This is a genomic window from Saccharothrix tamanrassetensis, from assembly GCF_014203665.1.
GTDB classification, from domain to species: Bacteria; Actinomycetota; Actinomycetes; order Mycobacteriales; family Pseudonocardiaceae; genus Actinosynnema; species Actinosynnema tamanrassetense.
Map to the genome: position 1 here is coordinate 57,672 of NZ_JACHJN010000005.1, position 56,193 is coordinate 113,864.

Genomic DNA, 56,193 nt, shown 5'->3' on the forward strand with positions numbered 1-56,193 from the left:
GGGCGCGCAGCACCGCCTCCTGCACCTGGAGGTACGGAGTCGACTCGGGTGTGACCTCGGGGTCGCCGGTCCGGGGGTCGTCCACCGCGGCCCGGTAGGCGCGCAGGGTCGGGATGTCCGATCCGGCGTGGTCGTCCAGCACCCGTGCCACCCGCGCGGTGTCCGACCGGCGTGCCGTGGCCAGCAGCTCGCTGCGGACGCCCGTGCAGAAGTCGTAGGCGACCGCGTCGGTACCGGCGCCGTCGCCGGCCGCGGGCAGCTTGGTGAGCAGACCGCCGAGCATCACCTCGGCGAGCACGGAGAGGTCCGAGCCGGGCAGCAGCACGCGCTGCACCAGGGTCATCAGCCTGGGGGACAAGGGGGTCGCGGAGAGCAGCCCGGCCAGCTGCACCGCCTCCACGGACGCGAACGCGCGGAACCGGCGCACCCGCTCGGCGGCGCTCACCGGCTCGTCCGGGGGCAGTTCCGGGGGCGCCGCCCCGGTCTGCGGGCCGACCAGGGCGGCGGTGGTCTCGATCCACTCGGCGCCGGGCGAGGTGAGCAGCCTGGCCCAGCCGGACATCCAGCCGGCCGACAGGCCGAGCACCGGCACCGGGATGGTGGCGGGCGGCGCTTTCGCCGAGGCGACCCGCAGCCGGCGGTTGGCCGCGCCCGGCGCGGGGGCCGACAGGCGCATCCGCCGCGCCGCGAGACCGCCCCAGATCCACAACCGGTGGGCGAGCGTCTGCACCACCGCCACCGGTGTCCGCTGACCCCACTGGTAGAGCACGTGGCCGACCGCGCCGCTGCGCCAGCCCCGGCTGACGGTGTCGGTGAGCACCAGCACGATCCGGGTGCCGGTGGGTTCGAGCAGGTGCCGCCAGTCGTGCTCGCGACCGCCCTCGGCGCGCAGGGTCAGCCCCGCCGGGTCCGTGGCCGCGCTGTCCAGCCGGTACGTGCGGACGTCCCGGAACGCGCCCTGCCGGTCGAGCAGCGCGCGGAACTCGTCGGCGGTGCACCGCCAGATCTCCGGCGCCACCGCCGTGTCGACCACCAGCGCGATCTCGAACCGGCGACTCGGCGCGGGCCGCCACTGGGGGATCCACAGGCCGTCCTGCGCGGCGCGCACGGCGGTCGACTCCTCGTGCACGACCTTGCGCCACGGCGAGGGGTGCGGCCGGCCCAACGGGCGCAGCGCCCGGCTGATCCCGCGCTGCTCCGGCAGGCCCGGCACGGTCGGCGCCGCCACCACCGCCCGGTGCCCCGCCGTCCCGTCCGCGACCGGTTCGGCGGACGGCAGCGACAGCGCGCTCGCGGTCCACCCCTGCGGCCGGCCGTGCCCGTCCGGCGGCTCCGGGGAGGCCCGTTCGGTGGGATCGGGTTCCGTGGCAGCCTCCTCGCGTGGCGGTGGCTCGGCCGCGGGCGCCGGTTCCCGTTCCGCCGGCGGGGTCGGGGGTGGCGGCGGAACGGTGGACGCGGTCCGGTCGGCGGTGCGGTGCAGCCTGGCGGCGAGCCAGAGCGAGTCCCGGACCTCGCGGAGGTCCAGGTCCGCGGTGCCCAGCCGGCGCTCTCGGTCCCCGGCTGCCTCCCAATGCTGGAGCAGCACGTCCCGCACCGCGGCCCTGTCACGCGATCGGGTCATTCCCGCTCCGCCGAAAGGGGATGCCAGATGGCGTGGAGCAGGTCCCGCCACTCACCGTCCGGGGTGTAGGCGCCGGACGTGGCGAGGCGGGTCGCCAGTTCCACCGCGTTGAGGAACTGGTCGGCGGCCAGCGGGCCGACCTCGGCGCTGCGCTGCTGGAAGTCGTCGATGAGCCGGCCGATGTCCAGGCCGTGCTCGCCGCCGAAGTGCGCGGCGACCATGGTGGCGAGCTGCTCGCGGTCCGGCGGCTCGATCCGCAGCGTGAGGCAGCGGCGCAGGAAGGCGGGCGGGAACTCCCGCTCGCCGTTGCTGGTGATGACCACGACGGGGAACGCCCGGCAGCGCACCCTCCCGTCGCGCACCGTGGCGCTGTGCCCGACGTCGGCGGTCAGCACGGTGACCTCCGGTTGGATCCGGGCGTACCGGACCAGCTCGGGGATCGTGTACTCGCCCTCCTCGAACGTGTTGAGCAGGTCGTTGGGCAGGTCGATGTCGCCCTTGTCCAGCTCGTCGATCAGCAGCACCCGCGGCAGGTCGCTCGCCAGCAGGGCGGTGCCGAGCGCTCCGAGGTGGATGTACTCGCCGATGTCGGGCTCCGCGCGCTGGGCGCTCGCCGCCTGCACGCGGGCGATGGCGTCGTACAGGTACAGGCCGTCGGCGAGGGTGGTGCGGCTGGCGATCGGCCAGCGCAGCACCGGGCCCAGTCCCAGCTCGCGCGCGACCAGGTAGGCCAGGGCCGACTTGCCGATCCCCGGCGCGCCGGTGACCAGCAGCGGGCGTCGCAGGTGGATGGCCGCGTTGACCATCGCGACCTCCATCGGCGCGGGTTTGCGCGGCACGCTGGGCACCCCGCCGACCTTGCGCGCGCCCTCCCCGCCGTCGTCCCGGGGCCGGGTCGCGTTGCCCTCCCCGGTGAAGGTCCGCCACGGCGGCGGGTCGGGCAGGCCGGCGACCGGCTCCGCGGCGACCTCGCCGGTACCCCGGTAGATGTGCCACTCGCTCACCCGACCGACACCTCCTCGGGAGGCGTGGGGTGCTGGGGCAGCACACGCCGCATCGGGTCGTCGTACAGGACGGTCAGCCCGCCGCACGGGTGCCGGCCCGGGCCTTCCGCGAACGCGGTGGTGCGCGCCCGGCGCACCCGCTCCAGCAGCGGGTGCCGGTCGTCCTCGTCGTGCAGCAGGTAGCCGACCGCGTCGAGGAACCCGGTGGTGGTGCAGTCGGTGCGGTGCCACATCACCAGCGGCACGCCGGCCTTCATGCCGACCGCGACCTCGTCGTGCCCGGCCAGTTCCGGGTGCGGCGGGGTGTTGAGCACCAGCGAGACCACGTCGTGCCGGCGGCTGAGCACGGACATCAGCTCGCGGATGCCGGCGGTGGTCGCGTCCCGGGCGCGGACGCTGTGGTCCGGCGGGACCGGCGCGTGCTCGCCGAGCCGCGTGGTCAGCTCGGTCCAGCGCTTGCGCCACACCCTCAGGTACTTGTCGTCGGCCATCCGCTCGAGGCTGCGCACCGCGGTCTGGTAGCGGCAGCCGACGGGCTCGGGGAAGTCGTCGCTCTCGGCCGGCCACTGGTCGACGTCCAGGTTCAGGTTCTCCCGGTCCAGCACGAACTCGACCTTGATGTCCGGGCTGTACCGGGCCCAGTCCCGTTCGGTCTGCTCGATGAGCGCAGTGATGTGCACCTTGATCCCGTCCAGGGTGTCCACCTTGTCGCCGCCCGGCAGCGGGGACCACTCGCCGCGGAACCCGAGCTGCCGCCAGTGGGAGAGCCGGAACAGGTCGCCGGTCGGCCCCTCCCGGCGCAGCATCAGCACCAGGTAGGCGGTGTCGCCCGGCCGGGGCGGCGCCGTCGCGGTGCTCCCGCCGACCGGGTCCGCGCCGGCCAGGCCCTCCCGGAACGCCTCCAGCTCGTCGACCAGTTCCAGCTTCCGGGCCTGCACCTCGACCCAGCGGCGCAGCTCGATGCCGAGTTCGGTGCGCACCTTCGCCGCGACGTGCTCGATGAACACCAGCGGGCGGGGGATGCCGTCCGGGCGGGAGTTCAGGTTCTCCAGCGCGCTGAAGACCTCCACGTACGTGGTCGGCCCGCGCAGACCGGGAGCGGCGTCGCCGGCGACCGCGCGGTAGATGTCCGCGATGTCCGGCACCACGACGCCCGCGAGCAAAGTGAAGAGCCTCGCACGTTCTTCGGTCTCGAAGAGCTCCAGTGCGTACATCTCGCTCACGAGACGACGCAGTTCGCCCATTGGCTTGGAATCCTGCTCCAACAAGCCTACAACGCGCAGCAATGCGGATAATCGGCCAGGGTGTTGATTGCACGCTTCCGCGAGGTTGGAGAGGTGGACGACCGGGTTCGGGTGATCTTCGATCGTGAGCGGCTCCCGCAGTTCATTGCCGAGGAGTCGGATCACGAAGTTCCGGGTGCCCTGGTCCATCAGGCTCGGAATCCGCCGGAGGGCGGCGACCAGCGGCAACAGCAGGCCCCGCTCCGGTTTGTCGTCCACCGCGTCGATCACCCGCGGATCCCCCTTTCCGATGGGCCGTTTCCCGCAAATCCAACATACGACTATCTTCTGTCGCCCGTTCGTGGATCGCTGTTACTTCATGTAGTCGAGATTGCGCCCGGTCCGGTGACCGAGAGCGGCCCGGACCCGCCTCATCGACACGGTTTCGCCCTCCAATTCCATCAGGGCGCGATACAGTTCGCCCAGGCCGTCCTGGTAGTCGGCGCAGGTCAGGATCAGGCCGAGGATGTAGGAGCGGGTGCGCGCGTTCTGCGGCACCGCGCCCGCCACGGCGGCCGGCAGCAGGTCCAGCACGGTGCCGCGGGTGTCCGCGTCGCGCAGCGAGGGCAGCGCTTCGAGCGCTTCGATCAACTCGCCCAGGCCGGCCAGTCCGGGCACCGCGGGCGTTCGCGGCACCGGTTCGGCCGGCCCGAGCCGCCCGGTCGGCGCCGCTGCCGTGATCCACGCTCGTTCACCCACTCCGACGAGTGACATTCGCACCTCGCGGTAGTGCACCGCCGGCTTGTCCCGCGTGCGGTGGTCGTCCTGCGTGCGGTGGCAGCTCTCCGACACCATGAACGTGATCGGCAGGTCGGACCGCCGATGTGCGGTCCGCAGCTCCGGCGAGGCCAGCAGCCGGCGGGTGACCGCCTTGGCGCAGTCGGACCGGTCGGCTTCGTGCTCCGGAGTGTTCCGCTGCACGCCTTCAGCGCGGAGCCGGCCTTCTCGGCCGGCGTCTGCGTGCGGGACGCGTCGGCGCTCGACACCATCGCGAGACGGACCGCCGTACACCGGGCCTTCGTGCAGCACGCACCGCAGCCGCAACCGCGCTTCGAGCGTGGCCGCCGCGTTGTGCCGCTGCACCGCCGCGTCGACCAGCGCCGGGAACCCGCCGACGAGACTGCTGCCCGACACCCCGACGGGCAGCAGGACCAGCGCACCGGCCGCGGTGTCCTCCGCGACGCACGACGACCAGTCGACCCCGGTCTCCGCGAGCGACTCCCGCAGCACGCCGTACATCCCCGCACGCCGCTCGCGCCGAAGCCCGTTGGTGAGCGCCGGATCACCGAAGCGCTCGATGTCGACCCCGAGTACGCCGCGACGTGGTTGTAATCGGCCAGGTGACAAGGGCGATCACCTCGATCCGGGGGAAGCGGACTGCGACCACTGCCACCGTAACCACAGGCACCCGCGCCCCGGCAGAACCTGAACGGGCGTTGTTCACCCCGAATCCCGCACGCCCTCCACACCGATCGGCGTGGAGGGCGTGCGGGATTCGGTCAGCGGCTGAAGGGCGTTACAGGTCCAAGCCGGTGAGGACCAGGACGCGTTCCTCGGTCAGGTCCTCCATCGCGGAGTGCACGCCCTCGCGGCCGGTGCCGGACTCCTTGACGCCGCCGTACGGCATCTGGTCGGCCCGGAAGCTGGGGACGTCGCCCACGATCACACCGCCGACGTCCAGGCGCTTGGACGCCTGGAACGCCACCCGCAGGTCGTGGGTGAACAGGCCCGCCTGGAGGCCGAAGCGGGACGCGTTGACCGCGGCGAAGGCCTCGTCCACCGAGTCCACCGGCGCCAGCACCACCACCGGGCCGAAGACCTCCTCGTCCACGACCTTGCAGTCGACCGGCACGTCGGTCAGCACGGTGGGCGCGTAGGTCGCGCCGTCGCGGAAGCCGCCGGTCAGCACGCGGGCGCCGGCCATCACCGCTTCGTTCACCCAGGCCTCGACGCGCTCCGCCGCCGCCTCGTTGATCAGCGGGCCGACGTCGGTCGACGCGTCCTGGGGCTCGCCGGTGTTCAGCTTGCGGACGTGGTTCACCACGGCGTCGGAGACCTGGGTGTACACGTCGCGGTGGATGTAGACGCGCTGCACCGAGATGCAGGACTGGCCGCCCTGGTACATCGCGAACGTGGCGATGCGCTGCGCCGCCCAGTCCAGGTCCGTCCAGTCCGGACAGACCACGGCCGCCGCGTTGCCGCCCAGTTCGAGCACGACGTGCTTGCGCGGCACGCGGTCCAGGATGCCGTAGCCGACCGGGCCCGAGCCGGTGAACGACACCACGGGCAGCCGGGGGTCGTCGACCAGGGAGGCGGCCACCTCGTTCGGCACCGGCAGGATGGACCAGGAGCCCGCGGGCAGGTCGGTCTCGGCCAGGATGGCACCCAGGAGCAGCGCCACCAGCGGGGTCGCCGGGGCCGGCTTGAGGATGATGGGCGCGCCCACCGCGATTGCCGGCGCGACCTTGTGCGCCACCAGGTTCAGCGGGAAGTTGAACGGCGCGATGCCGAGCACCACGCCGCGGGGCGCGCGGCGGACCAGGGCCATCCGGCCGGTCGCGGCCGGGTCGGTGTCCAGGCGCTGCAGGTCGCCGGAGAAGCGGCGGGCTTCCTCGGCCGCCCAGCGGAACGTCGACACCGCCCTGTTCACCTCCATCCGCGACCACTTCAGCGGCTTGCCGGACTCCGCGGTGATCAGCGCGGCCACCTCGTCCGCGCGTTCGGCCAGCTGCCGGGACACGTGGTCCAGCGCCGCCGCGCGGGCGTGCGCGGGCAGGGAGGCGAACTCCTCGGCCACGTCCGTCGCGGCGACGATGGCGCGTTCCACGTCCGCCGCCGAGGCGTTCGACGTGGTGCCCGCGAGCGCTCCGTCGTGGGGGCTGCGCACCTCCAGCACGTCGTCGCTCGACGCGGCCTGGCCCGCTACCCAGTACGGGGTGTTCATCGCCCAACTCCTTCGGTGATGGCCTTCTCCAGCACGGCTACGCCCTCGGCCAGCAGGTCGTCCGGGATGACCAGCGGCGGCAGCAGGCGCAGGACGTTGCCGTACGTCCCGCAGGTCAGGACGACCACGCCGGACGCGTGGCACGCCGCCGCGACCCGGGCGGCGACCTCGGGGGTCTGTGCGGCGAACTCGACCGCCAGCATCGCGCCGCGGCCGCGCACGTCGCCGTCCGCGCCGACCGCCGCACGCAGGCGGGGCAGCACGAACGCCTCGATGCGCCGCGCGGCGGCGTTCAGGTCGAGTTCGGTCATGGTGTCGATCGCGCCGAGGGCCGCCGCGCACGCCACGGGGTTGCCGCCGTACGTGCCGCCGAGACCGCCGGGGTGCACGGCGTCCAGCACCTCGGCCCGACCGGTCACCCCGGCCAGCGGCAGCCCGCCCGCCATGCCCTTGGCGGTGGTGACCAGGTCCGGCACCACGCCCTCGTGCTCGCAGGCGAACCACGTGCCGGTGCGGCAGAAGCCGGTCTGGATCTCGTCGGCGACCAGCAGCACGCCCCGCTCGCGGCACCACGCGCTCAACGCGGGCAGGAAGCCGGGCGCGGGTGCGATGAACCCGCCTTCGCCCTGGACCGGCTCGATCACCACGCACGCCACGTCGGACGCGCCGACCTGCTTCTCGATCACGTCGAACGCCCGCGCGGCCGCCTCCGGACCGCCGAGGCCGTCGCGGAACGGGTACGACATCGGCACCCGGTACACCTCGGGTGCGAACGGGCCGAAGCGGTGCTTGTACGGCATGGCCTTGGCGGTCAGCGCCATCGTCAGGTTGGTGCGCCCGTGGTACGCGTGGTCGAACACGACGACGGCGGCGCGTCCCGTGACGTGGCGGGCGATCTTCACCGCGTTCTCGACGGCCTCCGCGCCCGAGTTGAACAGCACGGAACGCTTCTCGTGCGTCCCCGGCGTCAGGGCGTTGAGCCGCTCGCACACCTCCACGTACCCCTCGTACGGGGTGACCATGAAGCACGTGTGGCTGAACCGGTCGATCTGCTCGTGCACGCCGGCGGCCACGCGTGGCGCGGGGTTGCCGACGCCGGTCACCGCGATGCCCGAGCCGAGGTCGATCAGGCGGTTGCCGTCCACGTCGACCAGCAGGCCGTCCTCGGCGTGGTCGATGTACACCGGCAGCGTCGAGCCCACCCCCGCCGCGACGGCTCCCTTGCGGCGCGCGGTCAGCTCCTGCGACCGGGGGCCGGGGATCTGGGTGAGCAGTCGGGACATGGGTCCAGCATCCGTGGCCGGAGCCGAACCTGCCAGTGGAGGAAGTGGCGAACGTGGGCGACGACACTGTACAAAGTGTCCATGCCCCTCACCGTCGCCGGCCTGGCTCGCGAGGTGGGCCTGCCCGTGCACGTGGACACCGGCCTGGACCGGCCGATCGCCTGGGTGCACAGCACGGAGCTGGCCGACCCCACGCCGTTCCTGGCGGGCGGCGAGCTGCTGCTGACCACCGGCATCGCCCTCGGCCCCCACCGCTCCTACGTGCGCCGGCTGGTGGCCGCCGGCGCGGTCGGCCTCGGCTTCGGCACCGGGCTCAGCCACGCCCACGTGCCGCCGGAGCTGGTCGACGCGGCCCGGCGCGAGGGCCTGCCGCTGCTGGAGGTGCCCCGCGAGGTCCCGTTCATCGCCATCACCAAAGCGGTGTCCCGGGCGGTCGCGGCGGACGACTACGCGGCCCTCACCCGCACCAGCGAGGCCCAGCACGCCCTCACCCGTGCCGCGCTGGCCTCCACCGGGGCCGTCGTGCGCAGGCTCGCGGCCCTGGTCGGCGGTGCGGCGGCGCTGCTGGACGGGGCGGGGGAGCCCGTGCACGTCAGCGGTGACCTGCCGGACCTGCGCGCGGAGGCCGGGCGGCTCGGCCCGGGGCCGGCGGGCTCGGCGTGGCAGGTGGGGGAGCGGCACCTGGCGATGCAGGCGCTGGGCCGCCCCGGCTACCTCGCCGTCGCCACCGCGGAGCCGCTGGACACCGCCGACCGCAACATCGTCAACACCGCCGCCTCGCTGCTCACCCTCTCGCTGGCCAAGTCGGACGCCGTGGACGTGGTGCGCCGGGAGCTGCGGACCGCGCAGTTCCGCCTGCTGCTGCACGGGGAGCCGGTCGCGGACGCCCCCGAGGGGCCGTTCCGGGTCTTCGTGCTCCCGAAGGGAACCGAGGAGCCGCCCGGGTTCTGGGCCGAGCACGACGGGCACGTCGTCGTGCTGGCCCGCGAGCTCGACCGCCCCGCCCACGCCTCCGACCCGGTGGGCGCCGGCGAGGTCGCGCGCGGCTACCGGGAAGCGTTGCGGGCCCGGGAGGAACGCGTCGCCGGCTTCGCGGACGTGCCCGGATCCGGTTTGCTGGCAACGGACATCGCCCACCACGCGGCCACCCTGCTCGCCCCGCTGGACGCTCAGCTGCGCGAGTCGCTGAGGGTCTGGCTGGGCTGCCACGGCCAGTGGGATCCGGCGGCGGCGAAGCTGGGCGTGCACCGGCACACCATCCGCAACCGGGTGCGGCGGGTGGAGGAGCTGCTCGGCCGTTCCCTGGAGTCGCCGGGAGTGCGCGCCGAACTCTGGTTCGCCCTGCACGCCGGCCAGTAGGCTCGGGCACGGTGCCGCCGCGACCATCCCGTTCTAGGGGGACATCTTGGCGCGTCTACGTTTTCTCGCGCACGCGGCGGCCGTCACCACCCTGGCCGCCGGTCTGCTCACCGCCGTGTTCACCGGCACCGCCAGTGCGTGCAGCTGCCTGCCCGACGGTGAGGGGCTCAAGTACCTCAAGGCCGATCACGTGTTCGTCGCGCTGGTGACCAGCGAACGGCTCGACAAGCGCGATCCGAACAGCGGTACCGACGACCGGTACGTCTACACCACGAAGGTCTTCAAGGAGTACAAGGGCGACGTCCCGCGCCGCGTCGAGATCACCACCCACTACCAGGGCACGGCGTGCGGCATCCGGCTCGTGCCGGGTACGAAGTACCTGGTGTTCGCGCACGGCGACAGCAGCGACCGCCAAGTGGATTCCAACCAGTGCAGCGGCACCCGACTCGCCTCCGGTGGCCCGCCGACCACCACGCCGGGGTCCGGCACCAGCACGCCGCCCACCACCCCGTGCGCCACCGCCATCCCGTGACGCACCACCGCGTCCGGTCGTGCGCGGACGCGACCGATCCGACCACGAGGGGGATCCGTTGGCTCGTTTGAGATTCCTGGCCCACGCGATGGCCGCGACGACGTTGGCCGCCGGGTTGGTGGCCGCCGTGTTCACCGGCACGGCGAGTGCGTGCAGCTGCATCCCCGGCGAAGGTGAGCCCGAGCGGTACGCGCGGGCCGACCAGGTGTTCACCGGCACGGTGCTCAGCGAGGAGCTGGAGGTCAACAACCCGGACGTGACCTACGACGACAAGTACCGCTACGCCGTTCGGGTGGGCCGGGAGTACAAGGGCGACGTGCCGGCCCAGGTGGACGTGCTCACGTCCACCAGCGGCGCGGCGTGCGGCCTGCGGCTGTCCGTGGGCACCGGGTACCTGGTCTTCGCGAACGGCCCCACTCCCGACGGCGCCGTGCAGACCCACCTGTGCAGCGGCACCCGGCTCGCTTCGGGCGGTCCGCCGAGCACCGGGCCGTCCACCGGCCCGACGACCACGACGACGACCACCCTGTGCGGGACTTCGGCGGGCTGACCGCCCGGTGTGGCCGCCGGAGCCCCGCCGGCGGTCACACCTCGTCGACGGGGACGTGCTCGTACTCCTCGTCGGGATCGGCTTCGGTGTCCACCACGTCCCTGGTCCCGTCCACCTCGCCCAAGAGGTCCAGCTTCGCCTCGGGCTCCTCGATGAACTCGTCCAGCGTCGGCTCCCGCTCGCGTCCGGTCATGGGGCCGGTTTACCCGGTCGTGCGCGGACCCGAACATCACGATCATCCCCCGACCGGGGGAAACGGGCCGGTTTGTGACGGGAATGCGACGGGTACGTGGACGCGAAACGGCAAAGCGGGTAGCCCACTCCGGAGCGTGACGGGTAGGTTTCGCCTCGGATGGCTCTTTCGGAGCAGCGGAGGTCAACCGGATGTGGGACGGCGACCTGACCGGTGAAGTGGTGGACGGGAGGTACGCGTTAGGCAACCTGTACGGCTCGGGCGGCATGGCCGAGGTCTACCGGGCTTTCGACACCAAGCTGGACCGCAGGGTCGCCATCAAGCTGTTCCAGGGCACCGCCACCCGGGAGGACCAGGTCCGGTTGGACCGGGAAGCCCAGGTGCTGGCCGGGTTGCGCTGTCCGGGTGTGGTCGCCGTGTACGACACCGGCTCGTTCCGGGGCCGGCCCTTCTACGTCATGCAGCCCGTCGAAGGCGGCACGCTGCGCCGGCGGATGCGCGAGCCGCTGGCCCCCGAGGTGGTGGCCCGGATCGGCGGCCAGGTCGCCGAGATCCTCGGCCACGTGCACCGGCACGACGTGGTGCACCGGGACGTCAAGCCGTCCAACATCCTGCTCGAACCGGGTGAGCGCCGCGCCTACCTGGCCGACTTCGGGCTCGCGCTGCAAGCCCAGGTCACTCGCGTGACCAGGTCCGGGATGCTGGTCGGGACGGCCGGTTACCTCGCGCCCGAACAGGTGCGCGGCAACGAGGTCGGACCGCCCGCCGACATCTACGCGCTCGGCCTGGTGCTGCTGGAGTGCCTCACCGGCCGGCCGGAGTACCCCGGTGGCGACACCGAGGCGGCGCTGGCCCGGCTGCACCGCGAGCCGCGCATCCCGGCGAACCTGCCCGACCCGTGGGGCGACGTGCTGACCGCGATGACGGAGTCGCTGCCCTCCCGCCGTCCCACCGCCGAGGAGTGCGCCCGGCTGCTCGCCGTCGCCGAGCGGGCCAGCGTCGGGGCGGCACCGCTGACCGGCGTGGAGGTGGCCGAGCGGTCGCCGGCCGTGCCCGTGGTCGTGGCCGGACCGGAGCCCGACGTGGGGCCCGTGCGGTCCCGGCGCAGACCCGTGCTGCTGCTCGGCGGGGTTGCCGCCGTGCTCGGTGTGGCCGCGGTGGTGGTGGCGGTCCACCTCGGCAGCACACCGCCGTCGGACTCCCGGCAGCAGTTCGACGGGCCCGACCCGACGCCGGTCACCGTGGTGGTCACCCAGACGCCGTCGACCGTGACCATGGTCGAGCAGCGGGGCTCGACCGGGGTGGGCGTCACGACGCAGGTCGCCGGGCACTCCGAGGGCGAACGGGCCGGGGACGAGGGCAGCGGGCAGAGCCGGGAGGACGGCGGCGAGCAGGGTGAGGCGGGGCAACAGGAGCCGCCGGCCGCCGGCAAGCCGTCGAAGGAGCACCGGACGCCCACCGACGTGCCGAGCCCGACCCACGTGCCGAATCAGCCCCACTCGCCGAAGCCGCGCACGGCCGTGGGCAAGGGCTGAGGGCTGCCGGCGCCGCGGCGGCAGCGGTCGTCAGCGCAGGGACGGTCAGCGCTGGGGGAGTCGGCGCCGGGGAGTCGGCGCACAGGCGGGAGTTCAGCGCAGGGCGGGCAGCAGTTCCTGCTGCGCGAAGTCAAGGAACCCGTCCTGGTGGTCGCCGCCGATCTGGACCAGCGCCAGGTCGGTGAACCCGGCGTCGGCGAACGCCTTCGCCGCGTCCACGATCGGCCCGACCTCCGGTCCGCACGGGATCTTGTCCGCCACGTCCTCCGGCCGCACGAACTGGGTGGCGGCCGCGAACCCGGACGGGCCGGGCAGCTCGGCGTTGACCTTCCAGCCGCCCGCGAACCAGCGGAACTGCTCGTGCGCCCGGGCCACCGCCTTGTCCCGGTCCGGATCCCAGCACACCGGCAGCTGGCCGATCTTGCGCGACTCGCCGCCCTGGAACACGTCCCAGCTCTGGCTGAGCTCCGCGTCCGGCTCCACCGCCACCATCGCGTCCGCCAGCGGCGCGAACGTCTGCACCGACTGGCTGCCGGACACCGCCACCGCCACCGGCACCCGCTGCTCGGGCAGGTCCCACAGCTTCGCCGAGTCGACCCGGAAGTGGCTGCCCGCGTAGTTGACGTACCCGCCGTCGAACAGCAGCGAGATGATCTCCACGGCCTCCCGCAGCATCTCGTGCCGCACGTTCACCGGAGGCCAGCCCCGCCCGACGACGTGCTCGTTCAGGTTCTCGCCCGCGCCCAGCCCGAGGGTGAACCGGCCGTCGCTGAGCAGCTGCACGGTCGCGGCCTTCTGCGCCACGACCGCCGGGTGGTAGCGCACCGTCGGGCAGGTCACGTAGGTCATCAGCTCGACCCGCTCGGTGACCTGGCTGACCGCGCCCAGCACGCTCCACGCGTACGACGCGTGCCCCTGCTCGCCCAGCCAGGGGTTGTAGTGGTCGCTCATCACCTCGAAGTCGAACCCGACCCGCTCGGCGTGGGCGGCGTGCCGCACCAGCGCACGCGGTCTGGCCTGCTCGGTCATCAGCGTGTAGCCGATCCGCACGGTTCCTCCTACGCCATCGGCAGGTCGGTCAGGTCCGCCCGCAACTGGTCGAGTTCCTCGTAGACAGTGGAGGCGCCGTGCTCCCGCAGCTCGGCCGCGCCGAACCCGCCGGTCATCAGCGCCACCACGGGCAGCCCGGCGCGCTTGGCCGCGTCGCAGTCCCACACCGAGTCGCCGACGACGACCGCCCGGCCGGAGGAGTCGACCCGGCTCAGCGCCACCTCGATCAGGTCGGGCGCGGGCTTGGACTCCTCCACGTCGTCGGAGGACGTCGACACCACACCGCTGATGTCGATCAGCTTGAGGTAGTGGTCGACGTGGCGCCGCTTGCCGGAGCTGGCCAGCACCACCGCGAGGTCCAGCTCCTGCGCGGCGGTCACCAACCGGTGCGCGCCCTCCAGCGGCCGCACCTCGGCCAGCATCGGCTCGAACGCGGTCTCCCACGCCTTGCGCAGGTCGTCCCCGTGCTCGTCCTCCACGCGCTGGCCGGCGACGGCGGCGACCAGCTTGTCCCCGCCCATGCCGATGGCGCGGTGCAGCCGCCAGGTGGGCACGGTGATGTCGAACCGCCGAAAAGCCCGGAACCAGGCGACGGCGTGGTGGTAGTTGGTGTCCACCAACGTGCCGTCCACGTCCAGGACCAGCGTGTTGCTCATACCGCCGTGGTTAGCCCGACCGGCTCACCGGCAAACCGGGCGGACATCACTCGTCCCGGTCGCCGGCCGTGCCGACGGCCCGGATCAGGACAGGAAGTCGTCGATCAGCCGGGTCCACTCCGCCGGGGCCTCCAGCGCGGGCGCGTGGCCGCTGTCCAGTTCCGCCCAGCGGGCGCCGGGGATCGCGTCGGCCAGGGCGCGGGTCGACGCCGGGGTGATCAGGCGGTCGTGCTTGGTGCCGATGACGAGGGTCGGCACGGCCAACCGCGGCAGGTCGGCGGTCAGGTCGATCCGCTGCACCAGGTCCACCTGCTCGTCCACGCCGGTCGGCAGGGTCAGCGCCACGATCTCCAGGAAGCCGTCCTCCTGCTCGGGGGTCATGGCGCGCCGGAACGGCTCGCCCAGCACCACCGACATGATGAACCGGGCCAGCTCCCGCCGGTCGCCGCCCAACAGCCGCCGCCACTTCTCGGTGCGGGCCCGCGTCTCGTCGTCGATCCGGACGAACCCGGCGGTGAGGACGAGGGCGGAGACCCGTTCGGGATACCGCAGGGCGGCCCGCACCGCGACCGCGCACCCCATCGAGTAGCCGAGGACCGCGAACCGGGCAGCGCCGCCCGCCGCGTCCACCAGTCGGTCGGCCAGGTCGTCCAGTTCCAGCGGCTCCGTGGCGCGCGGCGTGGTGCCGGAACCGGGGAAGTCCACCGAGAACACCGGGCGCTTGCGGGCCAGGGCGGGGATCACCGGGCTGAAGTTCGCGCGCACGGTGCCGCCGGCGCCGTGCGCGAGCAGGAGGGCTGAGGTCACCTGGTCGATTCTGCCCGCCGGGGGTGGTGCGGGGCGGCCGGTTTCCGGACCGCTGCGGCGATCCGATGGCGTCGGTGGCGCGTCAGGCGGCGGAGACGAACACGCGGATCGACGTGCCGTGCTCGTGGGTGTGCACGCGGACGAGGTCGCACAGCAGGTTCACCAGCATCACCCCGTACCCGCCGCGTGCGGCCGGTCCGGGGTTGCGGCGGCCCAGCATCGGGTCGTCCATCCGCCCCTGGTCGCGGACCTCGCACACGACGGTCGGGCCGTCCCGCCACAGCAGCAACGTGCCGGCCCCGCCCGCGTAGACGACGCTGTTGGTGGCCAGCTCGTTCACCGCGATGACGAGGTCCTCCACCTGGTCCTCGGACAGCCCGGCGTCCATCGCGAACGACGCGACCATGCGGCGCCCGAGCACCAGCCCGTCCAGGTCGAAGCGGTGCGTGATCGCGTCCGGCGGCGGCGCGGGCAGCGGCCGGTTGAAGTCGTCGGCGGTCAGGAACGGCTCGCGGTAGCCGTTGCTGGCCCGCCGGCGAAGGTCCTCCACCACCACCGGGTGGGTCGCCTCGGCGTCCCGCAGCACGTCGGCGTCCAGCGCGCTGGTGTCGTACGGGCACAGGATCCGCGCCGGGCGTTCCTCGAACGCGGTGTTGATCAACGCCTCGTGCTGCACGCACGCCGGGTACTCCAACTCGGTGCGCCCCGCCCAGATCGGCTCGCCGATGATCCGCACCCGCCCGCCGCGCGCGTTGTCGGTGAACGCGGCCAGCACACCCGGGATGATCCGGCCGGGATTGCGCCCGGCGACCTCCATGTCCAGGAACTCGACGTGGTCGCCCGGCCGGCCCAGCGCTCCGCGCAGCAGGTCGAGGTTCGTGCCGGGGACTGCCACCAGCACCGCTTCGCCGGCCTCCAGCCCGTCCCGCACGAACGGCACCGTCCCCGCCAAGAACTGCTCGGCGTCGCGGTAGAGCAGTGCCTCGTGCACGAAGTCGACCACTGAGGAGCCTCCGAATGGTTGCGTCGGAAGGTCTGCCCGTCCAGTATCGCCCTCAAACGCCTGTTCCAGGCACTCTGCGCAGGCAGACCCGGTCGGCGCGGTCCAGTCCCCGCTCGGCTTCCGCGTTCATGATCCGCTCGAGCCCCGGCGTCAACGCGGTGACCTCCCGGAACCCGAGGCGCTCGTAGTACGGGCCGTTCCAGGGGATGTCGCGGAAGGTGGTCAGGGTGAGGCCGTGCAGCCCGCGCGCTGTGGCCCACCTCTCGACGTGGTCGAGCAGTGCCGCCCCGATCCCGCGACGTGCGAAGGCCGGGTCGACGCTGATCTGCTCGACGTGCGCGTACCCGTCGACCGGCTCGACCGCGACCCAGGCGATCGGCTGCGGGTGGGCGGCCACCCAGACGTGCAGGTGGCGGAGCGCGTCGAGCGGCATGGGGTCGTCGTCGGCGATGTCCGGCATCCCGAACTCGCGGAAGGGCTCCCCCGAGGCGACCTCGATGGCCTGGAGGGCGGGCAGCTCCTCGGGACGTGCCGGTCGGATCTCCACGTCGGCCATGATCACCCGGCGGTGAACGTCGCCTCAACCTCTTTGGCGAGCGCTTCGAGCAGCCGCGCGGCCAACGTCTCGTCCGGGTGGTGGACTTCCAGCTCGGCGACGCTCCTGCCCGCACCCAGCGGGCTGACGCGCAGCGTCCCGGTGCAGGGAAGGTCGGCCAGGGGAGTCCAGGAGAGGACCAGGTGGTCCAGGTCGGCGGCCAGCCGGACCTGGACCAGGCGGCTGTCCTCGCGCAGGATCAGGACGTCGTCGTTGATCCCGACGAGTTCGAGCGGGGGTGGCAGCCAGCCCGCCAGGCGCTGCGGTTCGGCGGCGGTGGCGAACACGAGATCGGGCAGGGCCGGGATGTCACGTCTCACCGTAGTCACCGGAACGGGTTACCCGCCGAGCTGCGGGGATATGCCTTCACCAGCCACTTCCCGCCCGCGCCGACCTCCCGACGCCGGCGTTTCCGGTCCTTCTCAGCTTCCCGCGACGGAATTGTCGGTGGCCGGTGGGACCATGGAACCGGGGGCCGGAGGCCACCGGACGAACCGCTCGCACCGACTTTCCGAAGCCGTCGCGAACCCGCCCTGGCGCCGTTGCGGTCCGGCCCGGGCGGAGCGTCGGGCCGTCCACGAGGTCGTCGCGAACCCGCCCCGAACCCGTCGCGACCGGACCTGTCCGAGGTCGTCGGGAATCCGCCCCGAACCCGTCGCGAACCCGCCTCCAAGCCGGCGCGAGAGCCTGCCCGAGGTCGCCGAGAACCCCTCTCCCCGACCGTCGTGGACCCCTCGCTACGCCCTGGCGGGCGGAGTCCGCTGATCCGGTATCGCCCGCCCGGCCGCAGCCGCCGCCACGTCCGGGAAGTGCGGGAACAGCCGGTCCAGGTCGGTCTTCGCGAACACCCGCCGCACGTGCGGCGGAACGGCCGCCAGCCGCAGCCACCCACCGGCGCGCTGCGCCCGCGCCCTGGTCCGCACCAGCGCGCTCATCGCCTGGGCACCGCAGAAAGCCACCCCGGACATGTCCAGCACGATCCGGTCCCGCCCCTCGGTCACCAGGCGGTCCAGTTTGTCCAGCACCCGGCGGGCTCCCGCCAGGTCGAGCTCCCCGGCCGCCACGACCACCGCGCATCCCGTCCGGTGGGCTTCGACCGACAACGCCAGCATTCCCTGGTCCCCTCACGCCACCCGGCAGATCTCGTCGTCGCCCGTCCCGGTCAGGGTGAGCAGCAGTCCTTCCCTGGTCGACCACGGGCAGATGGCCACCTCGCTGTGCCCGGTGGCCGTCATCAGCGCTTCCGCCACCCGCGCGCCCGCGACGCTCTGGCCCGCGCGATGGCGGGAGATGCCCGGTAGCCGGGCACGTTTCCGGGGCGGCATGGCGGCCAGGCGCGGTGTCCAGCGCCGCAGGTCGTCGAGGTGCAGGGTCCGCCGCACGGCCGGCCCGTCGCGTCGGGGACGTGCCCCCGCCAGGCGCGCCAGTTGCTGGAACACCTTCGAACAGGCGACCGCGTAGTGGTCCCGCACGTCACCGAGCACCGCCCGCACGTCGGCCTGCACCGCTGCCAGGTCGACGGGGTGGCGGGACAACGTGCGCGCGCCGTACGGCAGCGACGCCACCACGGCCGGTTCGGGCCCGGAACCGGCGGCCACCTCCACCGTACCGCCGCCGATGTCCAGCACCAGCAGCGGCCCGGTACGCGAGCCGAACCAGCAGCGGGCCGCCAGGTAGCTCAGCCGGGCTTCCTCCTGACCGGTCAGCACGGTCAGCCTCACTCCGGTCCGGTGCGCCACCTCGGCGAACACCTCGGCCGCGTTCGGCGCGTCACGCAGCACGGACGTCGCCCACGGCAGCAGTTCGCGCACGCCGGCGCGTTCGGCCACGTTGCGGGCTTCGCGGACGGCGGCCACGACCTGCTCGACACCCGGTCGGCGCAGCCGCCCCGTGCGGTCCAGGGCCTGGTCCAGGCGCAGTCGGGTCTTGTGGGACAGCCGCGGGTGCGACAACGAGCCCTCCACCACGACGAGGTGCGCGCTGAAGCAGCCGACGTCGAGCACACCGACCTGACCTGGTCTTCCGGACATCCGTAACCACCAACCGCGTCTGAGCGAGGTACCGGGGGTGCCCACGGCGACATCGAGTGAAACCACGCATAGTTTGCGTAGCACTACGTAGTAGTACCCGGGTTGTTCGGGTCACCGCGTCCCCCGAAGGTGGATTCCACGTGCCGCCGGTTTTCACAGAACCCCCGACGCCGGTTCGGCCGTGTCGAGTGGCGGTGCCCGGGTTCGCCCACAGCAGACGGGTGGTTGCGGCCGGACTCCGACCGCAACCACCCGTGTGCTGTCGTCGTGGAGGAGCGTGGAACCGCCATCCGCGGACAGGTGCCGCGGAATCAGACCTTGGCGAGTCGGTATTCGTAGCTGGAACCCGACGTGGAACAGTTGCTGCCCTGCCGCGAGGACGTATATGTGTAGCCGGATGGAATGTTGCAGGCGTACGTACCGGTCAGGTTGTAGTTCACGGGATCGAGCAGGTAGTACTCGTATCGCCATGCGCATCTGGTGTTGATCCGCACGGACGACCAGGTGAAGCCGGACGGCACATCGCAGGCCCATGTCCGGTGCACACGGCTGACACCGGTCTCCGGCCCGCTGACCTCGATCGAACCGCTCGGTTGTGCGTCGGCGGCCGATCTGCCCATTACGGTCAGGGCTACGACGGCAGCGCCCACCAGCACCGTTGTGCCGACACGCCGAAGTGGCACTGTGATCATCATTCCTCCGCGATGTGCGAGAAAGTCGGCGACCTCGTCCGACGGGTCCATGGAAGTCGATGATCCGAAGTCGTAGTACCGCCAAGCGGCCGTCGACCCCCGGCCGGCATCACCCGTCGACGGCGCGTCGACCGCTCCCGAGAATTGCGGATTGCCAATAGCGGTGGCACGGGCTCGCACGCCGGTGGAATTGCCCGGCTCTTCAAGTACGACAATGCTGTCGGTCGCCGGCTGACCAGCGCTGTGGAGCGGGGAGGGTCGTGCTCCGGGTCCGGCTCGTCGTCCGGATCACACGCGGCCGAGGAGGTAGCGGGCGGCGGTGAGGTCTTCGCGGCCGGTGAGGAAGGCGTTCAGGGTCGTGCGGAACTCGTCGGTGTGCAGGGTGCCGTTGCCGTCGCGGTCCAGCGAGCGCAGGGCGGCGATCAGCTCGTGCCGCCGCGGGCTGCGGTCGAGCAGGCGGGCGTACTCGGCCTGGCTGACCTCGCCGTCGTGGTTGCGGTCGATCAGCCGGCAGACCACGTCGGTGACCCTGCCGTAGCCCTGGTCGAGATCCGGGGTGCCGGGGTAGCGGCCGTCGTCGAGGGCGGCGCGGTAGGCGGTGAGCGTGACGGCGCAGTCCGCCGGCGTGTCGGTGGCCGTCTGCAGTTGCCGCCACCAGGACTCGAAGGCGTCGTGGACGTCGTTCTCGTCGGTCTCGTCCAGGTCGAAGTGGGTGCTGACCTCGCGGGCCATGCCGAGCAGGTCGGCCCACCGCAGCACGCCGTCGCCGCTCTGGTCGAGGATGGTGGTGAAGAACGACTCCGGAGTGGTGCCGGGGCGCGCTCCGACGACGTCGGCGGCCCTGATCGCGGCCGAGGCGTGCGGCAGGTAGCGCCACGGTTTGGGCAGCAGGCCGGTCACCGCCCTGGCCGCGTGGTGCGCGCCGACCACGAACAGCCGGGCACCGGGCGCGGTGGTCAACCTCAGGCGCTCGCGGTAGACCTCGGGCAGCGTGGCGGCGGTGGCCTGGACGGCGGTGGAGACCACCGCGTACCGCAGCGGCCCCCACAGCAGGGCGGGGATGGGCAGACCGCCCGGCACCGGGAGTCGGAAGATGCTGCCCGACAGCAGGTCGCGCACGGTCGGGTTGTCCTCCAGCACGTCGGTCGCGACGCGGTCGAAGTACGCGCGGAAGTCCTCCAGGGTGGCCGGCTGGTCGGCCTCGGTCAGCCCGAACAGGCGTCCCAGTTCGCGCCACTCGTCGTAGAACCGCTCGGCCTCCTCGCGGGACAGCCGGTCGCCGCCGAGTTCGTGCAGGGTCAGCACGGCCTCGAAGAGCGTGAGGTGCACCCACGTGCGGGCCTGCGTGTCGGTGGCCGTGAACGGCCTGCCGTGCCGGTCGGTGCCCCGCATCCGCCGGTGCAGCCGCTCCAGCCGGGTGAGTTCGCGCTGCCGCTCGGAAGCCGTGCCGTAGACGTAGGCCTGGAGGCTTTCCAGCGTCCGGAGGAAGCGCCGCCACGGGCGAGCGGTGTAGACCGAGAACTGCCCCACCGCCGCGCCGATCGCCGGGTGGGCGGCCTGGAGCACCAGCGCCCGGTGGATCACGAGCAGGAGCCGCCACTGCCCGAGCCGGTCCCAGGTCGCGGAGCCCGGGCCGAGCACGTCCTGGGTGGTCATCGCCAGTACCTCCTGGGGTGGTCGTACCGCTGCCGGCGCGGGAAACCGGCCACGCCGCACAGGTGGAGGACCGGCGTGACCACCCGCCTTGGTTCGGCGACCTCGAAGGTCGTGCAGTGCGTATCGTCGACGTTCGGAAGGGTGAACGGCAACTCCCCGACGGTGTGCAAAGCGATCACGCACAGCGAACCACCCTTGAGGTGGCCGTTGCCGCACAGCGGCAGAACGTCCCGCAGGGGGTTCCGCGCCGGTCCGGTCGTCACGGAGCTGGGACTTCTACTTCCCCTGTGCGGAAGGAGTTCCGGTGCGGATCAACGATCCGCCCCTCGGAAGCATTCAGGAACGGACGTTCTTGACTGACCGTTCCTAAACGGTCTAGGGTCGGGTCATGGGACGACCCAGAGGATTCGACGAAGCCGAGGTGGTGCGGGCGGCGGCAGCGCTGTTCGCGGGCCGGACGTACGACGGGGTGTCCGTCGACGACCTGGTCACCCACCTCGGAGTGCACCGCAACAGCCTCTACAAGACGTTCGGCAGCAAGCGCGGGCTCTACCTGGCGGCACTGCGCTGGTACCTGGAGCACGAAGTCCACCCCCTCGTCGCGTCCCTGGGGCGCGCCGGTGATCCGGTGCGGGCCGCGCGCCTGGCGTCGGAAGCCGGAGCGGGGTTGGACTTCCTGCTGCTGGCAACGGTCGAACGCGCCCCCGTGGACGCCGAGGTCGCCGCGGAGGTGACCTCGGCCTTGCACGCCGTCGACGGGGCGCTCGGCGCCGTTCTGCACGCAGGCCCCGACAACGGCAGGCGCGCCGACGACGGCGGCGCTTCCTCGGCCCTGGCCACCGCGTTCACGGCGGCACTGCTCGGGCTGCGGCTGCGCGCCAAGGCGGGTGGTCCGGACACCGGACCGGACCGCGCGGGCGCCGCTCTGGCGCAGCGACTTGATTCCACCCTTTCGCGATAAGGAGCACGACATGGCACAGGTCCACATCGACGGCGACAACCTGGTCGTGGTGATCGAAGGGATGGACAAGCTCTGGGCGCTCAAGAGCAGCCTGACGATCCCGCTGGCCAACGTGCGGGGAGCCACCGCCGACCCGGGCATGGTCAAGGAGCCCAAGGGCTTCCGCGCTCCCGGTGCGCACCTGCCCGGGGTGATCGTCGCGGGCACCTTCCACATCAACGGTGATCGCGTGTTCTGGGACGTGCGCAACCCCGCCAAGGCCGTCGTCATCGAGCTGGCCGACGAGCGCTACGCCCGCCTGGTGCTCCAGGTCGACGACCCCCGGGCCACCGTCGAACTGGTCGAAGGCGCCGCCCGCCGTTCCTGACCGGGTTCCACCGGGCGGAGCGATCGGCCCGGCCGGCTGAGTGGGTCCGCAGGGCCGCGCTCGCCGATCCGTGAATCCGCGTCGACGCGGCCGTCCCGTCCGCGTAGCTCACGCCGCCCTCGACTGGCCGTGAACATGCTGGTCTACGCGGGCGTCGCTCGAAAACCCAACCGCGTTCGCACGACCTCCACAGCCCTGCCGGCGACCCGCCGTCTCTTCGTGCTGCGCGCTTCCGCCGCCGAACGAGTGATCCACATCACTCGTTCGGCGGCAGGAGTTGGTACTGATAACGATTACCATTCCCTCCGATCACCGCTTCTGGAGTCCGGTCGGAGGAACACGCGTGGCGCACTTGCTGATGATCGAGAGTTGGGTCGGCGCGATGAGTTCGCTGCTGCCGCGCGCGATCCGCGAGTCGGGGCACCGGTTCACCTTCCTCACCCGCGACCTGCACCACTACCTGCGCGCCGCGCCGAGCAGCCCGCACCCGTTGCTGGCGGCGGACAACGTGCTCACCGCGGAGACCAACGACGTACCCGCTCTGCTGTCCTTTGTGGAGCGTGCGCACGAGCTGCTCGCGTTCGACGGCGTGATCTCCTCCTGCGACTACTACCTCTCCACGGTCGCCACCGTCGCGGACCACCTCGGACTCCCCGGCCCCGGCCCGGACGCCGTGGAACGCGCCTACCGCAAGGACCTCACCCGCGCCGCCACCCGGCAGGTGCCCGGACCGCGCTTCGCGCTCGCCGAGGACTGGTCGGCCACCGCGAAGGCCGCCGCCGCCCTGGGCTACCCGCTGGTGGTCAAGCCGGTCGACCTGTGCGCGGGGATGCACGTGCGCCAGGTGGGCGACGAAGCCGGCCTGCGGGACGCCTTCCTGGCCCTGGAGGCCTTCCCGGTCAACGCGCGCGACCAGCCGCGCGTGCCGACCGTGCTGCTCGAGGAACTCCTCGTCGGCCCGGAGGTCAGCGTCGAGACGGTGACCTCGCGCGGCGTCACCCACGTGATCGGGGTGACCGACAAGAGCCTGGCCGGCCACCCGTGGTTCGTCGAGAGCGGTCACATGTTCCCGGCGGACCTCCCGGAGGTCGACCGGCGGGCCGCGGTCGACACCGCGCTGGCCGCGATCGGGGCGCTCGGCCTGGACGACTGCGTGGCGCACACCGAGATCAAGCTGACCGCCGACGGCCCGAAGCTGATCGAGGTGAACCCGCGCCCGGCGGGCAACCGGATCACCGAGCTGGTCCGCCGGGTCACCGGCATCGACCTGCCCGCCGTGTTCGCCCAGCTGGCCGTCGGGCAGCAGCCGGACCTGAGGGTGCGGGAGACCGGGGTGCGCAGCGCGGCCGTCTCGTTCCTGCTGCCGCCGCGGTCCGGTGCGCTGGCCGGCATCGACGGCACGGACGACCTGGCGCGCGACCCGGACGTGGTCGACTGGGCGGTCAAGCCCGCCGGGCACCGGGCGGGTGAGCCCACCAGCAACAACAGCTACCTCGGCCACGTCCTGGTGACCGCGCCCGACGCCGACGCCCGGGGCCGCGCCGAGCGGGCCGTCGGCGGTCTGGTCGTCCGGTACGCGGACGACGCCGAGTGACCGGGCGGGGGAAGAACCAGTGACCGCACCGGCAACCCGGGTGACGTCCGTCGCCGAACTCGTCGCGCTGGTCCGCGAAGGCGCCGTGGGACCGGACCCGGCCGACTGCCCGATCAGCGTCGCCTTCACCACCCGTCAGGAGGCCCGGCACGTCTCGCGCGGCCGGTCGTACCGCAACACGGTGGTCAGCCTGCGGGTCGGCGACGCGGTCGGCTCGTGCGCGGTCGAGCCCGCCGAGGAACCCGACGTCGCCGACTGCGTCGGGCTGAGCGTGGCGGACCTGCTCGACCACCCCGACGCGGCGATCCGCACGGCGGCGCTCGACGCGTACCTGATGCACGCCCATCCGCACGGGACCTCGGGCGCGCGACAGGTGGTGATCGGCCCGGGCGACTCGCTGGCCAAGTCGATGGCCCGTGCCTCGGCCGTGGTGGACCTGCTGGACGCCCGGCCGGGGCAGCGGGTGCTGGTCGTCGGGGTGGTGAACTCGCTGCTGCACCACCTGCGCGCCCGAGGCGTGCGCTACCTGCCGTGCGACCTCAAGGGCGGCCGCACCGAGTGGGGCGAGCCGATCGTCACCGACGCCGGATCCGCCGACTGCGACCTGGTGCTGGCCTCCGGCATGACCATCGGCAACGGCACCTTCGAGGCGCTGCTCGGCACGAACCGGCCGGTCGTGCTGTTCGCCCAGACCGCCAGCGCGATCGCGCCCTGGTTCCTCGGCGCGGGAGTGCGCGCGGTCTCGGCCGAGCCTTACCCGTTCTTCTGGCTGCACGGCGGCCCCACGACCCTGCACCACTACCGGAACCCGTGACCATGCGCCGAAACCACCACCTGCTCGACCTCCTCGGCAACACCCCGGTCGCCCGCATCGACACCCCGCTTCCCCACGGCCACGGTGGCTTCTGGGCGAAGCTGGAGTGCCTCGGCGCGGGCGGGATGAAGGCCCGGTCGGCGGTCGCGATGCTGCTGGCCGCCCGCGAACGCGGCGATCTGCGCCCCGGCGCGGTCGTCGTGGAGTCCACCAGCGGCACGCTGGGGCTGGGCCTGGCGTTCGCCGGACAGGCGCTCGGCCACCCCGTGGTGCTGGTGGTCGACCACGAGCTGGAGCCGTCGATGCGGGCGATGCTGCGCGCGCACGGCGCACGGCTGGAGGTCGTGGACCGGCCGCACCCGACCGGCGGCTGGCAGCGGGCCAGGCTCGACCGGTTGCGGACCGTGCTGCGCGGGCTGCCCGGCGGGTACTGGCCCGACCAGTACAACAACCCCGACAACCCCTCCGGCTACGCGGGCCTGGCACGCGAACTGGTGGCGCAACTGGACCGCGCCGACGTGCTGGTGTGCAGCGTGGGCACCGGCGGGCACAGCGCGGGCGTCGTCGCGGCCCTGCGCCACTACTGGCCGTGGCTGCGGCTGGTGGGCGTGGACGCGGTGGGCTCCACGATCTTCGGCCAGCCCGCCCGGTCCCGGGTGATGCGCGGGCTGGGCAGCAGCATCCACCCGCGCAACGTGGCCTACCACCAGTTCGACGAGGTGCACTGGCTCGGCCCGGTGGAGGTGGTGGACGCCTGCCGGCGGCTCGCCCGGGACGGCTTCGTCACCGGCGGCTGGAGCACCGGCGCGGTCGCCCTGGTGTCGGCGTGGGTGGCCCGGGTCGAGCCGGGCACCCAGGTCGTCACCATCTTCCCGGACGGGCCGCACCGCTACCTCGGCACGATCTTCGACGACGACTTCTGCCGGTCGCGCGGTCTGCTGGGCACGCCCGCCGACCGCCCGACGGAGATCGGGCACACCGAGGAGATCGAGGTCACCAGCTGGGCGCGGTGCCGGTCGGTGTCCGCGCCGGAGGCGGCCGGGGTGCCGAAGGCCGTCGGGGTGCCCGCGTGAAACTCCACTGGGACGTCTACGGCCTCGACCTGCGATCACCGCTGCGCATCTCGCGGTCGGTGATGGCGCGCCGCGACGCCGTGCGCGTGGTGGTCGAGTGCGACGGGGTGCGCGGCCACGGCGAGGTGGTGACCAGCCAGTTCTACGGGCTGGACGTCGAGCGGATCACCGCCCTGCTGCGCGAGCTCACCCCGGTGGTCGTCGACTGCGAAGATCCCGGGAAGCTGCTCGGGGCACTGCCCGACCTGCCGCCCGGCGTGCTCGCCGCGCTGGACACCGCGGTGCACGACCTCGTCGCCCGGCGGCTGGGCGAACCCGTCCACCGCCTCGTCGGCGTTCCGCAGTGGACGGACGTGCCGACCGCGTTCACCATCGGCATCGGCGATCCCGCGACGTCGGCCGCGCAGGCGGCCGAGTTGACCGCACGCGGGTTCCGCGTGCTCAAGGTCAAGGTCGGCTCGGAACACGACATCCCGGCGGTCGACGCGATCCGGGCCGCCGCCCCCGACGCGCGGCTCGTCCTCGACCCCAACGGCGGGTGGACCGCGGAGCACGCGGTGCGGGTGGTGGAGCGGCTGACGGGCATCGACGCGCTGGAACAACCGCTGCCGCCTGGACGCCTGGACGACCTGGCGTGGCTGCGCGAACGCTGCGCGGTGCCGCTGATCGCCGACGAGGACGCGGCGACCGCCGCCGACGTGCGCGCCCTCGCGGGCCTGGTCGACGGCGTCAACATCAAGCTCGCCAAGTGCGGCGGGATCACGGCCGCCCGCGAGATCATCGCCACCGCCCGCACGGCGGGCCTGGACGTCATGCTGGGCTGCCTGGTGGCCAGTTCGCTCGGCATCGCACCGGCCGTGCACCTGACCGGGCACGCCCGGTGGGTCGACCTGGACGGCCACCTCCTGCTCGCGCACGACCCCTGGGCCGGCATCGGGGGCGAGGACGGCACGCTGCGCCTGTCCGGCTCACCCGGTCTCGGCGTGGTGCCGCGATGACCCGGTTCGCGCTGCCCGTCCGCCTGCTGCTGGTCAACCAGTTCGGCGTGAACACCGGCTTCTACCTGCTGATCCCGTACCTGGCCACGCACCTGGGCGAGGTCGGCCTGTCGGCGGCGACGATCGGCGTGGTGCTCGGCGTGCGGACGCTGAGCCAGCAGGGGCTGTTCCTGCTCGGCGGCTCGGCGTCCGACCGGCTGGGCCCGCGCCGCGTCATCATCGCCGGCTGCGGGCTGCGGGCGGTGGGGTTCGGCTTGTTCGCGCTGGGCGAGTCGGTGACCGTGCTGCTCGCCGCGTCCGTCCTCAGCGGACTCGCGGGCGCGTTGTTCAACCCGGCGGTGCGCGCCTACATCGCGGAGGAGGCGGAGAACCGCGCCGAGGCGTTCGCGCTGTTCAACGTCTACGGCCAGGCGGGCGCGCTGGCCGGTCCGCTGCTGGGGAGCCTGTTGCTGCTGTGGGACTTCCGGGTCTCCGCGCTGGTGGCGGCCGGCATCTTCGCCGTGCTGACCATCGCGCAGGCGGCCGTGCTGCCCGCCCGGCCGGCACCGCCGCGCCGGGGCACGGTGCTGGACGACTGGCGGGAAAGCCTGGCCGACCGCCGGTTCCTGGCGTTCACGTGTGCCCTCACCGGAATGTTCGTGCTCCAGAACCAGCTCTACCTGGTGCTGCCGCTGGAGGTCGAGCGCCTCACCGGCTCGGCGCACGCGGTGGCCGCCGTGTTCCTCGTCTCGACGGTGGCCACGCTGCTGCTCCAGGTCCGCGTCACCAGGGCGCTGGGCCGGATGGCCCGCGGCCGGGCGATCGCGCTCGGGCTGGCCGTGATGGGCATCGGTTTCGCCGCGACCGCGCTCGGCCACGTCGGGTCGTTCGGCGGCATCACCCCGGTGCTGGTCGCCGCGCTGTTCCTGTCGGTCGGCCTGATGATGGCCCACCCGTTCGTCTACGAGCTGATCCCGGAGTTCGGCCGCACCGGTCTGTCCGGCACCTACTTCGGGGTGTTCTACCTGGCCTCCGGGCTCGCCGCGACGCTGGGCAACGCCGCCATCGGCTGGGTGTTCGGGGTGTCGGGCTGGGCGGCGTCGCTGCTGTGCGTCGCGGTCGGGCTCGGCTGCGCGGCGGCCGTGACGTGGCTGCACCGACGAGGCGTGCTCACCGCGAGACGACCGGAGACGGCCCGATGACCACCGGCGAGAACCTGCTCACCGACAACCCCGCGTTGTACGAACACCAGTTCCCCGACCCGGACCACGTCGCCGCCCGCTTCACGCACGACGTGGTGACCAGGTTCGGCGGCGGTCGCGACCTGCTCGACGTGGGCAGCGGGACCGGCCGGGACGCCGGGTACCTGGCGGGCCTCGGCTACCGCGTGGTGGGACTGGACAGCTCCGAGCGCATGGTCCGGCACGCCCGGGACGAGCACCCGCAGGCCGAGTTCGTCGTCGGCGACATGCGCGAGTTCGCGCTGGACGACCGGTTCGACGTGATCACGTGCCTGGACAGCGCCTTCCTGTACTGCCACACCAACGCCGACCTGATCGACTTCCTGGCCCGCTGCCGGGAACACCTCAAGCCCGGCGGACTGCTGGTCGCGGAGATGCGCAACGGGGCGTTCTTCCTCGGCAACACCGAGCTGCTCGACGGCGTCCGCACCCGCACCGTGGTGTGGGAGGGCGTGCCCTACACCTCGCACACCAGGCTGTGGATCGACCACGCCCACCAGCTCCTGCGCCGCCGCCGGGAATGGCAGTGGCCCGACGCCGAGCCGCTGGTGCAGCACTCGGCGTGGCGGCTGCTGTTCCCCCAGGAGCTGCGCCTGTTCCTCCGCCTCGCCGGCTTCGACGTGCTCGCCCTGTTCGACACACCCGGCCCGCGCACCGACGAACCGTGGACGCCCGACGCCGTGCTCGGTGCGGAGCTGTCCGGCGACCGCCTGCACCTCGTCGCGCGCCTCCACTGAAAGGAACCCCCGCATGCACACCCGCCGCCACTTCCTCGGCCTCACCGCCGGGCTGTCCCTCGCCGCCCTCGCCGGCTGCGGCACGACCGGAGCCGCGCCCGCCGCGTCCGCGCCCAAGGCCGGTGGCCGGCTGCGGGCGGCGTTCGCGGGCGGTGGCGCGAAGGAGGTGCTGGACCCGCACCTGGCGAACCTGTTCGTGGAGGCGGCGCGGTCCAAGGCGCTGTTCGACAAGCTCGCCGACCTCGGTCCGGACGTGTCGGCGCAACCGAGACTCGCCGAGCGGTGGGAGCCCGACGCCACCCTGACCCGGTGGCGCATCACGTTGCGGCAGGCCGCTTTCCACGACGGCCGGCCGGTGCGCGCCGAGGACGTGCTGGCCAGCTACGCCCGCATCCTGGACCCGAACCGGGCGTTCCGCGCCAAGTCCAGCCTCGCGCTGGTCGACCTGGCGAACAGCCGGGCGGTGGACGAGCGGACCGTGGAGTTCGCGCTCGAACGGCCGTTCATCGAGTTCCCCAACGCGCTGGCCGCGTTCGGCGCGTACATCGTGCCCGCCGGCGCGGAGGACTTCGCCGCGCCGGTGGGCTCGGGGCCGTTCCGCTTCGTGTCGTTCGAACCCGGGAAGTCCGTGCTGCTCAAGAAGAACCCGGACTACTGGGAGGGCGCGCCGCACCTGGACGAGCTGGAGTTCGTCATCGCCAACGAGGAGTCGGCGCGGGCGAACGCGTTGCTGGGCGGGCAGGTCCAGTACGCGCACGACCTGACCCCCACCACCGCCCGCAGCCACACCGGGAGCGACCGGATGGCCATCCACCGGTCGCCCAACAGCGCGGTGCAGGCGTTCGCGATGAAGCTGGACCGGCCGCCGTTCGACGACCGCGACCTGCGCGAGGCGATGTTCCTGCTGGCCGACCGCCCCCAGTTGGTGGAGTCGGTGCTGGCGGGCAGCGGACAGGTGGCCAACGACCTGTTCGGCAAGGGCTACCAGTACTACGCCGACGACATCCCGCAGCGCGCCCGCGACCTGGACAAGGCGAAGTTCCTGATCCGCAAGGCGGGCGCGGAGGGCCTGACGGTCAAGCTGGACACGTCGACCGCCGCCGCCGGCATGGTCGAGGCCGCCACGGTGTTCGCCGACCAGGCCAAGGGCTCCGGCCTGACCATCGAAGTGGTGACCGGCAACAAGGACAGCTACTGGGCGGACACCTTGAAGAACGGCTCGCTGTCGAGCTTCCGCTCCGGCGCGATGCCGATCGAGACGCACATCGCCCAGCGCCTGCTCAGCGACGCGGGCACCAACGTGACCAAGTGGTCGCGACCGGAGTTCGACGACCTGTACCGCCGAGCCGTGTCCACAGTGGACGGCGCCGAGCGCGGCGGGCTGTACGCGGAGATGCAGCGTTCCCTGCACGCCGAGGGCGGCTACCTCATGTGGGGTTTCGCCGACTGGATCGTGGGCGCGTCGCCGAACGTGGGCGGCATCTCCACCGCTCCGGCGAACACCCTGGACTGGGCGCGGTTCGACAAGGTGTGGCTGGGGTGAGCCTGCGGCGGTACGCGGTGCGGCGACTGGCCATCGGCGCGGTCCAGGTGCTCGCGGTCGTCACCGTCGTGTTCCTCCTGGTGCAGGCGCTGCCGGGGGACGCTGCGGTGGCGCTGGCGGGCGACAACCCGGACCCGCGCCGGATCGGGGAGATCCGGGCCGCGATGGGGCTGGACCGGCCCGCGCTCGACCGGTTCGGGTCGTGGCTGTGGGGCCTGGCGCACGGCGACCTCGGCGTGTCGCTGGTGTCCGGGCGGCCGGTCGTGGCGTTCCTGCTCGACGGGCTCGGGCCGACGCTCGTGCTCGCCGTGCTCGCGCTGGTGCTGCTGGTCCCGTTGTCGGTGCTGCTCGGCGTGGTGGCGGCGTTGCGGGAGGGCGGTGTGGTGGACCGGATCACCACCGCGATCACCGTGGGGCTGCACTCCATACCGGAATTCGCGCTGGCGGTCGTGCTCATCGCGTTGTTCGGGGTGCACTTGCGGTGGCTGCCGCCCACGGCGGTCGGCGCGGACCTGCTCGCGCAGCCCGCCGTCCTGGTGCTGCCGCTGGTGGTGCTGCTGGCGCGGCCGGTGTGCTCGATCAGCCGCCTGGTGCGGGCCGGGATGATCGACGCGCTGGCTTCCGACCACGTCCGGCACGCCCGCAGGCTGGGCATCGGCGCGCAGCGGATCAGGTTCGCGCACGCGCTGCCGAACGCGCTGGCGCCCGCCGTCCAGCAGGTGGCGCGGACCACGGACTGGCTGCTGGGCGGTGTGATCGTGGTGGAGGCGGTGTTCGTCGTCCCCGGCCTGGGCACGATCCTGGTGGACGCGGTCGCGGCCCGGGACCTGCCCGTGGTGCAGGGGCTGGCGGTGGTCTTCGCGGTCACCACGGTGCTGGTGAACCTGGTCGCCGACCTGATCGGGTTCCGGCTCGCGCCGCGATCGGTGGCGATCGCGTGAGGGGCGTGGGCGCACTGCTGGTGACCGTGCCGCTGCTGCTGGCGCTGGCCGGGCCGTGGTTCGTGCCGGACGACCGGACCCGGGGCGGGCCGTTCATGCCGAACTCCTGGCTGGGCACGGACTTCGTCGGCCGCGACGTGTGGCACCAGGTGCTCGCGGGCGGCCGGACCGTGGTGCTGGTGGCGTTGCTGGCGACGCTGCTGTCGTACCTGGTGGGCGTGCCGTGGGGGGTGGTGGCCGCGATGTCGCGTCCGCGCGTGGTCGACGACCTCCTCATGCGACCGCTCGACCTGTTGCTCGCCGTGCCGTCGCTGCTCGTGCTGATCCTCACGGCGACCATCGCCGGGCCCGGCCTGCCGGTGCTCGTCGGCGTCGTGACGCTGGTCAACTTCCCCGACGTGGCGAGGATTTTCCGGGGCGCGGCACTGGAGATCGCCGGCCGTCCGGCGCTGGAGGCGATGCGGTTGCAGGGAGAGTCGTGGTGGCGGACGTCGATCGTCTACCCTGGGCGGTCGATGGTGCGGACGCTCGCGGCGGACTCGGGCGTCCGGCTGACCGGAGCGCTGTACCTGGTGGCGTCGGCCAGCTTCCTCGGTGTCGGGGTGCCGCCGGACGCCGCGGACTGGGCGGTGATGGTGGACCGCAACCGGGTCGGCCTGTTTCTCCAGCCGTGGGCGGTGGTCGTGCCCGCCGTGCTGATCGTGGCGTTGTCGGTGGGGCTGAACCTGGTGTTCGACCGCGCGCTGCGGGCGGAGGCGCGGTCGTGACGCCCGTGGTGCACGTCGAGAACCTGCGGGCGGTGGCCGGCGGGCGGGCCCTGGTCGACGGCGTGAGCTTCGCGCTGTCCGCCGGGCGGGTGCTGGCGCTGGTCGGCGCCTCCGGCAGCGGCAAGACCACGACCGGCCTGGCGCTGCTGGGCGAGCACGCGCCCGGTGTGGCGGTCAGCGGGCGGGTCGCGGTGACCGGGCGGATCGGGTTCGTACCGCAGCAGCCCGCCGCCGCGCTCAACCCGGTGCGCCGGCTCGGGGGCGTGTTCCGCGAGATCGCCGCCCTGCACCGGGGCGACCCGGCGGAGCTGGTCGCCACGGCGCTGCGTCGCGCGCGGGTGCCCGCCGACCTGCTGCGCCGCTACCCGCACGAGCTGTCGGGCGGCCAGCAGCAGCGGGTGGTGCTGGCGCAGTCGCTGGTGGGCGACCCGGCGGTGCTGGTGGCCGACGAGCCGACCACGGGACAGGACCCGATCACCCGCGCCGAGGTGGTGGACGAGCTGGCTTCGGTGGTGGCGCAGGGAGTGGCCCTGGTGCTGCTCACGCACGACCTGGACGTGGTGCGGGCACTGGCCGACGAGGTCGTGGTGCTGCGCTCGGGCAGGGTGGTGGAGGCCGGGGCGACCGCCGACGTCCTCGACCGCCCGCGCGAGCCGTACACGCGTGCCCTGGTCGCCGCGCAGCCACGGGTGACGGTGCCCGGCGATCGTCCGGCCCGGCGTCCCCGGCTGGAGCTGCACGGCGTCACCGCACGGCACCGCGCCACGACCGTGCTGCGGGACGTGAGCCTGCAGGTCGGTGCGGGCGAGTGCCTCGCCGTCGTGGGCAGGTCAGGCAGCGGCAAGACCACGCTGGCCCGCTGCGTCGTCGGGCTGCACCCGACGTTCGGTGGCGAGGTGCGGCTCGACGGCCGCCCGCTGCCCAGGTCGCTGCGCAAACGTTCGCGCGCCGAACTGGCGTCCGTGCAGTACGTCTTCCAGGACCCTCGATCGTCGTTCGACCCGCACCGCACGGTGCTCTCCCAGGTCGCGCGGACGGCCGTGCGGCTGCGCGGTTCCGCCGACGCCACCGCGGAAGCGCTCGCCGAACTGGCCGCGGTGGGCCTGGACGAGGCGACCGCGACCCGCCGGCCGGCGGGCCTGTCCGGCGGCGAGTTGCAGCGCGCGGCTCTGGTCCGTGCGCTGCTGGCCCGGCCGGACGTGCTGGTGTGCGACGAGATCACGTCCGGGCTGGACACGCTGACCCAGGCGAGCCTGCTCGACCTGCTCGCCGCACTGCCCTGCGCCGTGGTGCTGATCAGCCACGACCTCGCCGTGGTGGCCCGGCTGGCGGACCGGGTGGCCGTACTGCACCGGGGAGACCTGGTCGAGCACGGCTCGGCGGGCGACGTGCTGGGCCTGCCCACCCACCCGGTGACCATCGGCCTGCTGGGCCGCTCGATGGAAGGAACAGAGGAGAAGAGGACATGAACCAGCACCACCGCGAAGTAGGGCCGTACGAGGTGCGGCAGGCGCGGAAGGAGGATCTGCCCGGTGCGCGCAGCGTCATGCTGGACACCTTCTACCAGGAGTTCGGCTACGGCTACCGGCCCGAGTGGCACGGCGACGTGGTCGACCTCGAAGGCTCCTACCTGCGGCCACGACGGCACGCGTTGTTCGTGGCGACCAAGGGCGACGAGGTGGTGGCCACCACGGGCGTGCGCGCCCAGGCCCCGTCGAGCCCGCCGCACCCGGCGTGGCTGGCCGACCGGTACGCCGGTGGCGGTACGGCACAGCTGTTCCGCGTCTACGTCCGCCCCGAGCACCGCCGCTGCGGCCTGGCGCGCGCACTGGTGGACCTGGCGACCGCGTTCGTGGCGCAGACCCCGGGCTACCAGAGCCTGTACCTGCACACCGACACCCGCATCGCCGGTGCGGAGCCGTTCTGGCGCTCCGTGGCCACGGAGGTGCACGACGCGCGTGACGGCGACCCGTTCTCGTTCCAGACGGTCCACTTCGAGATCCCGTTGGGACGCTGAGAAGACCGACTTGTCGACGCGACGAAGGCGGGACCGCGAACGACTGGTCCCGCCTTCGTGCGTTGCCAGGGCGAGCGGTGGCGAGGTTGTCCCCTACGAGGCCTTGCAGGTCCGTCCGGCTGTGCGGCGGCTCCGTCGTGGGACCGACTTCTCCGGTCACCAGTCCGCCGCGCCGTGGAACGACGTGGCGGCAGGGGTGTAGCCGAGTCGTTCCCGCGCGGCGGTGATGTCCAGCGTGCGTTCATGGCCCAGGTGGCTGATCGCGTATCTGGTGAGGCGCGGTGGTTTCGTCGCGCCCGCCAGTCGCCATGCCCGTTCGGCTGCGCCGGCCACGTGCCAGGCGGCTCGCAGCGGGAGGTGGCGGATCCGCACGTCCAAGCCGCGTTCGTCCAGCAGACCGCGTAGGGCGTCTTGCAGGACAACGGGTTCCGCGTCCGCGATGTTGTAGACGCCCGGTGCGCCCCCGCAGGCCAGCAGGGTCGCGTCGACCAGGTTGTCGATGGAGGTCAACGACTGCCGGGCTCGGCCGTCGCCGACGATGAACAGGGTGCCGCCGCGGATGGCGCCGAGGACGCGGGGCAGGAGGGTCGGGTCGCCGGGGCCGTAGACGGCGTGCGGTCGCAGGACGACGGTGTCCGGGCGGTCGGCGAGGACCCGTTCGGCGGCTGCTTTGGTGGCGCCGTAGGCGGTGAGGTAGCGCGAGACCGGGGCTTCGGACTCGGTCGCGCACACCGTCGGCACGAACGGGTCGTAGACGCTGGCGGAGGAGATGTGGACCAGGCGTGCGCCGGGGAACGTCTCGGCGACGTGTCGTGTGCCGTCCACGTTGACCCGCCGGATCAGCCGGGGGTCGCCCCAGTCGGTGACGGCGGCGGCCGAGTGGACCACGGCGTCGACCTCGGGCGGGTCGGTCAGCGGTCCGGTGCCGATGTCCCAGTCGCGTGATCCGTACGCGTGCACCTGCCAGCCGAGGGCTTCGGCGGCGCGGCGCACGGCTCCTCCGACGAACCCGGTCGCTCCGGTGACGGCGAGGCGCATCAGCGGGCCAGCAGCTCGCGGAGGGCTGAGCGGTCGACCTTGCGCGTCCGCCCCGAGACGGGGAGTTCCCGCAGCACGGTGACTTCGTCGGGCAGCGCGGCGGCGTCGATCAGCGCGGGCAGCGCGGCGCGGACCCGGTCGGCCAAGCCGGGTGCCGCGTCGGACAGGGGCACCACGGCGAGCACGATCCGCTCGTCGCCGATCTCGTCCGGTACGCCGATCATCACGGCCGCCGCGACTCCGGGCAGGTCCGCGATCGCCGGTTCGTACAAGCCCGGGTACACGTTCGTCTTCCCGCGCAGGATCATGTCCTTCTTCCGCCCGGTGAGGACGATCCGGTCGTCCTCCAGCCGGGCCAGGTCACCCGTCGCGTGTTCGGTCATCGGCGGTTCGCCGAGGTAGCCGCGGCACATGTTGGGGCCGGACACCACCAGCTCGCCGTCCTCGGCGATCCGTGCGCGGACTCCCGGCAGCGGCCGGCCCAGCAGGTCGCCGCCGTGGGCGATCTTCTCCGCACCGGTGGCGATCGCGACCGGGAGGATCTCGGTCATCCCGTACACGGCCAGGAACTCCACGTCCGGCAGCGCCTCGCGCGCTCGTTTCAGCAGAGGTGGCAGCACGGGGGCCGAGCCCAGCAGGACCTGCCGGAGCGACTGCGGCAGCGCCACCCCGCAGTCCAGGATCGCCGCCAGGTCGGTCGGCACGAGGAACGTGTGCGTCGCGCCGGTCAGCCCGGCGGCGAGCGCGGTGGGATCGGCGGACGGCGCGAACCCGTACGGCGGCATCGACCAGTGCGCGCCGGCGACCAGCGCGGGCAGTCCCAGCATCATCTGGTCGGTGTGCACTCTCGTGCCCGGACCCAGTTCGCACCTCACCGCCAGCGCGCGCAGGGCCGCGGCGAGCGAACCACGGGTGTGCACCACGGCTTTGGGCGCCGCCGTCGTGCCGGAGGTGAACACGATCACCGCGTCCTGGTCGGGAGCGGGGTCGGGGAGCGGCAGGTCGGCAACCGGCGCGGCCAGGCTCCGCGTGGAGACCGCACGCAGCGGCACACCGGGCAGCCACGGGCCGGACCTGATGTGCCGCAACGGGAGCGCGGCGTAGTCCGGCAGCAGGACACCCCTGCGGCGGGCGATCGCCCGGAGCGGACCGGGAGCACTGGCCGCGTACAGCAGGGACTCGGCCGCCGCCCAGCCCGGACCGGCCAGTCCGGTGCGACTGGCGAACAGCTCCGGCCCGACACCGGGGTCGACGAACACGACCGTGCCGCCGGCGGCCACGGTGCCCAGGGCCAGGACGATCGCGTCCGGGCCCGGGCGGACCGAGAACAACATCCGGTTGCCGGGCTCGAAACCCCGGGAACGCAGTCGGTGCGCCGTGCTCAGGACCTTCGTGGACAGTTCCCGGTAGGTCAGCGTTCGGCCGCGCGCGTCGGTCAGCGCGGGCGACGGGCCGTGTTCCCGGGCCGCCCGCAGCACTTCCACGAGCAGGTCGTCAGCCACGGCGCACCACCAGCCTCTCGTAGCCGGGGATCAGGACCCGCACGGCAGCCCTTCGCGCCACGACGGACAGCGGTGCGGCGGACAGGACGGCTCCCAGCACCGCGCGGATCTCGGCGTAGGCGAGCGGCATCCCCAGGCAGAAGTGCGGTCCCGCGCCGAACCAGAGCTGTCGCACCGCGGGCGGGTGGGGACGGTCCGGGTCGAACGCGCCGTGACCGCGGGCGGCGGAGATCGTCGCGATCACCACCCGGTCCCCGGCGCGGACCGCGACCCGGCCGATACCGGTGTCGGCGGCCACGCTGCGCAGCATCACCGGCGACGGGACGGTGACCCGCAGCGCCTCCGCGACCACGTCGTCCATCCGGTCCGGCGCGGCGGCGAGCCGGTCCAGCCACCCCGTGTCGTGCAGCAGTGCGACCAGGCGGGGGATGTACGACACCAGGGTCTCGGTGCCGGTGAGGACGAACGCCGCCACCGCGCCCAGGGCTTCCTCCTCGGTGAGCCCGAGTTCCCGCATCCGGCCGGGGACGGTCGCGGGGTCGCCGACCGCGTACGCCTTCGCGGCGGGCCGGGTGAGTTCGCCCAACGCGGCCTTGCCCCGGCGGACCTGGGCCGGCGTCAGCCGGGGACGCCCCAGCCGGATCATCGACGTGATCGCCGTCCCGGCCGCCCACGCCCGCCCCGCCCCGGTGGCGTCCAGGCCGACGAGTTCGCAGATCACCGCGCCCACCAGGTCCCGCACCACCGTCACGAGGTCCACCGGGCGGCCGGTGGCCAGGTCGTCCCGCAGGCGCCTCATCGGCTCGTCCGCCACGCGGGCGCACAGGTCGGTCACGCTGCGCGGGGTGAACAACCCGGAGAGCTTGCGGCGCAGCTCGGCGTGGGCCGCGCCTTCCATGTTCAGCAGGACCGTGGGGCCGACCACGGGCGTCCACAGGTCGGCCGGCGAACCGGGACCGGTCTTGGTGAAGTGGGCGGTGTCGGCGAGGACCTCCTTGGCCAGCGCGGCGTCGCTGACCACCACGCCCACCTTGGGCACGCGGACGACGGGCGCGATCCGGCCGATCCCGCGCACCAGGGGGTACGCCAGCGGGTGCGCGGCCAGCTGGAGCCTCAGTTCCCAGTTCACCGGATGTCCACGACGGCCGGGCGGTACCGGTGGTCGGCGTACCACGCCAGGGTCTTGCGCAGGCCCCAGGCCTGGGCCCGGCGCGACGAGCCGTAGACCAGGACGTCCCGTCGGAGACCGTACTGCCTGGTGTGCAGGCGGACCGCGTTGACCAGCGCCCGGTCCTCGTGCAGGTCCTCGATCCTGGACCGCGGGAAGCCCCCGCACAGCGCGTACAGCTCCGCCGTGATGGCCATGTTGCAGCCCGCTGTCATCACGTACGGCCCGAGGTAGCGCGGATCGCGGTTGTCCGGTCGGATCCTGCCGAACAGCGAGGCCACTTCGACGGCGGCGACGAGCAGCCCGCGTTTGGCCGTCGACAGGCCTTCGTCCTTGCGCGGCAACAGCTGCCCGGACACCAGCCGCAGCCCGGAGTCGAACGCCGCCTTGATCCTGGCCGTCCAATCCGGGGCGGGCAGGCAGTCTGCGTCGGTGCGCGCCAACCACCGGGCGCCGTGGTCGATGGCGTGGCGCATCCCGGTGTCGGCGGCGGCTCCGGTGCCTTTCTCCGGCTCGTGCGCGAGTACCAGCCGAAGACCCGGTCGCCGCTCGGCGTACGCGCGCACGGTGTCCGCAGTGGAGTCCGTGGAACCGTTGTCCACCACCAGCAACGTGAAGTCCGGGTCGTCCTGCGCGGCGAGGGCGTCCAGGGTCGCCGTGATGCCGCGCTCCTCGTTGTACGCGGGAACCACCACCCACAGGCCGCTCACAGCCGGATCACCACCATGCCGAGGCTGACGCCGCCCGCCAGGCCGACCAGCGCGACCAGGTCGCCGGGTCCGCACCGGCCCATCCGCTGCGCGGTGACCAGTTGCAGCGGCAGGCTCGCGGAGGCGACGTTCCCGTGCTCCGGCAGCGTGATCACCAGCCGGTCCTTCGGCACGCCCACCTGTTCGGCGAAGATGTCCAGGTAGGGCAACGAGACCTGGTGCACGCCGATCACCGCGAAGTCGTCCCAGGTCAGCCCGAGCCGGTCCAGCGTGCTGTCCAGGACGCCCCGGCCGAGCCCGAGGAAGGCGGACTTCAGCCGCGCGCCGTCCATGGCGAAGTAGGTGGCCTCCGGGTCGCGCGGGTGCCGCGACCCCCCGCCGGGCAGGGTGCCGACGTCCCACTGGGTCGAGTCGGCGGTGAAGCCGCTGCCCAGCACACCGTCCTCGCCCTCGGCCAGCAGCAGGGCCGCGCCCGCGTCCGACAGCGTGTACCCGGGGAAGGCGCGCAGGAAGTCGGTGAGCCCGTCGACCTCCCAGCGCACCGCGCGGGACGGTGCCTCGCCGCCGGCGATCAGCACCTTGCGGTAGCGGCCGGTGCGGATCAAAGCGTCGGCGACCTCGATTCCGTTGAGGACGCTGTTGCAGGCGTTCTTGACGTCCATCACCGGGCAGCCGAGCTCCAGCTTGGCGGCCACGATGTGCGCGGTCGCCGGCTCGATCATGTCCTGGCTGGCCGAGGCGAACAGCAGGAGGTCGACCTCGCCCGGCACGGTTCCGGTGTCCGCCAGCAGCTTGCGCGCCGCCGCGACCGCGAGGTCGGACGCCTGCTCGTCGTCCGCCATGACGTGCCGCGACCGGATCCCGGTCAACCGGCGGATCAGCCCCGGCGGCGGTGTGAACGGCGCCAGCCGCCGCTCCACCTCCTCCGTGCTGAGCTGTTGCTCGGGCAGATGCACTGCCACGCCGACAAGTTGTGTCCCCACTCCGGCACCTCCCTGCGTGGACGCTATCTCCGGGTGGCGTCGGCGGACGTCAGTAGAACTACTCGGATGCGATCCTCCTGGTGGGATCGTCCACTTCACGACCGGCGGGTCGCCTCACGGCCGAGCGGCGTGGTCGTCCGCACGTCTGCCGCCGGTGGGGGTCCGGGCTGCGTCGGCCGGCGTGACCGTCGAACCGGGACGGTCCGGGGCGGGTGCCGGGCCGGTGAGCTCGCGCGGTCCGAGGTGCAGGCCCCCGCTGGCGTCGAGGGTCTGCCCGGTGATCCACCGGGCGTCGTGCGACGCCAGGAACGCCACCACGTCGGCGACGTCGTCCGCCCGCCCGACCCGGTTCAGCGCGGTCAGCCCGGCCGCCAGCGCCGCTGTCTCCGGGGTGAAGATGGCTTCGTTGGCGTCGGTCCTGGTCGCGCCGGGTGCGACGGTGTTGACCGTGATGCCGCGCCCGCCGAGCGCTCGGGCGAGGGTGCGGCTCATCGTTTCCACCGCTCCTTTGGTGAGGGCGAAGGAGGTCTGCGTGGGGTTGGCCATCCGGGTGGCGACCGACGAGATGGTGATGACGCGTCCGCCGTCCGACAGCAGCGGGAGTGCCCGCTGGATGATGAAGTACGGGGCTTTGACGTTCACCGCGACGAGGTGGTCGAACTGCTCCGGGGTGTCGGTCTCGATCGGACCGGCGGGTGCGGCGGCGGCGTTGTTGACGACGATGTCCAGCGGTCGCCCGGACAGGCCGGTCCGCAGGCCGGTGAACAGCGCCCCGATCCCGTCCATGGTGCTCAGGTCGGCCTGGACGGCGAAGGCGCGTCCGGCGTTCTCCTCGATCCGGCGGACGGTCTCCCGTGCCGCCCGCTCGTCCCTGCCGTAGTGCACGGCGACCTGAGCCCCGTCTGCGGCCAACCGTTCGGCGATGGCACGGCCGATGCCCTTGGACGCCCCCGTCACGAGTGCGGCCTTGTCCGCGAGTCTCACGTGTCCCCCCGAAGTGATAGTTACTAACAGGTTGTTAGTGTCTACCAAATGGACAGCCTCCGTGACCGCCGTCGAGCCGAAACCCGGCGGGCGGTGCAGTCGCACGCGATCCGCCTCTTCGTCGAAGGCGGCTACGGCGCCACTACGGTCGAGGACGTCGCGAAAGCCGCGGGCGTCTCCGCCATGACGGTGTACCGGCACTTCGCGACCAAGGAAGACCTGGTGCTCTACGACGAGTACGACCCGTTGACCGCCGCGGCGCTGCTCGCGCGACCGGAGCACGAGCCCCTCGTCCGACGAATCGGAGGCGCCCTGGTGGACACCGCCGCCGGTGCGGTCGGAGCCGGTGCGGTCGGCGCGTCCGACGCCGACAAAGCGCTGCTCCTGGCCCGTCTGCGGCTGATGATCTCCACCCCGGCCCTGCGCGCCCGCCACCTCGACAGCCAGTACGCCACCCAGTCCGCGATCGTCGCGGCCCTCTGCGGCGACCCGCCCGACCCCGACGACGAACTCCGCGTGCGCTGCGCCGCCGCGGCCTGCCTCGGCGCCACCCACGTCGCCCTCGTCCGCTGGGCGGAGAACGACGGTCGGGACGACCTCCCCGCTCTGATCCGCACCTCGCTGGCGCACGCCTTCGGCACCGCCTTCTGATGCCCGGGTCTGCTCGACGGCCTGCGGGCGGAGCCCGTGAACACCGGGCGTCGTTGAAGCGGGTATATGAGCACCGTTCGCATCGCGCCCGCCGGGCCGATTCCGACGACGGCGTCCTCGGTTTTACAGCTTGATCGTGCGGCCCCCGGAATCGGACCTGTTGTTCGTGGCGGACCGGGCGCAGGGGCTCGGTGTCGGGGCGAACTGATCACGCACCTGCTCGAACAAGTCCGCGAAAAAGGCATTCCGGTGGTGCGGGTTGTCTCGCACCCGCCGGTCGAGGGCTTCACACCCGGATGGGCGCCGACGGGTCGGGGGTGGTCCCGCCGAAGCCGCCTGATCGCCGAGCGGTCGGCGCGTGGGCAGCGTCACGGCCCGCGCGCCGGTGACGTGACATGACGATGGCGCGTGTTCCCGTGGGAACACGCGCCATCGTCATGACCGGCAGGCGGTCGGCGTCAGCTCTTGAAGGCGTCCTTGACCTTCTCGGCCGCCTGCTCGACGTTGCCCTTCACCTGGTCGCCCTTGCCCTCGGCTTCCAGCTGCTCGTTGTCCGTGGCGCCACCGACGGCTTCCTTCGCCTTGCCCTTCAGCTCGTCGCCCTTGCCCTCGGCCTTGTCGTCGAGTCCCATGTGCCAGTCCTCCCGCACGCGATTCCCCCGAGGTCGCGGCCCTCGGGTGACCGTGACCGCCGCGCAGGCTGTTCTACCCGGCGATCCATCGGCGGGTGCCCCCGCACGGGGGCCCTCAAACAGGTCGGCGCGGCCTCCGCACCCGAGAGGGCACCGGTTGCGGGTGCGGAGGCCTCGGCGCGCGTGGCCGACCCGAACCGACCGCGACCACCGGAAGTGGTCCGCGCACCACGTTGTTCGGTCACCGGCCGGTTCCGGTTGTCGAGTTCCCCTACTCGGGTGACCGGAGTTGTGGAAATGGCCGGCTTCGTTTTCCGGACTGTCGCCATTGCTGTGCAACAACATTTTCCGGGTGGGATCGGTGAACTGCGCCGGCGGCGGCTCCGAATTGACTGAGTCCTGTCCGCGCACGGCGGGGGCAAGAGCTACGTGGGCCAGGCGGACGACTCGTCTTCCTGGACCTTCGGGTGTTCGACCTGCTCTAGGTGCCGGCGGGGCCGAAGGACACCTTCAACTCGCTCACCCCGGACCGGGACGGGAAGACTCCCGACCTGGTCGACCGGGTGACCGATCCGGAGGTGCCCAGGCTGATCCAGGCCATCTACGGGATTCCCGCACCCGCCATGCCCCGCAACGACCTGGTGGGGATCTTCGCTCCCCGGCCACGGGAAGAACGTGATCGCCGCCTACCTCGCGGGGCGGGAAGGTACGGCGCGTGATGCGGTTGTCGTGGGGGCGACGGTGACCGTCACGCACACGGCCGGGGTGCTCGTGCTCGGGCTGCTGACCAGTGCGTCGAGTGCGTTGCTGGGCGAGTCGGTGCTGCGGTGGTCGGGCGTGGGGAGCGGTGTGCTGGTCGCCGGGATCGGGGCCGTGCTGCTGAGATCGGCGCTGCGGCGGCGACCCGTCCTCGTCGGCCACATTCACGGCTCCGATGACCCACACCGCCCCGACTCCGGTCACGGGCACGGGCATGGCTACGGCTTGGGCATGGCCGCCACGCTGACCGCGGTCGGCTTGGTGCTGGTCCGCCTGCGGGACCGGCCGGCCGCCGTCGAGCGCTTCCGCGACCGGTTCACCGCGCTGCCGGCCATCACCGCGTCCCTGGTGCTCGTCGTGGGCCCGGGCTCGCGGTCCGGGCCGCACTCGGTTAGGAGCCCTCCGTGCGTCGAATCGTCCTGCTGTTCCTGCTGTTGGCCGCCTGCTCCGGCCCGGAGCCCGAGCGACCGCGCCCCGGTCCGCTGTTCGACGACGAGGGCGCGGCCGAGGTCACGTGTCTGCGCTTGGTCGCCGCGGACATGCGGCGGGCCATGGGGCGGCTGCGCCGTGAGCAGTACGAGCTGCTCGTCCTGGCCTACCTCCGCGGCATCCCGTACCGCGAGCCGCCCGCCCGGCTGAAGGTCCCGATCGGCACGGTGAAGTCCCGGATACGGCCGGCGTTGCAGGTGCTGCGCGCCCAGCTCGCCCGCGACAGGGAGTCGTGACGGTCGTGCCCGACCACCCTTCATGCCGCTGCACGAAGTTGTCTGCTATTTCACGTTTGAAACTTCCTCCCGGATTTGAGCTGCGCGTTCGACTTTTCTCCCACTTTCGGGCGAACCGCCTGCCGTGGTGGGTCGAATGACCGGTGGAGAGGAGGTGAGTGCATGAGACGACGGTTCCGGCGTTGACCGGTGTCCCGGCTCCGGCGCGCTGGAGCGCACAACCCGTGCCCGTGAGTGATTCGCCCGGTGAGCTGGCCGGTGAAATGCCCGGTCAGCTGCACATCGAGGAAGCCGTTGCGGCGGAACCGGTCGAAACGACCGGCGCACCGGCTTCGTCGTCGGCGCACCAGGGGTACGCGCCGAAGCGCCCGGAGCTCCTGTCATCGACGCCAGACGCCGAACGGGCGGGATCGGCACTGTGCCGGTCCCGCCCGCCGTCCGGCCGACCGCGGCACCGGAGCCGGCGGCCGGGGACTAGGCCCGCCGCTCGCGCAACAGGCGCCGCAGGCTGTCGATGACGTGGTCCTCCTGCTCGGACAGGATCGGGATGGCGGCGTCGACGAGCTGGAAGACGTCCGGTCCTTCCAGCTCGGTGAGCGTCCGGCGCAGCGCGGCGGCCCTGGCGTCCGACGGCGGGTGGTCCGCGACGATCTTGTCCCCGGACACCTCCGACACCTCGTCGCGGACGCGGTTGAGCAGGTGGTCGACGGCGAAGAACAGGAACGCGCCCACCACCGCGATGTGCTTGCGGAACGACAGGGCGGCGACCGACTCGTCGGCTTGCTGGGTCTTGAGGGCGAGCAGCATCCCGATCTCGTCCGCCTCGAACTCCTGGGCGTGGCTCTTGCGCAGCCACTCGTCGCCGCTCGGGCGACGACCGGTGAGGTGACCGGCGAAGAAGTGGCCGTACTCGTGCGCGATGGCGAACTTCTCCGCCGCGTCGGCGTACAGGAAGCTCAGGACACCGCGATGCGTCCCGTCGACCTGCTGCTTGCCGCCGCGCCGGGGGTCGGCGTACAGGATGTAGGCGGCCAGCGAGTTCGCCAGGTTCTCGTCCGCCTCGCGCTGGCGGCGCTCCACCGCCTCGCTGGTCTTCGGCACCGTGAAGCCGCCGTCGTCGGCACGGTCCACGACCACGATGCGGGTGTTGAGCGCCAGGGCGACTTCGACCAGCAGGTAGTGCAGGCCGGTGTTGATCAGCAGCAGCGTCCCGTTCTTCACGGCGAGCGCCTGCGCGTTGAACGAGTGGTGCGGGTACTCGCCGACGTACACCGGTCCGGGAGACCCGAGACCCATCTCGCGCACCGCTTCCTCGATCCGCTCCGAGGTGCCGGCGTGCCTGTCCTCGCGCCGCCTCCCGGGCGACTCCCGGCCCTGCCACCGCGCCATCTCCCGGAGCAGCAGGTTCTCCTCGCCGTACTCGGCCGCCGATCGTTCCGCCTGTTCCTTGACACTGGCCAGGATCAGCGCGTCCTCCTCGGCCGAGACCTCCGGCCGGACCAGGTGCTCGATCCCGCGGGCACGCAGCAGTCCCCAGTACTCGTCCACCAGCGCGGCGCGCGCACGGTTCATCAGTCCCCCTTGTGCCACAACGTGCCCGGTTCGTCGGTCGAGGCGCCGGACACCGCCAGCGCGAAGTCCTGCGCTCCGAAGAGGAGTTCGGAGATGGCCGTGATCTCGACCTCGTAGTCGCCGGGCGCCGGCCGGTCGATGCGGACGACCTGCACGTTGTTGGCGGTGTCCGCGGTCGCGTAGGTGGTGCGCCGCCGCTCGTTGCCCAGCCAGTGCCGGCCGCTGGACCGGTGGACGACGACCAGGCTCAGCGCGTGCTGGATGCCGCGGCCGGGCGGGTCGGTCCAGGCCAGGCAGACCCGCAGCGGACCGGGCCCGGCGGGGTGCAGCGGCAGCCGGACCGTCTGGCCGAGCCGGTGCAGCGGCGGGCACGCCGAGGCGTCCGCTCCGGTGTCCGCGAACAGCGCGGGCAGCGTGGTGGTCAGGTCCAGGAGGCCGAAGCCCTGGTGGAAGTTGGGCGGGTGCGGGTGGTCGGCCCGTGCGTCCCGGCCGCCGAGCCACCGGGTGCCGTTGACCAGCGTCGCCTTGAGCAGGGCCGCGCTCGGGGCGTGCGCTCCGGCGGTGAACCACTCGCGGACCAGCGCGGCGGACCCGGCGACCAGCGGTGCGGCCATGCTGGTGCCGCCGAGGACCGCGTAGTTGTCGTCCCAGCCGTCCCAGAACGTCGAGTCCGGGGCGAGCGCGGATCGCGTGGAGACGACGCAGGTGCCCGGTGCGACCAGGTCGGGCTTGATCCGGTCGTGCTCCTGGCACGGTCCGCGACTGCTGAACGCGGCCAGCGACTCCGGGTTCCCGCCGACGCGCTCCTCGCCGATCGGCCCGTCCGGGAAGGCAGCCGGCGACCACTCGCGCCAGGTCAGGTCCGGCACGTCCCGCGTGCTGCGGCTCGCGCCGACGGTCAGCGCGTTCTTGGCGGTGGCCGGGGCGTTCACCGAGAACAGGTCCACGAAACCGCGCGGGACGTGCCGTGGTGCGGCTGCCCGGCCGTCGTTGCCCGCCGCGACGACCACGAGCATGTCCGGGTGTTCGGCGACGAACTCGTCGATCTCCAGCGAACTCATCCGGTAGACCGAGTCGGCGTCCGCGCCCCAACTGTCGTTGTGGATCCGGGCGCCCGCGTCGTAGGCCTCGGCGAGCAGGTCGTTGAGGTCGACGGGAAGGCCGGTGAGCCGGCCGCGACCGTCCATGACGGACTGGAAGAAGACCGAGGCGCCGGGTGCCGCGCCCCGGAAGACACCGCCCGAGGCGGAACCGTCGCCCGCCAGCGTCCCCGCCACGTGGGTGCCGTGGCCGTGCGGATCGCTCCCGTCGTCCGGACGGCCTCGCGCGACCACCTTGAGCAGGCGGCTCTTGAGGTCCGGGTGTCGGCTGTCGACGCCCGTGTCGGCCACCCCGACGACCTGTCCGCGCCCGGTGAGCCCGGCGAGGCCGGGGACGGTGCCGACATCGGGGGTGCCGCCCGAGCCGGAGGTGGTGCCCACGTCGGCGGTGGGGTGCGGGCCGTGCGCGGAGCGGACGCCGGTGGTGGGCCGCAGACCGACGATCTGCTGCGCGTGGTCGTTGAGGAGGGTCGGCGGCACGTGGAGGTCCACCGCGGCCACGTCCTGGCGGCGGGCCAGCTCCAGCAGCCCGGGATCGCCGAACCGGCAGCGGAAACGCACCTTCCGCCGGCCGGTGCCGTCCTCGGGCCAGCCCCGCCGCGCCAGCCAGGCGCGGATCTCGGGCAGGTCCCTCGCGCGGTGCGCGAGCACCTCGTAGTGCACCGGAAGCGCTCCCGGCGGCGGACCACCGGGGGAGACCACGTTGCCGGCGTCGGCGGTGTCGCTGAGCCGGTACGGTCGCACGTCGAGCACGAAGTCCAGTGCCGCCAGGGAACCGCTGCCGCCGCCGGGAGTCCTCACCACGTAGCCGTCGACCGCGACCCGTTCCAGCACGGCGGCGTCGAGCGCGTCGAGCCGGTCGCGCCAGTCGGGTGGTGGGACCGGGACCGTGTGCAGGACGACGGTCTCGCCGTAGCCGGGCAGGTCGGCCTTCGGCGTGTCGTCCAGGTCCGGCACGGCGAGCGAACCGAGTCCGGTGTGCCGGGCCGGTGGCGCGAGCGGCCGGGCGCGCTCGGCGGCGCGTTCGGCCGCTCGTCCGCCGCCCGGATCGGTCGCCGAGTGGATGACGAGGCCGAACCGTTGCAGCGCGGCCAGGTTCTCCTCGGCCGTGTCACCGGACACGACGTCCTCGCGCACGGACACGTTGGCCAGCAACCCGAGGACGGCGTCCCGGTCGCTGCCGCCGGCGAGGTGGCCCACCACCGAGAGGACGGTCACGTGTGGCTTCTCCTAGCGGTCGCGGCGGAACAGCCGGCGGGACGAGGCCGGCAGCACGCGCAGTCGTTCCGCGGCCCGCGTCGCCACCTGCGGCGTCGAGGACTTCGCGGCGATCTTGTAGAACCGGCGCGCCTTCTTCACGTCACCGGCCTGTTCCCAGTACCAGCCGAGGTTGTGCGCGGCGAACCCCCCGGTGTCGTCCGGGCTCTCGTAGGCGAACTCCCACAGCGACCGGGCCTTGTCGTGGTTGCCCGCCTCGTCCTCCAGCGTGCCCAGGTTGACCGCGGCCTTCGAGGCGAAGTGCGGGACGCCGAGGTCGACGGCCAGCTGGAAGGCCTTGCGCGCACCCGCGATGTCCCCGAGCTGCTTGAGCACCGAGCCGAGCTGGTCCGCCGAGCCGGACCGGATCGTGGGGTCGGCGTCGGTGCGGTCCACGGCGTCGCGGAACGCCTTCTCCGCCTTGTGCGGCTCGCCCTTCTTCACCCAGGTCAGCCCGAGGTACATGCAGGCCCCGGCGGCGTGGGTCGGGTCGTCGAGCACCTGCGCCGCGCGTTGCAGCCACAGCACCGCCCGGTCGAGATCACCCTTCTCGTACGCCTCGAACCCGAACTGGAAACCGCTGAGCTTGGTGAACGCCTCGCTGAGCGCCCGGTACTCCTGCTTGCGGCTGCGCTCGGACTGCCCGTACATCTCCTTGCGCAGGGCGCTCGCGAACCCGCCGCGCTCGGTCTCCGGCGCGGTGCCCGTACCGCCGAACCCGGCGAAGCCGCCCGTCGGCCGACTCGTCTTCCCCCACGGGAACGAGCCGTTCTTGATCGCGTTGACGTCCTTGTCGAGAACGATGATCTGCAGGTCGCCCTCCCGCGCCCGCGCACCGCACACCGGGCAGGGCGCACCCACGCACTCCCGCCAACAGGCCTCGTACTCTTCGTCACCCATGACCACCTGCTGGCGAACGCAGTGGCCGCAACGATGGGACAGCACGAAGACGTTCACGGTCACCCCCGTGTTCCGTACCCGACCGACAGCCTGGCACACCGTGACCGATCGACGACAGTGCGTTCGGCTGGTCGGCGTGCGCCTGCCGGGGTGATTCTGGTGCCGGAAGCGGTTCTCCCCGTCGCAATTTTGCGGACACCGGCATCGGCGGCCCGGGTGGCTCAGAACGATCCGGAGTCCCGGGCGACCAAGCCGTGCTCGTAGGCGTAGATCACCACGTGCACCCTGGTCCGCAGGCCGAGCTTGGCCAGGACGTGCGCGACGTGGGTTTTCACGGTGCCCTCGCCGATCGACAGCGCGGATGCGATCTCGGCGTTGGTCAGGCCCCAGGCGACGTGGCGCATCACCTCGCGTTCCCGGTCGGTCAACCGCTCCAGGTCGGTGCCGGTCGGGCGGGGGGACAGTCGGGCGAAGCGGCCGATCAGGCGTCCGGTCACCCGGGGGTCGATGAGTCCGTGGCCGCGGTGGATCGCGCGTACGGCTTCGACCAGCAGGTCCGGGTCGGCGTCCTTGAGCAGGAAACCCGCCGCACCGGCCCGTAGTGCGCCGAACAGGTATTCGTCCAGGTCGAACGTGGTGAGCGCGAGTACCCGGGACGACCCGGCCAGGGCGCGGATCGCGGAGATGCCGTCCAGCCGCGGCATCCGGATGTCCATGACGACCACGTCCGGGCGGTTGCGCAGGGCCTGGTCGATGGCGTCTGCGCCGTTGGCGGCCTCGCCGACGACGGTGATGTCGGGCTCGGCGGACAGCACGACCCGCAACGCCTCGCGCACGGCTTCCTGGTCGTCGGCGATCAGCACGGTGATCATCGGCGCACCGGGAGCCGGGCTTCCACTCGCCAACCGGACTCGGACGGTCCTATGTGGACGAATCCACCCAGTCGGGCGACACGTTCCCGGATCCCGCGGAGTCCGTTGCCGTCGGTGGCAGCGGCAGCGGCAGCGCCGGAGCCGTTGTCGGACACCAGAACGGCGAGCTGTCGGCGTTCACGTTCCAGCCGGACCTCGATCTCGGTCGCCGCCGAATGCCGTACGGCATTGGTCAGGGCTTCCTGCACGATTCGGTACGCGGTGTGCGCGACGGTCGGAGGCAGCCCCAAGACGGAGCCGCGTGTGGTGATCCGCCTGCCGGGACCGGACAGCCGTTCCGCCAGCGCGGAGATGTCCTCCTGCGCGCGCAACTCGCCCACCAGGCCCCGGACCTCGGTCAGGGCGGTGGCCGAGATGTCGGTGATCGTGGTGAGCGCCCGGTCCGCGCCGGCCGGCACCCGGCGCGCGGCGGTGGCCTGCAGCTTGATCGCCGTCAGGTGGTGGCCGACGCTGTCGTGGACGTCACGGGCCAGCCGTGCGCGGTCCTCGGCCATCGCGATCCTGGCCGACTGGGCGCTGCGCTCCCGTTGCAACCGCAGGCCGTAGCCGACGGCGACCGGTGCCATGCCCATGATCACCAGGTCGGTCACCGGCAGGACGCCCGACTGCGAGCCGGCCAGGGTGGCGAACACGAACGTCCACACGGGTGTGGCCACCAGCACCGGCCAGAGGGTGTGCCGGTGGAAGGCGGCGAGGCAGAACCCCGCCACCGCCACCAGTCGGCCCGGCCAGCCCACGTCGATCCCGGTGCCGACCATCGCCACGACGCCCGTCACCAGGGCGGCGGTCAGCGGCACCCTGCGGACGAACAGCAGCGGCAGGCAGACCGCCGCACTCAGCAGCACGATCACCCGGTCAGTCTCCCGGACAGACGGTTCCCGCCGCCGGGAGAACACCGGTCGCGAAGTAGCGGTGCACGTGCCCGCGCACGCAGGCGTTGCCGCGCCAGTAGACCGCGTGCCCGGACGGCACCTGGAGATAACGCGATCCGATGAGCTGCGCGGCCACCCTCCGACCGTGCGCGGGCGGCGTCACCGCGTCGTGGTCGCCGTTGACCACCAGCGCGGGCACAGCGGCCCGGAACGGGTGCTGCGCGAACATGGTCGTCCTCGGCAGCCCCGCGCAGTGGTTGGCGGTGATCCAGACCTGACGCCACCCGATCAGCGGCGCGACCTGGCGGACCTGCGTCTCCAGCGCCTTGAGGTCCTGGTACCGCGTGGGGTAGCGGAAGTCCGCGCACAGCATGATGCGGGACAGGTCCGGATCGCGGGCGCCCACGTCCACCGTGAACCGGCTCGCGTCGCCGGCGTGCGCCTCGGCCAGCGAACGGGCCAGTTCCACCCACTCGACGCGGTCGTCCCCGAACGAACGGGCCACGATCCGGGCCGCGCTCACCGTGCCGCCGGACGACGCCGGGATCGGTGCGCGGGCCAGCACTTCGGTCCAGACCCGCAGCACGTCCCGGCCGTGCAACGCGCACTGCGCGTCGCCGGAGCACCACTCGGCCATCCGGTGCAGGTTCCGCTCGTCCGCGGAGGCCTTCGCACCCACCCAGTCGACCAGGGACCGGTTGGTGTGGTCGAAGACGCTGTCCAGGTAGAAGCGGCCGACGCGGTCCGGGAAGAACTCGGCGTAGGCCTGACCGAACACCGTCCCGTAGGAGTTGCCGTAGTAGTTCAGCTTCCGCTCGCCCAACGCCGCCCGCATGGCGTCCATGTCCCGTGCGACCTGCCAGGAGTTCAGGTTCCCCGCGAGTGGACCGGCCGCCTCGGTGCACCGCGTGCCGAACGTGTGGTTCTCCGCCCGGTAGCGGTCGAAGGTCTCCTGGTCGTCGAACACGTACTCGGCGCGCTGCGGCGACGGCACCGGGCAGGTGATCCCACTGCTCCCACCGAACCCGCGCGGGTCGGCGAGCACCACGTCGAACGACGCGGCCAGGTCCGCCAGCGCGTCCTTGACGTGGGGCAGGTAGGCGATCTGCTCGCCCGGTCCGCCGAGGTTGACGAACACCGTGCCCTGCTTGTGCTGCCGGGCGGGCAACTTGGCCAGCCGCAACGTGGTCTTCGGGCCGGCCGGTCGCGCCCAGTCGGCCGGCACGGTCACGTTCGTGCACCGGATGCCGTCGCCGCAGTCCTGCCAGCGCTGACCGGCGGACGCGGGCGTGGCGGTCGCCGTCAGCAGGCTCAGCACGGCAGCCGTGATCGTGATCGGTTTTCGCATGCCGTGAGGCTGACGGCCGCGGGCTGTCGCACGCCTCTGCCGTGGGACAGATCTTTCAAGCCCCGATACACCGTGCCGCGCGGTGAGCCTGCCGTCGCCGGGAGGCCCCGCACGAGCGCGGGTGTCGTCGGGCAGGCCGGGCACGGCTCGGCTGGAAGCGGAAGCGCCCGACGAGGGGGACTCGCCGGGCGCCTCCACCCTGCGGTCAGACCGTCAAGGTCCAGGAGTCGATCTTCCCGGTGTCGTTGACCTCGACGTCCTGCACGCGCAGCCGCCAGGTGCCGTTGCGCGCTTCGCCGGACAGGTTGACCGTGTAGGTGCGGTTGATGTTGTCCGCGCTGCCGCCCGCCCGGTTGTGCAGCACGTAGGCGCTGCCGTCCGGGGCGACCAGGGAGACGACCAGGTCCCCGACGTAGGTGTGCACGATGTTCACCGCGACCGTCGCGGTGGACGAGGCATTGCCGGCGCAGCCGGAGACCGTGACGGAGCTCTGGCTGGTGTACCCGTCATAGATTGCGTAGTCCGTGCCGTTGGTGACGGGCGGACAACCGCCGCCGGTCTTGGACACCGTGATGGTGAACGTCGCCGAACCCGTCTTGTCGGCTTTGTCGCGGGCGGTCACGGTGACGTTCGCGGTGGTCTCGACGGTCGGGGTGCCGGAGATGCGGCCGGTGGACGAGTCGATGGCCAGGCCGGCCGGCAGACCGGTGGCCGACCACGTGTACGGCGCGGAGCCGCCGGACGCGCTGTTGTCCATCGCGAACGGTTGGCCCACGGTGGCGGTGCGGTTGCCGGGGTTGGCGACCGTCACCTCGCCGGGCTGGACGTTGTTGAGGAAAGCGGTGTACAGCAGCACGTTCGGCGAACCGGTGTTGATGCCGGACAGCTTGCCGGTGGTGCCGTTGGTGACCAGCGCGCTGCGCACCTGCGCGGGCGTGGCCGAGGGGTTCTGCGCCAGGTACAGCGCCGCCGCGCCCGCCACGTGCGGCGAGGCCATCGACGTGCCGGACATGGTCGCGCTGCCGGTGTTGCTGCTGTGCGACGCCGACACGATGTTGTCACCGGGCGCCCAGATGTCCAGGCAGGTGCCCCAGTTGCTGTCGCTGCGGCGGGTGTCGGTCCGCGTGCTGTTGCCGACCGTGATCGCCTCGGGCAGCCGCTGCGGGCTGTAGTAGCAGGAGTCGTCGGTGGAGTTGCCCGCCGCCTGCACCCACTGCACACCGCTGTCGATCACCGACTTCACCGCGTTGTCGATGGTCTGGTTGGTGCACCGCTGCCGGCACCCGATGCTGTAGTTCACGACGGCCGGCTTCACCGCGTTGTTCCTGACCCAGTTCATCCCGGCGATCAGGTCGTCGTCGGTGGCGCTGCCGGAGCAGTCCAGCACCCGCACCGCGACGATCGTCGCCTTCTTCGCCACGCCGTACGAGGTGCCCGCGGCCGTGCCCGCGACGTGCGTGCCGTGCCCGTGGCAGTCCTGCGGCGTCGAGTCGTTGTCGACCGCGTCGAACCCGGCCGCGACCCGCCCGGAGAAGTCGGTGTGGCTAGCGTTGAGCCCGGAGTCCATGACGTAGACCCGTGCGCCCTGGCCGGGACCGGCCGGGTAGGTGTAAGCGCCGTTCAGCGGCAGGTCCCGCTGGTCGATCCGGTCGTCACCCCAGTTCGGCGGGTTGGTCTGGGTGTCGGTGGCGACCATCCGCGTGACCTGCTGGACGTACTGCACCTTCGGGTCACTCGCGACCTCGGCGGCCTCGTCGGCGGACATCGCCACCGAGTACCCGTCCAGGACCGCACCGTAGGTGTGCCGGATCTGCCCGCCGTACTGCCGCGCCATCGACACCGCCGCGGCGCCGACCGCCTGGGCGCCCTGCCCCTGGCTCTTGAACACGACGATGTAGCGGCCGGGCACCGCGTCCGCCGAGTCGGCGTTCACGATGGCGACCGGTGGCTGCGCCGCCGGGGCGGACGTGGCCGGTGTCGCGGAGTACGCGATCATTCCCGAAGCGGCGATCGCGCAGGCGACCGCTTGTATCGTTGATTTTCTCATGGGTTGCCGAAATCCTCACTTCGCAGGGTGAGCGAGCCCGTCACGTGCCTGTGGGCAGTGTTTGTCGGGCTCTGCCGACAAACCGTACGAGTCGAAGTGAGGGGGAACAAGGATTGCTCGGCAAGACTCGCAATAAACGATGAACGCGCAGGTGGAGCGTGGCTGTGCTTGACCGTCGGCTGGTCTGCGGATGCCCCTACTTATCGCAAGAGAACTCACTACCTATAGCTACGACGGCCTGCCTGAATAAACTACGGGCTATTCTCCGGCGGCTTTCGGCGGTCACTCGCACAGGTGGCGGTGAGGATGTGCGCGCCACCGCCGACCCCCCGCCTTAGGTCGTGCGTTCCGCCTTGGACAACTCGCTGCGCACGTCGGCCAAGGCGAACCCCAGCAGGTTCAGCCCCCGCCACCGCGCGGGGTCCTGCGCGCGGGGATCGGCGGCGGCCAGGCCGATGCCCCAGATGGTGTCGAGCGGGCTGGCCTCCACCAGGACGCGGTCGCCCGTGCCGAGCAGGAAACGGCGCAGCTCGGGGTGCTGCCCGAACTTCGCGACATTGCCCGCCACCACGACGTCGTACCGACAGGCCTCCCAGCGGGCGTGGTCGAACCCGCGCACCGCGCGCCCCAGATCCCTGGCGCGGCGGGGGTGTGCCGCCCGCAGGATCTCCTCGGCGGTCGCCTCGTCGCCGAACAGCACGGCCTTGCGCCACATCATGTAGTGCTCCGCCGTGGCGAAGTCGCGACCGTCCGCGGTGAACCGGTCGGGCGACCACTGGCTGAGGCATTGCGGGCCGACGCCGTCCTGTTCCGGCTGCGGCCCCCAGAAGAACACGAACTCCACGTGCTCGCCCTGGCGAACGCGTTCGATCAAGTCGGCGACACCGCCGGGGCTGGTGGACATGGCGGACATCCTGGCAGCTCGGAAAAGCGGGGGCGAACGACATTCGGCGGATCTGCGAACGCGTCAACCGGGCGGCGCAGTCCGCCCGCACACGGACCGGACGGCACGTTCCAGCGCGCCTCGGTGCAGCGGGTCGGGACGCCGTTGCGCGGAGGCCGGCGGGGCAAGGCTCACTGCCCGCCGGGTGCGGTCAGGGACGCGACGATCCGTTGCAGCCGCGCGGTCCGGGTGGCCGGCGTCTTCGCCTTCATCAGCCTCAGCAGCAGGGCGTACCGGCCGGTCCGGTCCAGGCGGTCGAAGTGCTCCCGAGCCCCGGCGTCCGCGGCCAGCGCGTCCGCCAGGTCGGGCGGGACGGCGGCGGTGCGCTGGGGCTGGTAGGCCGCCGCCCACCGGCCGTCGGCCCGGGCGGCCTCGATCGCGGCGTGGCCCGGTGCGCGCATGCGGCCGGCGGCGATCAGCGCCTCCACCTTGTCGACGTTGACCTGCGACCACGAACCGGTCGCCCGGCGGGGCGAGTACCGCTGGAGGTAGTGGTGCTCGTCGTACCGCTTGCGTTGGCTGTCGATCCAGCCGTAGCACAGCGCGACGTCCAGGGCTTCCGGCAACGTGACCGATGACCGCCCGGAGTTCTTCTTGGCGATCTTCAGCCACACACCGCCCGAGCGGTCGTGGTGGACGGCCAGCCAGTCCTCCCAGTGGGCGGCGTCGGCGAAGTCGATGACGCCCGCGCCGTCAAGGGTCTCCATGTGCACTCCCGGATCCGTAGGTGAGAGCCATCCTGCGCCGCAAAGTGCTCACCGAGTGAGCACTTTGCGGCGCGGTTCGCACCGGGATCGGAAAGCTCGAGGTCAGCCCGCGATCCAGCGGTCGACGATGTCGGTCAGGGTCTCCAGCGGTACCGCGCCGTTGGCCAGCACCTGGTGGTGGAAGTCCTTGACGTCGAAGCGGTTGCCGAGTTCCCGGGTCGCCCTGGCCCGCAGGTCCTCGATGTGCAGCCGGCCCAGCAGGTAGGCCGTCGCCTGGCCCGGCCACGCGATGTAGCGGTCGATCTCGTTGCGCACGTTGGTCTCCGTCCCCGCCGAGTTGTCGCGCAGGAACGACCGCGCGCGGTCGCGGGACCAGCCGAAGTGGTGCATCCCGGTGTCCACGACCAGGCGGCACGCCCGCCACGCGTCGAACGACAGCATCCCCATCCGGGCCAAGTCGTCGGTGTACAGGCCCATCTCGTCGGCCAGCCGCTCGGTGTAGAGGCCCCAGCCCTCGGCGTGCGCCGTCACGTAGGTGAACCGGCGGAAGTCCGGGATGTCGGTCAACGACTGGGCCAGCGCGACCTGCAAGTGGTGTCCCGGCACGCTTTCGTGGAACGACAGCGCCTCGTACTCGAACCGGGGCCGCGACCGGGGCAGGTGGGTGTTCACGACGTGCGCACCGGGCCGCGAACCGTCGTCTGCGGGCGGCCGGTAGTACGCCAGCACGGAGCCCTCGGCTTCCGCCGGGTGCATCGGCTCGACCACGCACCGTGCGATCTCGTAGCGGTGGAACCACTGGGGCAGCGCGACCTCCGCGCGTTCCAGGGCGGCGACCGCGCACGCCACGATCTCGTCGGCGTTGTCGAAGCGCAGCCGCTCGTCGTCGCGCAGCCGGCGCAGGATTTCCGGCAACTCCGAGGTGCCGAGCACCTTGTCGCCGAGCCGGACGAACTCCTCGTGCACCTCGGCGAGCTTGGTCAGGCCGATCTCGTGGATCTGCGCGGGGCTCAGCTCCGTCGTGGTGTGCGCCCGCACGGCCGCGGTGTACGCCGCCTCACCGCCGGGCACGTGGCAGATGCCCACGTGGTCGTCGTCCCGTCCCACGGGCAGCAGTTCGGACACCGTGTCCGCCAACCGGGCCAGCGCCGGCCGGACGGTCGATCGCACCACGGCGGCCACGCGTTCGGCGTCCGCGCCGGTCACGGGCCGCAGGAAGGGGTCGCCCGCCAGGTCCGACGCCAGGTAGCCGCGCAGCTGCTGCACGGTCTGCCGCGCGCCGGACGCGGTGGGGAACCGGCCGTCCGCGACCGCCTCCCGGTACCGCGCGCCCGCCGCGTCGAAGTACCCGCTCAGGCCCCGCAACCGCCGCAGGTAGGCCTCGGTGCCCGCCGCGTCGGTCAACGCAACGGTCGGCACGGTGGAGAACACCTGGTTCTGCACGCCCACCAGGCTCGCGGACACCGCGATCTCGGCGGTGCCCGAGCCGAACCCGCTCGCCAGCTCCGCGTGGTTGTCCCGCAGCAGGCGGCCGAGCA

55 protein-coding genes (2 of these 55 running past the window's edge) are annotated in these 56,193 nt (G+C 72.6%); 20 read left to right on the plus strand and 35 right to left on the minus strand.

The window, feature by feature from the left end; genetic code table 11:
* The 6 genes from fxsT to gabT form a co-directional block, all read right to left on the minus strand.
* Window positions 1-1,621 carry the 5' portion of an FxSxx-COOH system tetratricopeptide repeat protein gene (gene fxsT / locus FHS29_RS16690; protein ID WP_184691595.1) on the minus strand. 2,705 nt of this gene lie to the left of the window's left edge, so 1,621 of the gene's 4,326 nt are visible here — the first part of the coding sequence; it begins with the start codon at window positions 1,619-1,621; the stop codon falls past the left edge of the window.
* Window positions 1,618-2,625 (minus strand): AAA family ATPase, encoded by a 1,008-nt coding sequence (locus tag FHS29_RS16695; RefSeq protein ID WP_184691596.1) that lies wholly within the window; start codon window positions 2,623-2,625, stop codon window positions 1,618-1,620. The genes fxsT and FHS29_RS16695 overlap by 4 nt, the downstream gene beginning before the upstream one ends.
* Entirely contained in the window at window positions 2,622-4,139 is a 1,518-nt protein-coding gene (locus FHS29_RS16700; protein ID WP_184691597.1) for a VMAP-C domain-containing protein, read from the minus strand. Before FHS29_RS16700 ends, FHS29_RS16695 begins: the two co-directional genes overlap by 4 nt.
* Before the next feature lie 81 nt (window positions 4,140-4,220).
* Window positions 4,221-5,255 carry an effector-associated domain 2-containing protein gene (locus FHS29_RS16705; protein WP_184691598.1) on the minus strand — a complete coding sequence of 345 codons (1,035 nt, stop codon included), beginning with the start codon at window positions 5,253-5,255 and terminating at the stop codon, window positions 4,221-4,223.
* Between the two features lie 169 nt (window positions 5,256-5,424).
* Window positions 5,425-6,852 (minus strand): aldehyde dehydrogenase family protein, encoded by a 1,428-nt coding sequence (locus tag FHS29_RS16710; RefSeq protein ID WP_184691599.1) that lies wholly within the window; start codon window positions 6,850-6,852, stop codon window positions 5,425-5,427.
* Window positions 6,849-8,135, minus strand: a complete 1,287-nt coding sequence (gene gabT / locus FHS29_RS16715; protein ID WP_184691600.1) for a 4-aminobutyrate--2-oxoglutarate transaminase — start codon at window positions 8,133-8,135, stop codon at window positions 6,849-6,851. The genes FHS29_RS16710 and gabT overlap by 4 nt, the downstream gene beginning before the upstream one ends.
* An 81-nt stretch (window positions 8,136-8,216) precedes the next feature.
* Between gabT and FHS29_RS16720 the strand changes: the two genes are divergently transcribed.
* The 3 genes from FHS29_RS16720 to FHS29_RS16730 are packed head-to-tail and all read left to right on the plus strand — an operon-like array spanning window position 8,217 to window position 10,576.
* Window positions 8,217-9,494 (plus strand): PucR family transcriptional regulator, encoded by a 1,278-nt coding sequence (locus FHS29_RS16720; protein WP_184691601.1) that lies wholly within the window; start codon window positions 8,217-8,219, stop codon window positions 9,492-9,494.
* Between the two features lie 46 nt (window positions 9,495-9,540).
* Window positions 9,541-10,026, plus strand: a complete 486-nt coding sequence (locus tag FHS29_RS16725) for a hypothetical protein (protein WP_184691602.1) — start codon at window positions 9,541-9,543, stop codon at window positions 10,024-10,026.
* Window positions 10,027-10,084: 58 nt separating this feature from the next.
* Window positions 10,085-10,576, plus strand: a complete 492-nt coding sequence (locus FHS29_RS16730; protein ID WP_246440423.1) for a hypothetical protein — start codon at window positions 10,085-10,087, stop codon at window positions 10,574-10,576.
* 34 nt (window positions 10,577-10,610) lie between these two features.
* On the opposite strand, the gene FHS29_RS16735 is transcribed toward FHS29_RS16730, so the two are convergent.
* The gene (locus FHS29_RS16735) at window positions 10,611-10,769 is read right to left on the minus strand and encodes a hypothetical protein (RefSeq protein ID WP_184691603.1); all 159 of its coding nucleotides are present in this window, start codon (window positions 10,767-10,769) and stop codon (window positions 10,611-10,613) included.
* 191 nt (window positions 10,770-10,960) lie between these two features.
* Here FHS29_RS16735 and FHS29_RS16740 point away from each other — a divergent pair, with 191 nt between their 5' ends.
* A complete protein-coding gene (locus FHS29_RS16740; RefSeq protein ID WP_184691604.1) occupies window positions 10,961-12,304 on the plus strand; it encodes a serine/threonine-protein kinase in 1,344 nt (447 codons plus the stop codon).
* 93 nt (window positions 12,305-12,397) lie between these two features.
* Here FHS29_RS16740 and FHS29_RS16745 read toward each other — a convergent pair whose 3' ends face one another.
* The 11 genes from FHS29_RS16745 to FHS29_RS16795 all read right to left on the minus strand — a co-directional run bounded on the left by FHS29_RS16745 (window position 12,398) and on the right by FHS29_RS16795 (window position 21,056).
* Entirely contained in the window at window positions 12,398-13,354 is a 957-nt protein-coding gene (locus FHS29_RS16745) for an LLM class F420-dependent oxidoreductase (RefSeq protein ID WP_184691605.1), read from the minus strand.
* Between the two features lie 8 nt (window positions 13,355-13,362).
* Window positions 13,363-14,010 (minus strand): HAD family hydrolase, encoded by a 648-nt coding sequence (locus FHS29_RS16750; RefSeq protein ID WP_184691606.1) that lies wholly within the window; start codon window positions 14,008-14,010, stop codon window positions 13,363-13,365.
* Between the two features lie 84 nt (window positions 14,011-14,094).
* Window positions 14,095-14,817, minus strand: coding sequence for an alpha/beta fold hydrolase (locus FHS29_RS16755; RefSeq protein ID WP_312864950.1), 723 nt, complete (start codon window positions 14,815-14,817; stop codon window positions 14,095-14,097).
* 82 nt (window positions 14,818-14,899) lie between these two features.
* Window positions 14,900-15,820 (minus strand): anti-sigma factor RsbA family regulatory protein, encoded by a 921-nt coding sequence (locus FHS29_RS16760; protein WP_312864951.1) that lies wholly within the window; start codon window positions 15,818-15,820, stop codon window positions 14,900-14,902.
* A 52-nt stretch (window positions 15,821-15,872) separates the two neighbouring features.
* The gene (locus FHS29_RS16765) at window positions 15,873-16,376 is read right to left on the minus strand and encodes a GNAT family N-acetyltransferase (protein WP_221456186.1); all 504 of its coding nucleotides are present in this window, start codon (window positions 16,374-16,376) and stop codon (window positions 15,873-15,875) included.
* A gap of 2 nt (window positions 16,377-16,378) precedes the next feature.
* Complete coding sequence (locus tag FHS29_RS16770) at window positions 16,379-16,735, minus strand: SRPBCC family protein (RefSeq protein ID WP_184691608.1); 357 nt, start codon at window positions 16,733-16,735, stop codon at window positions 16,379-16,381.
* Between the two features lie 417 nt (window positions 16,736-17,152).
* A complete protein-coding gene (locus FHS29_RS16775) occupies window positions 17,153-17,527 on the minus strand; it encodes an STAS domain-containing protein (RefSeq protein WP_184691609.1) in 375 nt (124 codons plus the stop codon).
* Between the two features lie 12 nt (window positions 17,528-17,539).
* The gene (locus tag FHS29_RS16780) at window positions 17,540-18,445 is read right to left on the minus strand and encodes a Ppx/GppA phosphatase family protein (protein ID WP_184691610.1); all 906 of its coding nucleotides are present in this window, start codon (window positions 18,443-18,445) and stop codon (window positions 17,540-17,542) included.
* A 311-nt stretch (window positions 18,446-18,756) separates the two neighbouring features.
* On the minus strand, window positions 18,757-19,188 hold the full coding sequence (locus tag FHS29_RS16785) for a hypothetical protein (protein ID WP_184691611.1): 432 nt from the start codon (window positions 19,186-19,188) through the stop codon (window positions 18,757-18,759).
* Window positions 19,189-19,425: 237 nt separating this feature from the next.
* Entirely contained in the window at window positions 19,426-20,793 is a 1,368-nt protein-coding gene (locus FHS29_RS16790) for an oxygenase MpaB family protein (protein WP_184691612.1), read from the minus strand.
* Window positions 20,790-21,056: a hypothetical protein gene (locus FHS29_RS16795; RefSeq protein WP_184691613.1), complete on the minus strand. Its 267-nt coding sequence runs from the start codon at window positions 21,054-21,056 to the stop codon at window positions 20,790-20,792. The genes FHS29_RS16790 and FHS29_RS16795 overlap by 4 nt, the downstream gene beginning before the upstream one ends.
* A gap of 125 nt (window positions 21,057-21,181) precedes the next feature.
* Here FHS29_RS16795 and FHS29_RS16800 point away from each other — a divergent pair, with 125 nt between their 5' ends.
* The 13 genes from FHS29_RS16800 to FHS29_RS16860 all read left to right on the plus strand — a co-directional run bounded on the left by FHS29_RS16800 (window position 21,182) and on the right by FHS29_RS16860 (window position 33,825).
* Window positions 21,182-21,754: a TetR/AcrR family transcriptional regulator gene (locus FHS29_RS16800; protein WP_184691614.1), complete on the plus strand. Its 573-nt coding sequence runs from the start codon at window positions 21,182-21,184 to the stop codon at window positions 21,752-21,754.
* Between the two features lie 10 nt (window positions 21,755-21,764).
* The gene (locus FHS29_RS16805) at window positions 21,765-22,121 is read left to right on the plus strand and encodes a hypothetical protein (protein ID WP_184691615.1); all 357 of its coding nucleotides are present in this window, start codon (window positions 21,765-21,767) and stop codon (window positions 22,119-22,121) included.
* 343 nt (window positions 22,122-22,464) lie between these two features.
* Window positions 22,465-23,715, plus strand: coding sequence for an ATP-grasp domain-containing protein (locus FHS29_RS16810; RefSeq protein WP_184691616.1), 1,251 nt, complete (start codon window positions 22,465-22,467; stop codon window positions 23,713-23,715).
* Window positions 23,716-23,734: 19 nt separating this feature from the next.
* Window positions 23,735-24,529 (plus strand): Rossmann-like domain-containing protein, encoded by a 795-nt coding sequence (locus FHS29_RS16815; RefSeq protein ID WP_312864952.1) that lies wholly within the window; start codon window positions 23,735-23,737, stop codon window positions 24,527-24,529.
* Between the two features lie 2 nt (window positions 24,530-24,531).
* The gene (locus FHS29_RS16820; protein ID WP_184692292.1) at window positions 24,532-25,602 is read left to right on the plus strand and encodes a PLP-dependent cysteine synthase family protein; all 1,071 of its coding nucleotides are present in this window, start codon (window positions 24,532-24,534) and stop codon (window positions 25,600-25,602) included.
* Window positions 25,599-26,600 carry a dipeptide epimerase gene (locus tag FHS29_RS16825; protein WP_312864953.1) on the plus strand — a complete coding sequence of 334 codons (1,002 nt, stop codon included), beginning with the start codon at window positions 25,599-25,601 and terminating at the stop codon, window positions 26,598-26,600. Before FHS29_RS16820 ends, FHS29_RS16825 begins: the two co-directional genes overlap by 4 nt.
* Complete coding sequence (locus FHS29_RS16830) at window positions 26,597-27,781, plus strand: MFS transporter (protein WP_184691617.1); 1,185 nt, start codon at window positions 26,597-26,599, stop codon at window positions 27,779-27,781. The genes FHS29_RS16825 and FHS29_RS16830 overlap by 4 nt, the downstream gene beginning before the upstream one ends.
* A complete protein-coding gene (locus FHS29_RS16835) occupies window positions 27,778-28,557 on the plus strand; it encodes a class I SAM-dependent methyltransferase (RefSeq protein ID WP_184691618.1) in 780 nt (259 codons plus the stop codon). The genes FHS29_RS16830 and FHS29_RS16835 overlap by 4 nt, the downstream gene beginning before the upstream one ends.
* A 13-nt stretch (window positions 28,558-28,570) precedes the next feature.
* Window positions 28,571-30,100 carry an ABC transporter substrate-binding protein gene (locus FHS29_RS16840; RefSeq protein ID WP_184691619.1) on the plus strand — a complete coding sequence of 510 codons (1,530 nt, stop codon included), beginning with the start codon at window positions 28,571-28,573 and terminating at the stop codon, window positions 30,098-30,100.
* Entirely contained in the window at window positions 30,097-31,041 is a 945-nt protein-coding gene (locus FHS29_RS16845; protein ID WP_312864954.1) for an ABC transporter permease, read from the plus strand. The genes FHS29_RS16840 and FHS29_RS16845 overlap by 4 nt, the downstream gene beginning before the upstream one ends.
* Window positions 31,042-31,046: 5 nt before the next feature.
* Window positions 31,047-31,808 carry an ABC transporter permease gene (locus FHS29_RS16850; RefSeq protein WP_312864955.1) on the plus strand — a complete coding sequence of 254 codons (762 nt, stop codon included), beginning with the start codon at window positions 31,047-31,049 and terminating at the stop codon, window positions 31,806-31,808.
* Entirely contained in the window at window positions 31,805-33,277 is a 1,473-nt protein-coding gene (locus tag FHS29_RS16855; RefSeq protein ID WP_312864956.1) for an ABC transporter ATP-binding protein, read from the plus strand. The genes FHS29_RS16850 and FHS29_RS16855 overlap by 4 nt, the downstream gene beginning before the upstream one ends.
* Entirely contained in the window at window positions 33,274-33,825 is a 552-nt protein-coding gene (locus tag FHS29_RS16860) for a GNAT family N-acetyltransferase (protein ID WP_184691621.1), read from the plus strand. The genes FHS29_RS16855 and FHS29_RS16860 overlap by 4 nt, the downstream gene beginning before the upstream one ends.
* A 156-nt stretch (window positions 33,826-33,981) precedes the next feature.
* On the opposite strand, the gene FHS29_RS16865 is transcribed toward FHS29_RS16860, so the two are convergent.
* From FHS29_RS16865 to FHS29_RS16890, 6 genes are all read right to left on the minus strand, one after another.
* Window positions 33,982-34,863, minus strand: a complete 882-nt coding sequence (locus FHS29_RS16865; RefSeq protein WP_184691622.1) for an NAD-dependent epimerase/dehydratase family protein — start codon at window positions 34,861-34,863, stop codon at window positions 33,982-33,984.
* Complete coding sequence (locus FHS29_RS16870) at window positions 34,863-36,365, minus strand: class I adenylate-forming enzyme family protein (RefSeq protein WP_184691623.1); 1,503 nt, start codon at window positions 36,363-36,365, stop codon at window positions 34,863-34,865. Before FHS29_RS16870 ends, FHS29_RS16865 begins: the two co-directional genes overlap by 1 nt.
* Window positions 36,358-37,494: a cytochrome P450 gene (locus FHS29_RS16875; protein WP_184691624.1), complete on the minus strand. Its 1,137-nt coding sequence runs from the start codon at window positions 37,492-37,494 to the stop codon at window positions 36,358-36,360. The genes FHS29_RS16870 and FHS29_RS16875 overlap by 8 nt, the downstream gene beginning before the upstream one ends.
* A complete protein-coding gene (locus FHS29_RS16880) occupies window positions 37,491-38,243 on the minus strand; it encodes a glycosyltransferase family 2 protein (RefSeq protein WP_184691625.1) in 753 nt (250 codons plus the stop codon). Before FHS29_RS16880 ends, FHS29_RS16875 begins: the two co-directional genes overlap by 4 nt.
* Complete coding sequence (locus FHS29_RS16885; protein ID WP_312864957.1) at window positions 38,240-39,205, minus strand: 3-oxoacyl-ACP synthase III family protein; 966 nt, start codon at window positions 39,203-39,205, stop codon at window positions 38,240-38,242. Before FHS29_RS16885 ends, FHS29_RS16880 begins: the two co-directional genes overlap by 4 nt.
* A 135-nt stretch (window positions 39,206-39,340) precedes the next feature.
* Window positions 39,341-40,210, minus strand: a complete 870-nt coding sequence (locus FHS29_RS16890; RefSeq protein WP_312864958.1) for an SDR family oxidoreductase — start codon at window positions 40,208-40,210, stop codon at window positions 39,341-39,343.
* A 48-nt stretch (window positions 40,211-40,258) separates the two neighbouring features.
* Between FHS29_RS16890 and FHS29_RS16895 the strand changes: the two genes are divergently transcribed.
* Window positions 40,259-40,861 carry a TetR/AcrR family transcriptional regulator gene (locus FHS29_RS16895; RefSeq protein ID WP_184691627.1) on the plus strand — a complete coding sequence of 201 codons (603 nt, stop codon included), beginning with the start codon at window positions 40,259-40,261 and terminating at the stop codon, window positions 40,859-40,861.
* Window positions 40,862-41,319: 458 nt separating this feature from the next.
* On the opposite strand, the gene FHS29_RS16900 is transcribed toward FHS29_RS16895, so the two are convergent.
* Window positions 41,320-41,493 (minus strand): CsbD family protein, encoded by a 174-nt coding sequence (locus FHS29_RS16900; RefSeq protein ID WP_184691628.1) that lies wholly within the window; start codon window positions 41,491-41,493, stop codon window positions 41,320-41,322.
* A gap of 485 nt (window positions 41,494-41,978) precedes the next feature.
* On the opposite strand from FHS29_RS16900, the gene FHS29_RS36845 reads away from it, so the two are divergent.
* Complete coding sequence (locus FHS29_RS36845; RefSeq protein ID WP_184691629.1) at window positions 41,979-42,212, plus strand: DUF4331 family protein; 234 nt, start codon at window positions 41,979-41,981, stop codon at window positions 42,210-42,212.
* A 444-nt stretch (window positions 42,213-42,656) separates the two neighbouring features.
* A complete protein-coding gene (locus FHS29_RS16910; RefSeq protein WP_184691630.1) occupies window positions 42,657-42,977 on the plus strand; it encodes a sigma factor-like helix-turn-helix DNA-binding protein in 321 nt (106 codons plus the stop codon).
* A 474-nt stretch (window positions 42,978-43,451) separates the two neighbouring features.
* Here the strand turns inward: FHS29_RS16910 and FHS29_RS16915 are convergent, their stop codons facing one another.
* From FHS29_RS16915 to FHS29_RS16960, 10 genes are all read right to left on the minus strand, one after another.
* The gene (locus tag FHS29_RS16915; RefSeq protein ID WP_184691631.1) at window positions 43,452-44,549 is read right to left on the minus strand and encodes a M48 family metalloprotease; all 1,098 of its coding nucleotides are present in this window, start codon (window positions 44,547-44,549) and stop codon (window positions 43,452-43,454) included.
* Window positions 44,549-46,867, minus strand: a complete 2,319-nt coding sequence (locus tag FHS29_RS16920; RefSeq protein WP_184691632.1) for a S8 family serine peptidase — start codon at window positions 46,865-46,867, stop codon at window positions 44,549-44,551. Before FHS29_RS16920 ends, FHS29_RS16915 begins: the two co-directional genes overlap by 1 nt.
* 12 nt (window positions 46,868-46,879) lie before the next feature.
* Entirely contained in the window at window positions 46,880-47,806 is a 927-nt protein-coding gene (locus FHS29_RS16925; RefSeq protein WP_184691633.1) for a tetratricopeptide repeat protein, read from the minus strand.
* A 221-nt stretch (window positions 47,807-48,027) separates the two neighbouring features.
* Entirely contained in the window at window positions 48,028-48,678 is a 651-nt protein-coding gene (locus FHS29_RS16930) for a response regulator (RefSeq protein WP_184691634.1), read from the minus strand.
* Window positions 48,675-49,589 carry a sensor histidine kinase gene (locus FHS29_RS16935; RefSeq protein WP_184691635.1) on the minus strand — a complete coding sequence of 305 codons (915 nt, stop codon included), beginning with the start codon at window positions 49,587-49,589 and terminating at the stop codon, window positions 48,675-48,677. Before FHS29_RS16935 ends, FHS29_RS16930 begins: the two co-directional genes overlap by 4 nt.
* 4 nt (window positions 49,590-49,593) lie before the next feature.
* Window positions 49,594-50,958 carry an alpha/beta hydrolase gene (locus FHS29_RS16940; protein WP_184691636.1) on the minus strand — a complete coding sequence of 455 codons (1,365 nt, stop codon included), beginning with the start codon at window positions 50,956-50,958 and terminating at the stop codon, window positions 49,594-49,596.
* A gap of 205 nt (window positions 50,959-51,163) precedes the next feature.
* Window positions 51,164-53,005: a S8 family peptidase gene (locus tag FHS29_RS16945; protein WP_184691637.1), complete on the minus strand. Its 1,842-nt coding sequence runs from the start codon at window positions 53,003-53,005 to the stop codon at window positions 51,164-51,166.
* Window positions 53,006-53,339: 334 nt separating this feature from the next.
* Window positions 53,340-53,909 (minus strand): riboflavin biosynthesis intermediates N-glycosidase, encoded by a 570-nt coding sequence (ybiA, locus tag FHS29_RS16950; protein WP_184691638.1) that lies wholly within the window; start codon window positions 53,907-53,909, stop codon window positions 53,340-53,342.
* A gap of 170 nt (window positions 53,910-54,079) precedes the next feature.
* A complete protein-coding gene (locus FHS29_RS16955; protein ID WP_184691639.1) occupies window positions 54,080-54,655 on the minus strand; it encodes a YdeI/OmpD-associated family protein in 576 nt (191 codons plus the stop codon).
* Window positions 54,656-54,757: 102 nt separating this feature from the next.
* Window positions 54,758-56,193: the 3' portion of a DUF885 domain-containing protein gene (locus FHS29_RS16960; RefSeq protein WP_184691640.1), read on the minus strand. 229 nt of this gene lie beyond the right edge of the window; only the last 1,436 of its 1,665 coding nucleotides appear in the window; its start codon lies beyond the right edge, outside the window; it ends in the stop codon at window positions 54,758-54,760.

What these genes read in the sequence shown, in the direction of transcription:
- FHS29_RS16710 (WP_184691599.1), bottom strand. Translation starts at nt 6,852, where the DNA reads ATGAACACCCCGTACTGGGTAGCGGGCCAGGCCGCGTCGAGCGACGAC.
- gabT (WP_184691600.1), bottom strand. Translation starts at nt 8,135, where the DNA reads ATGTCCCGACTGCTCACCCAGATCCCCGGCCCCCGGTCGCAGGAGCTG.
- FHS29_RS16720 (WP_184691601.1), top strand. Translation starts at nt 8,217, where the DNA reads ATGCCCCTCACCGTCGCCGGCCTGGCTCGCGAGGTGGGCCTGCCCGTG.
- FHS29_RS16735 (WP_184691603.1), bottom strand. Translation starts at nt 10,769, where the DNA reads ATGACCGGACGCGAGCGGGAGCCGACGCTGGACGAGTTCATCGAGGAG.
- FHS29_RS16740 (WP_184691604.1), top strand. Translation starts at nt 10,961, where the DNA reads ATGTGGGACGGCGACCTGACCGGTGAAGTGGTGGACGGGAGGTACGCG.
- FHS29_RS16750 (WP_184691606.1), bottom strand. Translation starts at nt 14,010, where the DNA reads ATGAGCAACACGCTGGTCCTGGACGTGGACGGCACGTTGGTGGACACC.
- FHS29_RS16765 (WP_221456186.1), bottom strand. Translation starts at nt 16,376, where the DNA reads ATGGCCGACGTGGAGATCCGACCGGCACGTCCCGAGGAGCTGCCCGCC.
- FHS29_RS16775 (WP_184691609.1), bottom strand. Translation starts at nt 17,527, where the DNA reads ATGCTGGCGTTGTCGGTCGAAGCCCACCGGACGGGATGCGCGGTGGTC.
- FHS29_RS16780 (WP_184691610.1), bottom strand. Translation starts at nt 18,445, where the DNA reads ATGTCCGGAAGACCAGGTCAGGTCGGTGTGCTCGACGTCGGCTGCTTC.
- FHS29_RS16785 (WP_184691611.1), bottom strand. Translation starts at nt 19,188, where the DNA reads ATGGACCCGTCGGACGAGGTCGCCGACTTTCTCGCACATCGCGGAGGA.
- FHS29_RS16790 (WP_184691612.1), bottom strand. Translation starts at nt 20,793, where the DNA reads ATGACCACCCAGGACGTGCTCGGCCCGGGCTCCGCGACCTGGGACCGG.
- FHS29_RS16800 (WP_184691614.1), top strand. Translation starts at nt 21,182, where the DNA reads ATGGGACGACCCAGAGGATTCGACGAAGCCGAGGTGGTGCGGGCGGCG.
- FHS29_RS16805 (WP_184691615.1), top strand. Translation starts at nt 21,765, where the DNA reads ATGGCACAGGTCCACATCGACGGCGACAACCTGGTCGTGGTGATCGAA.
- FHS29_RS16820 (WP_184692292.1), top strand. Translation starts at nt 24,532, where the DNA reads ATGCGCCGAAACCACCACCTGCTCGACCTCCTCGGCAACACCCCGGTC.
- FHS29_RS16830 (WP_184691617.1), top strand. Translation starts at nt 26,597, where the DNA reads ATGACCCGGTTCGCGCTGCCCGTCCGCCTGCTGCTGGTCAACCAGTTC.
- FHS29_RS16835 (WP_184691618.1), top strand. Translation starts at nt 27,778, where the DNA reads ATGACCACCGGCGAGAACCTGCTCACCGACAACCCCGCGTTGTACGAA.
- FHS29_RS16840 (WP_184691619.1), top strand. Translation starts at nt 28,571, where the DNA reads ATGCACACCCGCCGCCACTTCCTCGGCCTCACCGCCGGGCTGTCCCTC.
- FHS29_RS16860 (WP_184691621.1), top strand. Translation starts at nt 33,274, where the DNA reads ATGAACCAGCACCACCGCGAAGTAGGGCCGTACGAGGTGCGGCAGGCG.
- FHS29_RS16865 (WP_184691622.1), bottom strand. Translation starts at nt 34,863, where the DNA reads ATGCGCCTCGCCGTCACCGGAGCGACCGGGTTCGTCGGAGGAGCCGTG.
- FHS29_RS16895 (WP_184691627.1), top strand. Translation starts at nt 40,259, where the DNA reads ATGGACAGCCTCCGTGACCGCCGTCGAGCCGAAACCCGGCGGGCGGTG.
- FHS29_RS16900 (WP_184691628.1), bottom strand. Translation starts at nt 41,493, where the DNA reads ATGGGACTCGACGACAAGGCCGAGGGCAAGGGCGACGAGCTGAAGGGC.
- FHS29_RS16915 (WP_184691631.1), bottom strand. Translation starts at nt 44,549, where the DNA reads ATGAACCGTGCGCGCGCCGCGCTGGTGGACGAGTACTGGGGACTGCTG.
- FHS29_RS16925 (WP_184691633.1), bottom strand. Translation starts at nt 47,806, where the DNA reads ATGGGTGACGAAGAGTACGAGGCCTGTTGGCGGGAGTGCGTGGGTGCG.
- FHS29_RS16930 (WP_184691634.1), bottom strand. Translation starts at nt 48,678, where the DNA reads ATGATCACCGTGCTGATCGCCGACGACCAGGAAGCCGTGCGCGAGGCG.
- FHS29_RS16940 (WP_184691636.1), bottom strand. Translation starts at nt 50,958, where the DNA reads ATGCGAAAACCGATCACGATCACGGCTGCCGTGCTGAGCCTGCTGACG.
- FHS29_RS16945 (WP_184691637.1), bottom strand. Translation starts at nt 53,005, where the DNA reads ATGAGAAAATCAACGATACAAGCGGTCGCCTGCGCGATCGCCGCTTCG.
- ybiA (WP_184691638.1), bottom strand. Translation starts at nt 53,909, where the DNA reads ATGTCCACCAGCCCCGGCGGTGTCGCCGACTTGATCGAACGCGTTCGC.
- FHS29_RS16955 (WP_184691639.1), bottom strand. Translation starts at nt 54,655, where the DNA reads ATGGAGACCCTTGACGGCGCGGGCGTCATCGACTTCGCCGACGCCGCC.